Source organism: Streptomyces luteosporeus (genome assembly GCF_039532865.1).
Lineage (GTDB): Bacteria > Actinomycetota > Actinomycetes > Streptomycetales > Streptomycetaceae > Streptomyces > Streptomyces luteosporeus.
The window spans coordinates 1-45,974 of record NZ_BAAASL010000032.1; the positions used below are offsets into that span (position 1 = coordinate 1).

Annotated in this window: 37 protein-coding genes and 1 pseudogene; 24 read left to right on the forward strand and 14 right to left on the reverse strand. The window is 71.4% G+C overall.

The window, feature by feature from the left end; all coding sequences use genetic code 11:
- Nucleotides 1-980: pseudogene (locus tag ABD361_RS29010) on the reverse strand (hypothetical protein); the annotation flags it as partial.
- Between ABD361_RS29010 and ABD361_RS29015 the strand changes: the two are divergent.
- Both ABD361_RS29015 and ABD361_RS29020 read left to right on the forward strand, forming a co-directional pair.
- Entirely contained in the window at nucleotides 939-2,444 is a 1,506-nt protein-coding gene (locus ABD361_RS29015) for a hypothetical protein (RefSeq protein ID WP_344439741.1), read from the forward strand. The pseudogene ABD361_RS29010 and the gene ABD361_RS29015 overlap by 42 nt on opposite strands.
- A 52-nt stretch (nucleotides 2,445-2,496) precedes the next feature.
- The gene (locus tag ABD361_RS29020) at nucleotides 2,497-3,462 is read left to right on the forward strand and encodes a bifunctional riboflavin kinase/FAD synthetase (protein WP_344439743.1); all 966 of its coding nucleotides are present in this window, start codon (nucleotides 2,497-2,499) and stop codon (nucleotides 3,460-3,462) included.
- A 62-nt stretch (nucleotides 3,463-3,524) separates the two neighbouring features.
- On the opposite strand, the gene ABD361_RS29025 is transcribed toward ABD361_RS29020, so the two are convergent.
- The 3 genes from ABD361_RS29025 to eccE form a co-directional block, all read right to left on the reverse strand.
- Nucleotides 3,525-6,251, reverse strand: coding sequence for an SCO5717 family growth-regulating ATPase (locus ABD361_RS29025; RefSeq protein WP_344439745.1), 2,727 nt, complete (start codon nucleotides 6,249-6,251; stop codon nucleotides 3,525-3,527).
- Nucleotides 6,252-6,557: 306 nt separating this feature from the next.
- Nucleotides 6,558-7,340, reverse strand: a complete 783-nt coding sequence (locus ABD361_RS29030) for a hypothetical protein (RefSeq protein WP_344439747.1) — start codon at nucleotides 7,338-7,340, stop codon at nucleotides 6,558-6,560.
- A complete protein-coding gene (gene eccE / locus ABD361_RS29035) occupies nucleotides 7,340-8,662 on the reverse strand; it encodes a type VII secretion protein EccE (protein ID WP_344439749.1) in 1,323 nt (440 codons plus the stop codon). Before eccE ends, ABD361_RS29030 begins: the two co-directional genes overlap by 1 nt.
- A 328-nt stretch (nucleotides 8,663-8,990) precedes the next feature.
- On the opposite strand from eccE, the gene eccB reads away from it, so the two are divergent.
- From eccB to ABD361_RS29055, 4 genes are read left to right on the forward strand one after another with little or no spacing between them, the layout of a single operon-like run.
- A complete protein-coding gene (gene eccB, locus ABD361_RS29040) occupies nucleotides 8,991-10,556 on the forward strand; it encodes a type VII secretion protein EccB (RefSeq protein WP_344439750.1) in 1,566 nt (521 codons plus the stop codon).
- 9 nt (nucleotides 10,557-10,565) lie between these two features.
- Nucleotides 10,566-11,819: a type VII secretion-associated serine protease mycosin gene (gene mycP, locus ABD361_RS29045; RefSeq protein ID WP_344439752.1), complete on the forward strand. Its 1,254-nt coding sequence runs from the start codon at nucleotides 10,566-10,568 to the stop codon at nucleotides 11,817-11,819.
- 16 nt (nucleotides 11,820-11,835) lie between these two features.
- Complete coding sequence (locus tag ABD361_RS29050) at nucleotides 11,836-13,428, forward strand: outer membrane protein assembly factor BamB family protein (protein WP_344439754.1); 1,593 nt, start codon at nucleotides 11,836-11,838, stop codon at nucleotides 13,426-13,428.
- A gap of 58 nt (nucleotides 13,429-13,486) precedes the next feature.
- Nucleotides 13,487-14,905, forward strand: coding sequence for an outer membrane protein assembly factor BamB family protein (locus tag ABD361_RS29055; RefSeq protein ID WP_344439756.1), 1,419 nt, complete (start codon nucleotides 13,487-13,489; stop codon nucleotides 14,903-14,905).
- A gap of 16 nt (nucleotides 14,906-14,921) precedes the next feature.
- On the opposite strand, the gene ABD361_RS29060 is transcribed toward ABD361_RS29055, so the two are convergent.
- Entirely contained in the window at nucleotides 14,922-15,155 is a 234-nt protein-coding gene (locus ABD361_RS29060) for a DUF397 domain-containing protein (protein WP_344439758.1), read from the reverse strand.
- Between the two features lie 231 nt (nucleotides 15,156-15,386).
- On the opposite strand from ABD361_RS29060, the gene ABD361_RS29065 reads away from it, so the two are divergent.
- The 6 genes from ABD361_RS29065 to ABD361_RS29090 all read left to right on the forward strand — a co-directional run bounded on the left by ABD361_RS29065 (nucleotide 15,387) and on the right by ABD361_RS29090 (nucleotide 22,110).
- Complete coding sequence (locus ABD361_RS29065) at nucleotides 15,387-16,697, forward strand: outer membrane protein assembly factor BamB family protein (protein ID WP_344439759.1); 1,311 nt, start codon at nucleotides 15,387-15,389, stop codon at nucleotides 16,695-16,697.
- A gap of 35 nt (nucleotides 16,698-16,732) precedes the next feature.
- A complete protein-coding gene (locus ABD361_RS29070) occupies nucleotides 16,733-18,046 on the forward strand; it encodes an outer membrane protein assembly factor BamB family protein (RefSeq protein ID WP_344439761.1) in 1,314 nt (437 codons plus the stop codon).
- Between the two features lie 89 nt (nucleotides 18,047-18,135).
- The gene (locus tag ABD361_RS29075) at nucleotides 18,136-18,600 is read left to right on the forward strand and encodes a hypothetical protein (protein WP_344439763.1); all 465 of its coding nucleotides are present in this window, start codon (nucleotides 18,136-18,138) and stop codon (nucleotides 18,598-18,600) included.
- A 1,464-nt stretch (nucleotides 18,601-20,064) separates the two neighbouring features.
- Nucleotides 20,065-21,297, forward strand: coding sequence for a S8 family serine peptidase (locus tag ABD361_RS29080; protein ID WP_344439765.1), 1,233 nt, complete (start codon nucleotides 20,065-20,067; stop codon nucleotides 21,295-21,297).
- A 61-nt stretch (nucleotides 21,298-21,358) separates the two neighbouring features.
- Entirely contained in the window at nucleotides 21,359-21,751 is a 393-nt protein-coding gene (locus ABD361_RS29085; RefSeq protein ID WP_344439767.1) for a WXG100 family type VII secretion target, read from the forward strand.
- A gap of 56 nt (nucleotides 21,752-21,807) precedes the next feature.
- Nucleotides 21,808-22,110, forward strand: coding sequence for a WXG100 family type VII secretion target (locus tag ABD361_RS29090; RefSeq protein WP_344439769.1), 303 nt, complete (start codon nucleotides 21,808-21,810; stop codon nucleotides 22,108-22,110).
- 63 nt (nucleotides 22,111-22,173) lie between these two features.
- Here the strand turns inward: ABD361_RS29090 and ABD361_RS29095 are convergent, their stop codons facing one another.
- Together ABD361_RS29095 and ABD361_RS29100 are read right to left on the reverse strand one after the other, a co-directional pair.
- On the reverse strand, nucleotides 22,174-22,356 hold the full coding sequence (locus ABD361_RS29095) for a hypothetical protein (protein WP_344439771.1): 183 nt from the start codon (nucleotides 22,354-22,356) through the stop codon (nucleotides 22,174-22,176).
- On the reverse strand, nucleotides 22,343-22,831 hold the full coding sequence (locus ABD361_RS29100) for an ATP-binding protein (protein ID WP_344439773.1): 489 nt from the start codon (nucleotides 22,829-22,831) through the stop codon (nucleotides 22,343-22,345). The genes ABD361_RS29095 and ABD361_RS29100 overlap by 14 nt, the downstream gene beginning before the upstream one ends.
- A gap of 274 nt (nucleotides 22,832-23,105) precedes the next feature.
- Here ABD361_RS29100 and ABD361_RS29105 point away from each other — a divergent pair, with 274 nt between their 5' ends.
- The 3 genes from ABD361_RS29105 to ABD361_RS29115 all read left to right on the forward strand — a co-directional run bounded on the left by ABD361_RS29105 (nucleotide 23,106) and on the right by ABD361_RS29115 (nucleotide 25,007).
- The gene (locus ABD361_RS29105; protein WP_344439775.1) at nucleotides 23,106-23,957 is read left to right on the forward strand and encodes a helix-turn-helix domain-containing protein; all 852 of its coding nucleotides are present in this window, start codon (nucleotides 23,106-23,108) and stop codon (nucleotides 23,955-23,957) included.
- 10 nt (nucleotides 23,958-23,967) lie between these two features.
- A complete protein-coding gene (locus ABD361_RS29110; RefSeq protein ID WP_344439777.1) occupies nucleotides 23,968-24,162 on the forward strand; it encodes a DUF397 domain-containing protein in 195 nt (64 codons plus the stop codon).
- A 125-nt stretch (nucleotides 24,163-24,287) separates the two neighbouring features.
- Nucleotides 24,288-25,007 (forward strand): hypothetical protein, encoded by a 720-nt coding sequence (locus ABD361_RS29115; protein ID WP_344439779.1) that lies wholly within the window; start codon nucleotides 24,288-24,290, stop codon nucleotides 25,005-25,007.
- 12 nt (nucleotides 25,008-25,019) lie between these two features.
- Here ABD361_RS29115 and ABD361_RS29120 read toward each other — a convergent pair whose 3' ends face one another.
- The 5 genes from ABD361_RS29120 to eccCa form a co-directional block, all read right to left on the reverse strand.
- A complete protein-coding gene (locus ABD361_RS29120; RefSeq protein WP_344439781.1) occupies nucleotides 25,020-26,024 on the reverse strand; it encodes a hypothetical protein in 1,005 nt (334 codons plus the stop codon).
- 52 nt (nucleotides 26,025-26,076) lie between these two features.
- Nucleotides 26,077-28,263: a DUF6571 family protein gene (locus ABD361_RS29125; protein ID WP_344439783.1), complete on the reverse strand. Its 2,187-nt coding sequence runs from the start codon at nucleotides 28,261-28,263 to the stop codon at nucleotides 26,077-26,079.
- 17 nt (nucleotides 28,264-28,280) lie between these two features.
- A complete protein-coding gene (locus ABD361_RS29130) occupies nucleotides 28,281-28,700 on the reverse strand; it encodes a hypothetical protein (RefSeq protein WP_344439785.1) in 420 nt (139 codons plus the stop codon).
- Between the two features lie 120 nt (nucleotides 28,701-28,820).
- On the reverse strand, nucleotides 28,821-29,255 hold the full coding sequence (locus ABD361_RS29135; protein WP_344439787.1) for an ester cyclase: 435 nt from the start codon (nucleotides 29,253-29,255) through the stop codon (nucleotides 28,821-28,823).
- A gap of 80 nt (nucleotides 29,256-29,335) precedes the next feature.
- Nucleotides 29,336-33,298 (reverse strand): type VII secretion protein EccCa, encoded by a 3,963-nt coding sequence (gene eccCa, locus ABD361_RS29140; RefSeq protein WP_344439789.1) that lies wholly within the window; start codon nucleotides 33,296-33,298, stop codon nucleotides 29,336-29,338.
- A 195-nt stretch (nucleotides 33,299-33,493) separates the two neighbouring features.
- Here eccCa and eccD point away from each other — a divergent pair, with 195 nt between their 5' ends.
- The 6 genes from eccD to ABD361_RS29170 all read left to right on the forward strand — a co-directional run bounded on the left by eccD (nucleotide 33,494) and on the right by ABD361_RS29170 (nucleotide 40,588).
- Nucleotides 33,494-34,927, forward strand: a complete 1,434-nt coding sequence (gene eccD, locus ABD361_RS29145; RefSeq protein ID WP_344439790.1) for a type VII secretion integral membrane protein EccD — start codon at nucleotides 33,494-33,496, stop codon at nucleotides 34,925-34,927.
- 193 nt (nucleotides 34,928-35,120) lie between these two features.
- Nucleotides 35,121-35,408 carry a 30S ribosomal protein S15 gene (gene rpsO, locus ABD361_RS29150; RefSeq protein ID WP_344439792.1) on the forward strand — a complete coding sequence of 96 codons (288 nt, stop codon included), beginning with the start codon at nucleotides 35,121-35,123 and terminating at the stop codon, nucleotides 35,406-35,408.
- Between the two features lie 348 nt (nucleotides 35,409-35,756).
- A complete protein-coding gene (locus tag ABD361_RS29155; RefSeq protein ID WP_344439794.1) occupies nucleotides 35,757-37,973 on the forward strand; it encodes a polyribonucleotide nucleotidyltransferase in 2,217 nt (738 codons plus the stop codon).
- Entirely contained in the window at nucleotides 37,970-39,349 is a 1,380-nt protein-coding gene (locus ABD361_RS29160) for a M16 family metallopeptidase (protein WP_344439796.1), read from the forward strand. The genes ABD361_RS29155 and ABD361_RS29160 overlap by 4 nt, the downstream gene beginning before the upstream one ends.
- A gap of 28 nt (nucleotides 39,350-39,377) precedes the next feature.
- Complete coding sequence (dapB, locus tag ABD361_RS29165) at nucleotides 39,378-40,130, forward strand: 4-hydroxy-tetrahydrodipicolinate reductase (protein ID WP_344439797.1); 753 nt, start codon at nucleotides 39,378-39,380, stop codon at nucleotides 40,128-40,130.
- Nucleotides 40,131-40,135: 5 nt separating this feature from the next.
- Nucleotides 40,136-40,588, forward strand: coding sequence for a tetratricopeptide repeat protein (locus ABD361_RS29170; RefSeq protein WP_344439799.1), 453 nt, complete (start codon nucleotides 40,136-40,138; stop codon nucleotides 40,586-40,588).
- 156 nt (nucleotides 40,589-40,744) lie between these two features.
- Here ABD361_RS29170 and ABD361_RS29175 read toward each other — a convergent pair whose 3' ends face one another.
- Together ABD361_RS29175 and ABD361_RS29180 are read right to left on the reverse strand one after the other, a co-directional pair.
- Nucleotides 40,745-41,434 (reverse strand): hypothetical protein, encoded by a 690-nt coding sequence (locus tag ABD361_RS29175; RefSeq protein ID WP_344439800.1) that lies wholly within the window; start codon nucleotides 41,432-41,434, stop codon nucleotides 40,745-40,747.
- Nucleotides 41,435-41,509: 75 nt separating this feature from the next.
- A complete protein-coding gene (locus ABD361_RS29180; RefSeq protein ID WP_344439802.1) occupies nucleotides 41,510-41,752 on the reverse strand; it encodes a hypothetical protein in 243 nt (80 codons plus the stop codon).
- A 217-nt stretch (nucleotides 41,753-41,969) separates the two neighbouring features.
- Between ABD361_RS29180 and thyX the strand changes: the two genes are divergently transcribed.
- The 3 genes from thyX (at nucleotide 41,970) to ABD361_RS29195 (ending at nucleotide 45,633) form a co-directional block, all read left to right on the forward strand.
- Nucleotides 41,970-42,716: an FAD-dependent thymidylate synthase gene (gene thyX / locus ABD361_RS29185; RefSeq protein WP_344439804.1), complete on the forward strand. Its 747-nt coding sequence runs from the start codon at nucleotides 41,970-41,972 to the stop codon at nucleotides 42,714-42,716.
- A gap of 207 nt (nucleotides 42,717-42,923) precedes the next feature.
- Nucleotides 42,924-43,823 carry a 4-hydroxy-tetrahydrodipicolinate synthase gene (gene dapA, locus ABD361_RS29190; RefSeq protein WP_344439805.1) on the forward strand — a complete coding sequence of 300 codons (900 nt, stop codon included), beginning with the start codon at nucleotides 42,924-42,926 and terminating at the stop codon, nucleotides 43,821-43,823.
- 124 nt (nucleotides 43,824-43,947) lie between these two features.
- Nucleotides 43,948-45,633: a ribonuclease J gene (locus tag ABD361_RS29195; protein ID WP_344439807.1), complete on the forward strand. Its 1,686-nt coding sequence runs from the start codon at nucleotides 43,948-43,950 to the stop codon at nucleotides 45,631-45,633.
- Nucleotides 45,634-45,974 lie beyond the last annotated feature (341 nt).

Consider the following 45,974-nt stretch of genomic DNA (forward strand, 5'->3'; position numbering starts at 1 on the left):
GCCGCGCGGCACGCGGCCCCGGCGTGCCGGGCCAGCGCAGCAGCACGGAGGGGGCCCGCCCCGCCTCGGGCGGCGGCGCGGCGCCGGAGGCGCGCGGCGGCGCGGAGGCCGAAGTCGGCGAACCGTGGACCCGAAGCCCCGAGGGCGGGCCCGGGGCGCCCGGTGGGCGGGGCGGCCGGGCTCAGGGCGCCACTGGCGCCTCCGCTGGCCGGGAGGCCGACGTCCCGGACAGGCCCGGGGCGCCCGGTGCCGATCTCGGGTGGTTCGGCAGGCGGGACGGCCGGGCCGAGGGCGACGCCGGAGCGGCCGGGGGCCGGGCTCAGGGCGCCACTGGCGCCCCCGGTGGGCGGGATGCGGAGGTCCAGGGCGAGCCTGGCGCACCCGATGGGGCGGGTGCCGGTACCGAGAGTGACCTCGGGTGGTCCGGCGGCCGGGACGGCCGGGCCGAGGGGGGCCGCCGGGCTCAGGGCGCCGATGCCCAGGGCGGGCCCGGGGCGCCCGGTGGGCGGGGCGTCGGTGCCGAGGGTGACCTCGGGTGGTTCGGTGGCCGGGACGGTCGGGGTGAGGGCGGTCCCGGAGCGGCCGGTGGCCGGGACGATCGGGCTGAGGGTGGCCTCGGAGCGGCCGGTGGCCGGGGCAGCCGGGCTCAGGGCGAGCCTGGCGCCCCCGCTGGGCCGGATGCGGAGGTCCAGGAGGGGCCCAGAGCGCCCGCTGGGTCGGGTGCCGGTGCCGAGGGCGACCTCGGCTGGTTCGGCCGCCGGGACAGCCGGGCCGAGGGCGCCCCGGGGGCGGCTGGCCGCCAGTGCGGCCCGGCTGAGGACGCCCCTCGAGTGGCCGGCGGTCCGGGCGGCAATGGCGCGCCCGGTCGGCAGGATGCCGACGGCGCCGGAGGGGCGCGGCGGCGGAGGCCGCCCGTCGTGGGACGCCGGGGGCCGGCGGTGTCGTACAGTTCGGCCCGGCCCGAGGGCTACGAGCCGCACGCGCCCAGCGATCCGCACGGCTTCGCCGGGCCCGACGAGGACGAGTTGCCGCCCGGGCCGCAGGAGCACGACGAGCCCGACGCCGGGGCCGACGGCGCCGCCGCCGTCCATGCGGCCGACCGCTTCCTGACCGCCGTGGCCGCTCTGCTGATCGACGATCCGTACGGTGCGCAGCCACTGCTGTGCCGCTGGTTCGGGGACAACCGCTTCCTGCAGGTGCCGCCGGACGGCGACGGGATGCGCCCGACGGTCGCCACCGCCGCGCAGGCCCTGCTGCACACCCATCGCCGGCGGGCCATCGACGACCTCGCCGAGGCGCTCGTGGACGCCGGGCACCCGCGCGCCGACGAGCTGCTGGCCGCCCTCGCCGAGGACGAGCCGTCCGCGCTGTGCCGGGCCGTCGACCGCTGGGCCCACGACGACCGTGTGGAGCGCCACGTGGCGGCAGCCGCCTACGCGCTGAAGACGGCTCCCCATGTGGCCACGGCCGCCGACCGCGAGCTGCTGCGCTTCTCCGCGCTGGCCCTGCTCGCGCGCCCGGCCGAGGGCGCCCTGCACGGCACGGCGCTGGCCCTGCTCGTACGGGATCCGGAGACGCGCGGCAAGTATCTTCCGCAGGCTCTCGCCCGCTTCTCGCAGGGCGACCCGCACCTGCCGCCGGCCGTGCTGGCCCCTGCCCTGGCCAGTCACGCGGATTCTGTGCTCGACGCCTTCCGGGCCCGGCTGCACGAGCCGGGGGAGGGGCCGGGCGAGGTGCTGCGCACCCTCGCCGAGGTGCGGGAGCCGGTGCTCGCCCGCCGGGTCGCGGCCCTCGTGCGCGAGCACGTCGAGCACCGTCCGGAGGGCGCCGAGAACGCCGCGGCGTTCGTGGACCGGCGCCTGGAGCACGGGCCCGGGGCCCGCGCCGTCCTCTTCCCGCTGGTTGTGGCCCTGCTGCGGTCGGGCACCGCACCGGTGCGCCGGGCGCTGGCGCCCGTCCTGGCCGATCCCGGCACCCCCGTCTCCCGGCCGCTGCGCCAGGAGCTGCTGGAGGTGCTGATGGAGCGCGAGGAGTACGGCCCGTACGGCCCGTACGAGCGGGAGGTCACCGTCCTGGACGCGCTGCTGCGCGCCGTGGCGGCGGGCGCCGCCGAGCGCACCGAGGCGCGTACCCGTGATCTCGTCCACCGCACCGGCCTGCTGATGGCCCGCACTCCGGAGGGTGCCGCGTTCTTCGACCGGCGGCTGACGCAGCTGGCCCGTGAGATCCCCGTTTTCGGCGACCAGGTCCGCGGTTGGCTGAAGTCCGCCCCGGCCCAGTGGGCGGTGGTCGTCGGCCCGAGCGCCCGCATCCGGTTGACGGCCGGCCGTGAGAAGGGGGGCGACGGGGGCTCGGGGGACGCGCGGGACGGCGCGGACCCGGCGCACGCAAAGGCCGGTGCCCCGGCCGATGCGGGAGGCCGCGAACCGGCATGGCACTCTTAGACCTGCGTCATCAGACAGACAAAGGTTCGGGTTCGGGCGAGGAGCGGGCACAGTGCAGCGCTGGCGTGGCTTGGAGGACATCCCCCAGGACTGGGGGCGCAGCGTCGTCACCATCGGCTCGTACGACGGCGTGCACCGGGGGCATCAGCTGATCATCGGCCGGGCCGTGGAGCGGGCCCGGGAGCTGGGCGTCCCCTCGGTCGTGGTCACCTTCGACCCGCACCCCAGCGAGGTGGTGCGCCCCGGCAGCCACCCGCCGCTGCTGGCGCCGCACCCCCGGCGCGCGGAGCTGATGGCCGAGCTGGGCGTGGACGCGGTGCTGGTGCTGCCGTTCACCACCGGCTTCTCCCAGCTCTCGCCGGCCGACTTCGTGGTGAAGGTGCTCGTCGACAAGCTGCACGCGAAGCACGTCGTGGAGGGCCCCAACTTCCGCTTCGGCCACCGCGCCGCCGGTGACGTCGCCTTCCTGCGCGAGCTGGGCGCCACGTACGACTTCGGTGTCGAGGTCGTCGACCTGTTCGTCTCGGGCGAGGCGGGCGGCGGGCTGCCGTTCTCCTCGACGCTGGTGCGGCGTCTGGTCGCCGACGGCGACGTGACCGGAGCCATGGAGATCCTCGGCCGCCCGCACCGCGTGGAGGGCGTCGTCGTGCGCGGCGCGCAGCGCGGCCGCGAGCTCGGCTTCCCGACGGCCAACGTCGAGACGCTGCCGCACACCGCGATCCCGGCGGACGGGGTGTACGCGGGCTGGCTGACCGTCGGGGGCGAGGCCATGCCGGCGGCGATCTCCGTCGGTACGAACGTGCAGTTCGACGCCACGGAGCGCACGGTCGAGGCGTACGCCATCGACCGCGTCGGCCTGGAGCTGTACGGGCTGCACGCCGCCGTGGACTTCCTCGCCTACCTGCGGGGGATGCAGAAGTTCGAGTCCATCGATGCGCTGCTGGCCTGCATGGCCGACGACGTGAAGCGGGCGCGCGACCTCGTCGCGGCCCACGAGGCGGCGGCCGTCACCGGCTGAACCGCCCCCCGATCCACGGGGAAGGCCCCGGGCGCCTGCGGGCGCCCGGGGCCTTCTGCGTGTCACTGCTGCGGCGGGATGCTCCAGCCGCCGTCCTGCGGCGCCGGCGGGTACGGGCCGGGCTGCGGCTGGGGCTGCGGCTGGCCGTACGGGTTGTACGGGCCCGGCGCGGCCGGCGCACCCGGGTACCCGGGGACGGCGCCCGGCACCGGCTGGCCCGCCTCGGGCCCGTACGCACCCGGCACCGGCGGCGCATGGTGGTGCGGCGCGGCGTACAGGCCCTGTTGCTGCTGGGCGCGCACGAAGTCCTCGGCGACCATAGCGGAGAGGTTGAAGTACGCCTCGCGCGTCTTGGGGCGCATCATCTCCAGGTCGACCTCGGCGCCCGCGGCCAGGTGCTCGTCGAAGGGCACCACGACGACGCCGCGGCAGCGGGTCTCGAAGTGCGACACGATGTCCTCGACCTTGATCATCTTTCCGGTCTCGCGGACACCGGAGATGACGGTGATGCTGCGCGAGACGAGGTCGCCGTAGCCGTGCGCGCCGAGCCAGTCCAGCGTGGTGCTGGCGCTGCTCGCACCGTCGACGGACGGCGTCGAGATGATGATCAGCTGGTCCGCGAGGTCGAGGACCCCGCGCATCGCGCTGTAGAGCAGGCCGGTGCCCGAGTCGGTGAGGATGATCGGGTACTGCTTGCCCAGCACGTCTATGGCGCGCCGGTAGTCCTCGTCGTTGAAGGTCGTGGAGACCGCCGGGTCCACGTCGTTGGCGATGATCTCCAGTCCGGAGGGCGCCTGCGAGGTGTAACGGCGGATGTCCATGTAGCTGTTGAGGTGCGGGATGGCCTGCACGAGGTCACGGATCGTCGCCCCCGTCTCCCGGCGCACCCGGCGGCCGAGCGTACCGGCGTCCGGGTTGGCGTCGATCGCGAGGATCTTGTCCTGGCGCTCGGTCGCGAGCGTCGCCCCCAGGGCCGTGGTCGTCGTCGTCTTGCCGACGCCGCCCTTGAGGCTGATGACCGCGATGCGGTAGCAGGACAGGACCGGCGTGCGGATCAGCTCCAGCTTCCGCTGCCGCTCCGCCTCCTCCTTCTTGCCGCCGAACTTGAACCGGGCCGCCGGGTTCTGCTTCTTCGGCTTCGGCTTGCTCTTCAGCAGCCGCTCCGAGGACAGCTCCACGGCCGCGGTGAACCCGAGCGGGGCCCCGTGCACGGACCGCTGCCGCTGCTCCGGCGTCACGGTCGGCCACCCTCCGCCGGCCCGCGGATCGGCCGGCGCCTCGGCCTGCGGCTGCGGCTGCGGTTGCCCGTCGGCGGTGGGCGGCACGGGCTGCTGGCCCGGGTACGGGCCCGGCTGGCCGGGGACGTTGGGGTACCCGTAGCCGCCGGGCGCCTGCGGATAGCCGTAGCCGCCGGGGGTGGGGGCGGGGGCGGGGGCCGGCGCCCCGTAACCGGCGTACGGCGCGGGGGCGCCGGGCACGCCCGGCGCACCGGGGCCCGGGTAGCCGTAACCACCCTGCGGGGCGGGAGGAGCCTCGGGCACCGCCGGAGCGGCGGGCGGGGCAGCCGGGGCCGCGGCGGCCAGATGCCAGTCACCACCGGCGCCGGGGGCGCCGGGCGCCGGGGCGGCGGCGCCCGGGGTGCCGGTGTTCGCGCTGGGCGCGCCGGCCGCCGGCGTACCGCCGAAGTGAGGGGCGCTCGGGTCGGCATCGGGCGCGCCGCCGAACTGGGGGTTGCCGGGGGCGGCGTTGCTCGGGGCGGGAGCGGCCGGGGCGGCGGCGCCCGGGGCGCCGGTGTTCGCGCTGGGCGCGTCCGCCGCCGGGATACCGCCGAACTGGGGGTTGCCAGGAGTGGCGTTGCTCGGGGCAGGAGCAGCCGGGGCGCTGCCGAAGGGCGAGCTGCTCGGAGGGGCTTCGCCCGCCGTGCCGGCGTTCGCGTCCGCCGCCGCGCCGGTCGGGGCGGCGGGGGCCCCGGCGCTTGCGTCCGGCGCGCCGGCCACCGGCGTACCGCCGAACTCAGGGGCGGCCGTCCCGGCCTCGCTCGTGGTGGCACCGGTGGCGCCCGGGGCGTCCGCCGTCGGCGTGCCGCCGAACTGGCCGTCCGTCGTACCCGCACCCGCCGCAGGAGTCGCGTCTGCCGGGGCACCGGTGGGCGTGCCGCCCTGCGACCCTGCCGCACCGGCGTCGGCCGCCGGCGTGCCGCCGAACTGGCCGTCCGGCGCAGCGGAACCCGCCGCAGCCGCTTCGCTCGGTGCGTCGGCCACCGGCGTACCGCCGGCCTGAGGGGCACCCTGAGCGGCCTCGCCCGGGGCGCCGGCGTCCGGCGTACCGCCGAACTGGGGGCTGCCAGGAGCGGCTTCGCTCGGAGCCGGAGCCGGAGCCGGAGCCGGAGCCGGGGCCGGGGTGGGGGCCGGGGCCGGAACAGCGGCCGCCGGCGCACCGCCGAACGGCGCAGCGCCCTCCGGGCTCGCCGGCGGCGGCCAGGCGGCCGCCGGGGCGGGGGCGGGCGGGAAGTTCGGGGGGAGGGGCGGCAGCGACGCCTGCGGCGCCGGGGGCGCCGTCCAGCCGTCGGACGCCGGAGCGGGCTCGGCCGGTACCGGCGCGGGCGCGGGCGCCGGGGCGTCAACGCCCGCAGGGGCGCTCGCGGTCGGCGGCGTGCTCTGCGTGTACCACGCGGGCGGCGTGTAGTCGATGGTGAACTCGCCCGTGTGTTCGGGTTCGTGTTCGGCGTCGGGCCGGTCCTCGCCGGCTGTCCTTCCGGCCGCGCGGATCTCGTCCCGATCGCTGCTCACAATGCCTCCTGCTGGTGTGGTCCGGCGCCCGTGGGTGTGGAGTCGTCTGGCGGGCCGACCGTTACTGCCGACCTCGAACGCCCGGATGTTCCCCGTCTGTCGCATGACAGGACCGGCGTCGGGTCCTCCAGTGCGTGCGTACGGTCATACAGACTAATCGTCATCCGCATCGGTGCGGCAGGCCCGCCCCCGCCTCCCCGTCCGCCCCTGCCGGGGCGTCCTCACGGGACGCCCCGGCAGGGCAAGGCTTCCCCGGGAGGCTCGCCGGACACCTGGGTCTCCGGCCGAGCCCTGTCGCCCGTACCGTCAGTCCATGCGCCGGGCGGCGCCCAGCAGCCCCGTTTCCGGTTCGGTCGGCTGCATCGTGACGTACGTGCGTGACGTGCGCGTGCACCAGAGCGTGACGCCGTCGGGGAGCGTGGAGAGCGTGTCGACGTCGTGGGGCGGCAGGTTCATGGCCCGGCCCAGTTGCCGGGCCTCGTCGGGGGAGACGCGCTGGATGCCGACGACGTCGGCCCGGGCGGTGAGCCGGGGCGTGGTGGGGCCGGGGTAGGGCAGGAGCGTGAGGACGGACTGCCATGGTGCCGGGCCCGTACGGCCGCGCGGCGGGCGCACTCCGCAGTCGCGCACGACGAGGACGGGGCTGTGCACGGCCGGGCCCTGCGGGGGCACGCGGCCGACGTCGTGGAGGGTGATGGCTTGTTGTCCGGTGTTGGCCGCCTGGGCCAGGGCCGTCCACATCTGCCGGCGCCCGGTCTCGACCGCGACGCGCGCGCCCGTGCCGACCGCGCGCAGCGCGAGGACCTGTGCCGTCCAGACGCCGCCGACGAGGACGATGTCGAAGGGGACGGGGCGGCCGGTGCCGAGCACGGCGGGGGCGCCGTGCTCGTCGGTGCCGATGACGACTCCGTCGTCCGCGACGGGCAGGGCGAGGGCGTCGAACTCCGCGGCCGACAGCTCGTGCCGGCCGCGCCGGGGCCCGAGCAGCCCGAAGCCGGTGCGTGCCCGGCGGCCGGGGGCCGCGGGTGCCGGGGCCGTACCGGCCGCCGGTCCGGCGACGGGGGTGCCGGTGTACGTCGTCGTGGCCATCAGCGGGTACCTCCCAGCGGCAGTGTGGCGAGGACGCCCGGCACCTGCTCGTGGTCCAGTCGCACCAGGCCGACCTTCACCGCGCGGGCGGCCCGCTCCAACTCGCGCCGGACCGCGGCCAACTCGTCCGCACTGCGCCCGCATATCCGGACATGCCCCGTCATGGTGGGTGTGTGCCGTCCCTCCAGCATGCGCCCGCGGCCGAGCGTCAGGCTGAGCGTCGTCGACAGGGCGGGCAGCGACATCAGCAGCGCCGCCAACTGCGGCAGGCTCGCACCACCCGCCCCGCCCGCACCACTCGCACCGCCCAGCCGGGGCCAGCGGCCCAGCCAGTACGTCGTGTGCCAGCGGTCGTCGCAGCGCCAGGCGCGTGCGCTCTCCACCGTCCGCCGCGCGGGCGTGCCCGTACGGCCCGCCTGGGCCGTGGCGGCGGGGTTGATGTCGGCGGCCGTCGCGAGGGCGGCCGTCAGTGCGTCCTCGGACAGCAGGGTGGCCCGGAACCCGGCTCCCGCCAGCCGGCTCGCCAGCTGGTCGGCCGCGCGCAGCACGCAGCGGCGCGCCCCGGTCGTACCGCCCCCGCGCGCCTCGACCGCCTCCCGGCACAGCTCCGGGTCGAGCTTGAGCGCCACCCACGTCTGGCGCACCGCGGGTGCGCCCGTCAGCTGTTGCAGCGGCGCGTAGTTGCGCGCGGCGAGGGAGTCGGAGGGCAGGTGCGGGGCCGGTGCCGGCAGGGTGCTCTGCACCACCTGCACGGACTCCAGCGCGATGCCGTCGACGTCCATCGCGTCCCGCAACAGCGCGAGCGGCAGCGCCTTGCGCGTGCGATCGGCCCGCAGCGGCCGGTCGACGCCGTCGACGCGCAGCACCGCCGTCAGGAACGTGCCGTCGCCGACCAGGCCGACCTCCCGCTCCGTCCGGTCGGTGAAGGAGGACGTGCGCAGGGCCGGTTCGCACTCGACCAGGGGGGCCAGCCGGGGATCCGTGCCGGGGAGCACCGGCTGCGCCGCCGCCCGGCGTGCCCGCCGGCGCAGCGCGACCACGGAGGCCAGCCACTCGACGACGGGCCGCCGCCCGCGGCGCAGGACGGCCGGCAGGAGCAGCAGCACGGCCAGGACCACCGCCGGCGCCAGCAGCAGCCGGCCGCCGAGCCAGCCCAGCAGCACCACGGCCGCCGCCAGCTCCACCAGCACCAGCTGCTGCAGCCGTACCGGCCCCAGCGCACCACGCCCCGGGGCCGGCCGGGGCTGCACGGCGCCGGCCGCGGGCGCGCCCGCACCGGGCCCCGGGCCGCCCTCCGGCCGTACGCGCGTCGCGGCTGCCATGACCCGTCAAGCCCCCTCGAAATCCGCCGAATACAGCTCCACGCACACCGGTCGGACACACCGGCGGAAAACCGGTCGCCGCCCTTTCCGGGACCGTCCCCCGGCGACACGTGGCGATCACCTACGGGCATAGTAGAGGCTCGGTCCGACACCGGCCCCGCCCGGGCGACGGCGCTCGGCCGGTGCCCGTCCACCGCGGAACAACCCCGCGAAAGCGGCGGATTCGCAACGACGGGACAGCAACGAACACAACGACGGCAAGACGACTGCAAGACGACGGCAAGACGACGGAAACGGCATCGGAAAACCGGGGGAGAAGCAGCTCCACATGGCATCACGGCGGGACGAACTCAACGCCTACACCTTCGCGAGGAAACGGACGGTCGCCGCTTTCCTGCAGCCCTCCCTCACCGGCTCGGAGGAAGGCGCCCCCCGGCCGCTGCGCACGATCCTGCCCGGCATCGTCGTCGGCGCCCTGCTCGTCGCGGGCTTCGGAGCCTGGGGCGTCTTCAAGCCCGTCGCGCCCAAGGGCTGGGACGACGTCGCCGCGCACGTCATCGTCGGCAGCGACTCCACCACCCGCTACGTCGTCCTGACCACCGACGGCAAGAAGCAGCTCCACCCCGTCCTCAACCTCGCCTCCGCCCGGCTGCTGCTCGACCCCGGCAAGGGCGGAGTGATCAAGGTCCGGGAGTCCGAGCTCGACGACGGCCACATCCCGCGCGGCCCCACCCTCGGCATCCCGTACGCGCCCGACCGCATGCCCACCGCCGCACAGGCCGGCAAGCCCAAGCAGTGGGCCGTCTGCCAGCAGCCCGGCGGAGGCGGCAGGACCACCCAGAAGGCGGTCTTCCTCTTCGCCGCCGGCGACCCCAAGGCCAAGCAGCTCACCGGCCCCCGGCGGCTGCGCGGCGCCCAGGCGCTGTACGTCCAGGGCCCCGACGAGGCCCGCTACCTCGTCGACCCCAAGGGCACCCGCTACCTCATCGGCGGCCCCGACTGGCAGAACCAGGACCCCGCCGACCGCAACCTGCTGCTGCGCGCCCTCTTCAACGACGGCGCCCAGCCCCAGCGCGTCACCAAGGAGTGGCTCGGCACCCTGCGCGAAGGCACGCCCATCACCTTCCCCGCCCTCCACGGCAGCGTCGGCGACCCCGCCGGCGTCCCCACGCTCAAGGGCCGCACCGGCCGCGTCGGCATGATCCTCCAGGCGCCCACCGGCACCACCACCCAGCACTACGTCGTGCTCCCCGGCAAGGTCGCCCGCGTCTCGGAGTTCACCGCCAAGCTGCTGCTCAGCAGCCGCGCCCTCGCCCCCCTCGGCCAGGCCGGCACCCCCGAGCGCGTCAGCGCCGCCGACTTCACGCCCGACGCCGAGGAGTTCTACGGCGGCATGCACTGGCCCGCCCAGGTGCCCCGCCCCGCCAACTCCGCCGACCCCGTGGCCGGCGGCGACGGCAACGACACCGTCTGCAGCCTCTTCGGCGGCCTCGACTCCGGCGGCAACCCCGACCTCGGCGTCTGGGCCGGCAAGGACTACCCCGCCACCATCCCCGACGGCGCCACCAGCGCCTACGTCACCCCCGGCTCCGGCCTGCTCTACCGCCAGGTCACCGGCCGCCAGACCGACAGCGGCCCGGTCTTCCTCGTCACCGACACCGGGCTGCGCTACGCCGTCCAGTCCAACGGCGACAGCGCCACCGACCGCTCCCGCATCGGCGACGCGCCCTCCCCGGACCCCGCGCGGCCCGGGGCCGCCGACGCCGACCAGGCCCGCACCCGCCTCGGCTACAAGGACGTCGCCCCTGTGCCCGTACCGGCCAACTGGTCGCAGTTCCTGCCGACCGGCCCCCGGTTGGACACCAACAGCGCCAAACAGCCGCAGGGTTCGTAGGAGGCCGCCATGCGAACCCCGGCCCTGCTCACCGCCGCACTGCTGGCGTCCCTGACCACCGCCGCCCCGGCCGTCCCCGCAGCCGCCACCGTGCTCGACGGCAGCGGCGAGTGCACCTACCCCGCCAAGCCCATCAAGGGCACGCCCTGGGCCCTGCAGCGCATCCTGCTCGACCAGCTCTGGCAGGACACCCGGGGCCGCGACCCCCAGGGACACCCCGTGCGCGTCGCCGTCATCGACACCGGCATCGACGTCACCAACCCCCAGCTCAAGGACGCCGTCGACGCCAAGAGCGGCATCGACCTGCTCTCCGGCACGAACGACGCCGGCAAGGGCCCCACCGTCGACCCCGTCGGCCACGGCACCAAGGTCGCCGGCATCATCGCCGCCCGGCCCTCGCCCGCCGGCGGATTCGTCGGCATCGCACCCGAGTCCGTCGTCATCCCCATCCGGCAGAACGACGAACGCGGCAGCGGCACCTCCCGCACCCTGGCCGAAGGCATCAAAGCGGCCGTCGCCGCCGGCGCCCGCGTCATCAACATCTCCCAGGACACCGCCGTCCCGCTGCGCCCCGACTCCGACCTGGAGCGCGCCGTCGCCGACGCCCTCGCCCACGACGTCGTCGTGGTCGCCTCGGCCGGCAACGACGGCGCCGACGGCCGCTCCAAGCCCACGTACCCGGCCGCCTACCCCGGCGTCCTCGCCGTCGGCGCCTCCGACCGCAACAACGAACGCGCCCCCTTCTCCCAGTCCGGCGACTTCATCGGCGTCGCCGCGCCCGGCGTCGACATGGTCTCCACCGTCCCCGGCGGCGGCCACTGCGTCGACCACGGCACCAGCTTCTCCGCGCCGTACGTCACCGGGGTCGCCGCCCTCATCCGCGCCAAGCACCCCGACTGGAAGCAGAACCAGGTCGTCGCCCAGATCGAGCAGACCGCCGAACGCGTCTCCGCCACCCGCGACCGCTACGTCGGCTGGGGCGTCGTCGACCCCGTCCGCGCCCTCACCGAGGACGACCGCCCGCTCGACCGGGTCACCGTCCCCGAAGGACCGGCCCACCGCGTGGCCGCCCCGCAGCCCGCGCCGCTCGCCCTCGGCGAGACGCCGCAGGAGCGCCAGGTGCGCCTGGCCACGTACGCCCTGGGGGGCACCGCCCTGCTCGTCGCCATGATCGCGGGCTCGGCCGTCGTCGTACGCGACCACCGGGGCCACCGGGACCCCCACCGCCGCAACCGGCCCTCCGGCGCCGGCGGAACCGCATGAAGGCATGAAGGAACCCATGAACCAGCCACACCGCGCACAGGACGGCGGCCACCCGGGCCCCGGCTTCGGCACCGCACCGCAACCCTTCGTGCCGCTCCCGCAGCCGGGAGCCGTCCCGCAGACGCCGCAGGCCCCCCAAGCCCCCCCGACCCCGCAGGCCCCCTCGGGCCCGCCGCCGGTGCCGCCGCCCGGGCCGGTGCCGCCGCCCGGGCAGGCCCCGCAGTCGCCCGGCCGGGCGCCCGTTTCGCCCACCGCGCCGACCGAGCCGGCGGCGCCGGTCGCCGTGGCTCCGGCGCAAGCGGGCGGGGGAGTCCCGCGCAAGGCCCTCGCGATCGGTCTCGGCCTGCTGCTCGTCGCGGGCCTGGGCACGGGCGGCTGGTTCCTCTGGGGCCGCGGCGGAAACGATCCTGCTCGTACCTCCAAGGCCCCGGCCAAGGCCATCGACGCCAAGCTGGACTGGATGGCGCCCGTGCCCGACACGGACAAGGACAGCGCCGATCACATGGCGGAGCCGTGGTTCACGGACAAGAACGTGATCATGCGCAGCAGCAAAGCCGTCACCGCGTACAGCATCGCGACGGGCAAGCCCGGCTGGACCGTGCCCGTACCCGGCTTCGCCTGCACCAGCTCCCCGCAGCAGGAGAACGGCATCGCCGCCGTCGTCTACGGCAAGGAGGAGTTCGCCTGCGACCTGGTCATGGCCGTCGACCTGGAGCACGGCCGGATGCTGTGGACGAAGGAACTGACCGACTCCAAGGGCCGCAAGGACAGCCACCGCACCGCCAACATCTCCCTCGTCCAGGGCACCCTCACCCTCGCGGACGGCGTCGAGCCCCGCGTGTTCAACGCGCGCACCGGCGAGCGCCTGACGCCCCACGACTACGGCTGCCGCGCGGCCGGTTCGGTCGCCGGCCGCTCCGGTGCGCAGCAGCTCACGGTCGCCGAGTGCGGCCTGTCCGGCCGCAGCTTCGTGATGTCGGTCGACCCGAGGACCGGGCAGGAGAAGTGGACCTGGAAGCTCCTCGACGGCCTCGAAGCGCACAACGTCCTCTCCGTCGATCCGCCCGTCGTCACCGTGGCGCGCAAGGACGACACCGACCCGACGGACGTCGTCGTCCTCGATGACAACGGCCGCCTGAAGAGCCTGATCTCCGCCTCCGCCGGGCCGTACGAATTCGGCGACTGCACCCGGCTCCTCGACTCCTGCCGCAGCACCGTCACCGACGGCGGCACGCTCTACCTCGCCACCATCAACGGCAAGAAGGAGATCGACGGCGTCTACGCCAACGCCATCGCCGCCGTCGACCTCGCCACCGGCAAACCCCGCTGGACCACCGAGCTGGCCGGCAACCGCCGCTACCGGCCCGTCGCCATGCACGACGGACGGCTGCTGGTCTACCAGGAGGCCTCCAAGGACGAGGCGGGCAAGCTGCTCTCCCTCGACCCGGCCAACGGCAGCTCCGCCGTCTTCATGAACCTGCCGCAGGAATCGGCGGACGAGGAGTACAAGATCGGGCGGCTCGGCACCGTGTACTTCCGCAACGACCACTTCTACGTCGTCTCGCAGATCGGCATGACCGACAGGACGATGATGATGTCCTTCCACTGACACCCGACCGCCGCCCGACCCCTAGAACAACGAAACCAGGAGCAGGAGCAGGAGCCCGGTGCACACACCCCAGTACGGGCAGACGCCACCCAGGCTGTCCCAGTTCACCGCCAGCGCCACCGGTGGTGCGGGCACCCCCGGGCGCCGCCGCACATGGCTGAAGCCGGCGCTCGCCGGCCTCGCCCTCGCCGTCGTCCTCGCGGCGGGCGGCTGGGCGGTGTGGTCCTTCACCGGCAGCGGACCCGCGGGCGGCGGCTCCCAGGGCGGTGGCACGGGCAGGAACCCCACGGCCGGCTCCGTCGTCTGGACCGCCGAATCCCGCACCAGGCCGGACGAGAAGAGCATGCACGCGGCCCTCGGCACCTGGTTCACCGACTCGCTCGTGGTCAAGGCCGAACCGGACATGGTCACCGCGTACGACATCCGCACCGGCGAGAAGAAGTGGTCGTTCCTGCTCGCCGGCTCCCTGTGCGCCGCATCGCGCGAGTCCGACGGCGGCGTCGCCGTCGTCTCCGTCGAGTACGAGGGCATCTGCACCCGCCTGGTGGCCTTCGACCTGCGCGACGGCAAGCGCAAGTGGGAGGAGCTCCTCGTCGACGACAAGGACGAGGCGGAGGCCCTCAAGCCCGGCAAGTGGCTCAAGGCCGCCCTCGAACTCGCCGTCCACGACGGCCACCTCTACGCCACCTGGGGCGCCGGCGAGCAGACCCGCCGCCTCTCCGACGGCAAGCGCGTCGGATCCCTCAAGCGCAAGGCCTGCGAGATGGTCGACAGCGCCGGCGGCGCCCGCCTGATCGCCATCACCTACTGCGACTTCAAGTCCGACGGCGAGATCACGATCCGCTCCCTGGACCCGAAGAACCTCGACAAGCCCAAGTGGACGACCAAGCTCCCGCGCCGCGACGGCTTCCTGTCCATCATCTCCACGAACCCGCTCGTCCTCGCCCAGGCACCGGGCAAGGCCGGCCCCGACGCCAAGTACGACTTCGTCGTCCTGGACCCCGACAGCGGCAAGGAGAAGACGCGCGTCCCGTACAACAGCTTCTGGCAGCTGGGCACCTGTTTCCTCGCCGACTCCGGCTGCACGGGCGCGCTGACCGACAAGGACTCCCTCTACATCTCCGGCAAGGGCGTCACCATGGCCTACGACCTGGCCACCGGCAAGGAACGCTGGACCTACAAGGCCGACCCCAACCGCTACACCACCCCGGTGGCGGTGCACGGCGGCCGCGTGGCCGCCTACACCGTCGCCACCCCCGAACGCCGCGGCCGCATCGCCTACCTGGACACGGCCACCGGCAAGGCCGTCCGCACGGTCGAGCACTCCGACACGGACAAGGACCGCAAGAACGAGGCCATGATGAGCCGCATCGACGGCTTCCCCCGCCTCGTCGACGACCGCCTGCTCCTCGTCAACGACGGACAGTTCGCCGACGAAAAGGCAGGCATGATCCTCGCGATCAGCGCCCCCTGGTGAGCCGCCGGCGGGACCGTCACACCTCGATGTCGAACTCCCCGTCCCGGACCCCGAGCACGAACGCCTCCCACTCGCTGGCGGTGTACCGCAGCACGGTGTCCGGATCGGCCGACGACCGCATCCCCACCGCACCACCCTCGAGGTACGCGATCTCCACCCGCTCCTCCGAGGTGTCCCCGGGCGCACTGATCCACTCCGCGCCCGAGATGTCCATGGCGTACAGCGCTTCCTTCTCTTCTTCAGTGGCCACTGCGCAGAGCTCCTCTTCGGTTCGTCCGACAGTACGGACCCGGACACTGCCGCCGACGCTAGCAACCCCGGACCACCGGGGTCGGGAGTTCGGCCACGCTCCCTCTCCACACCCCAACATCCCCGGACGAAAAGGCGTCCCCTTATGACTCAGCCACCACCGCCCTCCCAACCCCCGATACCCTCCCCGGGCTTCGGCCCGCCGCCTCCGGCCTTCGGCCCGGCTGCACCGATGTCTCCGCCCCCCGCTCCGGGCGGCCGCCGCAAGGCCCTGCTCATCACCCTCGCCCTGACCCTCCTCCTCACCGGCCTCGGCGGAGGCGGCTGGTGGCTGTGGGGTCGCGGCGACGACGGTGGGGGTGGCGGCAAGCCGCAGGCCAAGCCGCCGGCGACGGGTCGACTGGACTCCCAGCTGGACTGGCTGGTCACCAACCCGGACAAGGACGATCAAAACGTCTCCAAGGGCAAGGGATGGACGACCTGGTTCGCGAACGGCAACATCATCCGCACCCGGACCGGCAACATCACCGCATACGACACCGCTCACGGCAAGCAGCAGTGGAACGTACGCATCCCGGGACCTCTCTGTGCGACCTCCCGCCGGGCCGAGAAGGGCGTCGGCGTCGTCGCCTATGCGAAAGACGGTTACAGCTGCTCGGATCTGATGGCCGTGGACCTCAGGAGCGGCCGCGCCAAGTGGGACAAGAAGATGCCCACCAGGTACAGCAGTGGATACACCGACATGCAGATCGTGCTCCTCAACGACACCGTCAAGATCTTGTCGGCAGATGAATCCGCAACGTTCGCAGTCGACGACGGAAGGGTCCTTGCGCAGCCGGATAAGAATATGCTCCTCAACTGCGTGGAGTACCGCAATTCGACCGATGGGACGACTCTCCTCGCTGTGATCAAGTGTCCCCACGACCGCATGTTCGTCCAGCGCATCGACCCGTCCACCGGCAAGGACATGTGGACGTGGAAGGTGCCGGACGGACTCAAGATGATGGGAATTCCTTCAGTCGATCCCGTCGTGGTGGCCGTTGCAAAAGTTGACGAACGTGACAACTCGACCGACCTGATCACCATCACCCCGGAGGGTCGGACCCGAAACCGGATCTCGCTCACCGGTAACGGCAACGCAGCGAATGCCGTCTTCAGTAAGGACACCGTCTACCTTTCCACGGAAGGTACGGGGAGCGGTTCGGCCGGAGAGAGCACAAACAAGATCATCGCCATCGATCTGGCCACCGGCCAGAAGCGTTGGGCAAGCGACGCAGGAGGGAAGCGGGTTGGCGTTCCGCTCAAGTTCCTGGGTGACAAGCCCCTGATTTATCAGTACGCGCAGGGTGACGAAGGTGGCCGGCTCGTGACTCTCGAACCACGGGATGGAACTCCCACAGTGGTCAAGCGGCTGCCGGCGGAGAGCGCTCGAGAGGAAAGGGAAGCCGCGCTTTTCGGTGAGGTGTACTTCGAGGACGGCAGGGTCTTCATGGCTTCCGGCTTCGTAGGTTCCCCCTCTCACCTTTTGCTGTCGTTCAACTGACCGCCCTCCATAGTCCTGCTCGAACGGAGACATTGTTGTCACGCCAACTGTCACGACGCACATGGGGCATCCTGCTCGCCGTCGTTCTCGTGCTCATATGCGGTGCCGGCTATTGGGCCTGGTCTCGTCCCGAGGCCGGCACGAAATCTGCCGCTTCGCAGGACGGCTCATCCCTGAAAGCCGGTACGCAGGCATGGAAGAAGACAGCCCGAACGGCACCGTCCAAAAACGCACAATGGGCGCCGGGAACCTGGTTCACACCGACTTCGGTCGTCAAGGCCGAACCCGACATGCTGACGGCGTACGACCTCAAGTCCGGGGAGAGGCAGTGGTCCATGGTGCTGGACGGGACACTGTGCTCCGCATCGCGGGACAGCGACGACGGGCGTGTCTTCCTGGCGCTCGACTTCGGTGGTACGTGTGGCGTGGTGACCGCCATTGACATCCGCCGTGGCGTACAGCTGTGGGTGGGCGAGGTCGCACTCTTCACTCAGGACGACCCCGAAATGGACAACTTCCGACGGGACAAATGGAAGGTGGCGCCGACCGTATCGGTGAGCGGCGGCAGGGGGCTGATCACATGGGCCACAGGCACCAAGGTCTTCGAGCTGTCCGACGGGAAACTGCTGGCCGAAGCGCTCCGTGAGCCGTCGTGCGAGGACGTCGCCACGGCGGGCGGCGCCCAGTTCGTGACCCAGCGCTATTGCGCCGACCGGCGTGCCACCGTCAGCGCATACGACCCCAAAACCCTCGATCACCCCCGCTGGAAGTGGCAAGGGAAGGAAGGGGAGATGGTCTACGGCATCCTCTCCACCCGGCCGGTCGTCCTGCTCGTCGGCAACGGCATCGGCGTGCGCACCGACGTGGTGACCCTGGACGACAAGGACGGCAAGGAACGCTCCCGCATCGCCCTCCGCCGCGACCACGACAGCCACTCCTGCTCATCCTCCATGAGCAAGTGCCCGGAGTTCCTGGTCGACGGGGACACCGTCTACATCGCGGGCAAGGGAGCGACCAGGGCGTTCGATCTCACGACCGGGCACGAGCGCTGGACGTACAAGGCCGACGCCAATCGGACCGCGCTGCCCGTAGCGGTCCAGGACGGCAAGCTGACCGTCTACGTCGCCGCCACACCCGAGCGGGTGGGCGAGCTCGCCACCGTCGCCACCACGAACGGAAAGGCCACACACACGACCCACCTGTCCGGCGACCTGCGCACGACGGAATCCCGCCTCGCCCACGGCAGGAGCATGACCGCACACCTGCGAGGAGGGCGGCTGCTGCTGGTGAACGAAGGTTCACTGGAGTCCCAGGACACCGATGTTGTGGTTGCCGTCATGGCAGGTTGACGCTATCTCGATGGGGTCGAGCAACACGAGTGACTAGAGTGCTGTAAGCGCCGCACGGCAGTAAGTGGCGTCAGATGGGGGAGGATCCAGTGGACACGCGTGACTCGGCCGGCCAGCCTGCGTCGCCTTCGGGCGGCGGCCACCTGGCCAAGGAAGCCGAAACGCTGACGACGTTCAAGAACCGCATCGACGAGGTGCTCGCCAAGCTGGAGAAGTCGTCCGCCTCGCCGAAGACGATCGGCGACCAGAAGGTCCCGGCGGACACGTTCGGCCGGAACTTCGGCTCGGCACAGCAGCTGGCAGCGCTCTACGACAAGGTGCACGCGCGGCTGGAACTGCTCTCCAAGCAGTTCGGCGACCAGGTCGAGGCCATGGGCATCGCCGCCGTCGTCGCCGAACGCGGCTACGACGGCGTCGACGCGGACGAGGCCGCGCGCATGCGGGCGATCCAGAAGCGGGCAGGGGAGTACGAGCGTCAACTGACGGGCAAGAGCGGCGGCACCGCCGCCACGCCGCCGCCGGCCGAAGGCGGCACCGCCGGAGCGGGCCTGTAAGGGGGGTTGGAGAGGAATGTCGGAGAGCGAGTTCCAGGGCAAGAGCCACGAAGAGCTGTACGCGATGGTGGCCAACGGCAAGCCGGAGCGCTTGACGGAGGTCGGCAAGACTCTGAAGGACGCCTTCAATGATCTCGACGCCATCAGCAAGGACCTCAAGGACCACGTGGCCCGCGTAAAACTGGAGGGCGAGGGCGGCGACGCGTTCCGCAAGTGGGGCGAGCAGATGGTCATGCAGACCACGAAGCTGGCCCACTACACGTCGTCCGCCGGCGCGGTGATGACGAAGGCGGCGGAGGGCCTCGCCAAGGCCCAGTCCCACATGCCCAAGCCGAGCGCTTCTCCGTGCCTCGTCGATGCGGAGAAGGAGAAGGCGCGCGTGGCCGCCGCGGAGAAGGACCGCCAGGCGGCGGTGGACGCGATGCGGCTGGTGGACTCCTACTACAAGACCGCGGGTGCGGACCTGGGGATGTTGGAGGAGCCGCGGTTCGCGTTGCCCGGATTCACCGACGGCATCAACACCTGGGAGCGACCGTACGAGTCGGGCGCACCCGCCGCGGCGGTGGGAGCGCCGAGCGTTGCCGGGACGCAGGGACCAACCAGCGGGACGGGGACAGCGGCACACACTCCATCGGTGAGCCACCTGTCGCCCCAGGGCGGCGACGGATCGCGCGTGGTTGGACACGCAAGCATCGGTGGCGCGCCGGTAGGCGGGTCGATTTCCGGCACGACAATTGACTCCACCGGCGTCGTCTCGCCCACTGAATCCGCGACCACTACGGGAAGCCCTTCCCCTGCAGGCGATACTTCGCGAGGACGGCAGGCAGACGTGTACTTGCCCCTCGGGCCGGTCGGAGCCGGACGCAGTGTCCCAGGTCGCCCTCTCGCCGCTGGCGGCGACCCTGGAGCTGTCCGAGGAGCAACGGGCACAAGGGGGCCGCAGTACGGCCTCTCTGTACCACGCGGAGAGGGGTTCCAGCGGCCCGGTACGAGTGATGGAATCGTGGGTGGTCTGCCCAACCGGCCAGGTCCCGCGGCAGGCGTGCCACGGTTGCCGCGGGGAACGGTGGTCGGGGAGGAGGGCGGCCTGGTGGGACGTGGCCCAGTTGGGACGGGGAGTGTTCCGGGGGCTGCCGCGAGCGGTGTCGTAGGTGGGTACAACGGTTCCGCGCAGCGCAGGCTTTTGGCGCCGGGTGGACCGGTTGGAGCTGCTCCCTCGGCCCAGCCAGCAGGGCGCTCGGCTTTCACCCCAGGAGGGTCAGGGCTTGTGCGCGACCACCAGAGCTCAGGCATGGTCCCTCACGCGGGGGCTGCGCCGGCTAGTGGCGCAAGACGGCAGCAGACGTCGCGCCCGGCCTACCTGACGGAGGACGAGAAGACCTGGACCCGTGGAAGGCGGGATACCGTCCCGCCTGTCATCGACTGATGCATTTGCCGCCTGCACCCTGAGGAGACGCTTCACGCATGCCCCACGTCCTTGGCAGGATGCGGCGAGGTTCAGCACAGACCATTTCGGTTCTCGCAGCCGGTGTGACCTGCTTTGCCCTCGCCGCACCCAGTGCAGCCGCCGACGGAGTCCGGTCCCGGCAGTGGTACCTCGATGCCATGCAGGCGGAAGACATGTGGAAGGTGAGCCGCGGTGACGGATTGACCGTCGCTGTCGTCGACTCTGGTGTCGACACGTCCGTGGAGGAGCTTCGGGGCCAGGTACTGCAGGGAGCGGACATGTCCGATGCGCAGAACCCAGCCGGTGCCGTCTCCGACCGTGATGGCCATGGAACCCAGATGGCTTCCCTCATCGCCGGTACCGGAGCGGGCGGAGGAGTTCAGGGGCTCGCGCCCGGTGCGCGAATCCTTCCCGTCAAGGTTCCTGGCGGCTTGGCGGACGTCACTGACCCGCTCATGGCCAACGGCATCCGCTATGCGGCCGACCATGGTGCACGAATCATCAACATCTCCATGGCCGGACCGGCGTCGAAAGGCCACTCTCAGATCGAGGCGGCTGTCAGCTACGCCTTGGGAAAGGGCAGCCTCGTCTTTGCTGGTTCGGGCAACGATGGCGATGGGGTAAACGTTCCGAACTATCCGGCGGCGGCGCCAGGGGCGGTCTCCGTGGGAGCCATTGACAGTACGAGCACTGTCACCAAGTGGTCCAACAGCGCCAGTCACGTATCTCTCGCTGCCCCCGGGCAGGAAATTCCTGGGCGTTGCAGAGAAAGCGCCGGCTTCTGCGCTACAGGAGGGACCAGCTCTGCCACCGCCCTCGCCTCCGCCTCCGCCGCCCTCATCTGGGCCAAGCACCCGGACTGGACCAACAACCAAGTGCTGCGCGTCATGCTGGACACCGCAGGCAAACCGACAACCGGCAAGATCCCGAGCCCTTACATCGGCTACGGTATTGTCCGCCCGCGCAAGGTCATCCTGGACGGGGAGGGGGACCCCGGCCCGGCCGACGTCAACCCGCTGCTGGCCAACGCCGCGCCGACGCCGTCGAGTGAACCCAAGTTGTCGGCCCAGGGCACACCGCGCCCCACGGCGCAGAGCAGCAGTGACAAGGGCGATGTCAGCACCCTCTGGTTGAGTATCGGTGCTGGCGCAGCGGTCGTCGTGGCCGCCGCCGTCACCGCGATCGTGCTGGTGCGACGCCGCAACAGAACCACTCCGCATTGGTCAGCCGGCAGCGGGCCGGTCGGCTAGATTGCGGAGCGCGAAGTCAGGGCGATTCAGTTCGCCGACAACTCATGGGGGATGGTGAAACATGTCCTCGGACATCCAGAAGATTGATGATGCGGCCTTCGTCGCGTTCGAGAACAGCCTCAAAGAGGCCAGCGCTGCAATGTCGGCGAACCTGAAGAGCCTGGTCAACGCAGTTGAGCAGGTGAAGCCCGCCTGGGAGGGTCGGGCTGCCCAGGCGTTCACCACTGCGCAGATGCAGCTGAACGACGACCACGATGCACTCCGCCGGCTCCTCGACGGCATTCACGACGCCGTGGCCCTCACGCGCAAGTCGAGCCACGCCAACGAAGAAGCTGTTGTGTCGAGCTTCAAGAGCATCGACGTGAACGGTGGAGCCGCGGGCGGCCATCTCGACGCGAAGAGCACGCAGACTGGTCTCAGCGCCGGCCTCGACAGCAAGATTCACGAGTACTGAGCCACTGGTTCCGAGTGGAACCCAATCACTGAAGATCTGAGACGAGTGGGGGACGGATGTCCAACGACGGAATCCTGAAGGTTCAGTACAGCGGGCTGAGCCACACCGCGGCCGAGATCAGGGCGGCATCCAGCCTGCTGGACAGTCAGCTCCAGGCCATCTGGGCCTCGGTCGAGAAGGTCACGCATGGCTGGCAGGGCGAGGCCCAGCAGATGATGCACGCGGCCAGCAAGCAGTGGCACGCTCGGGCAGAGCACATCCACGCTGTTCTCAAGGATGTCGCCGAGAAGATCGAGCACGGTAGCACCCAGTACCAGGCCACGGACCGCAAGGCGGCCGGGTACTTCCACGGCGGCTGATACTGCTCGCGGTGGTCGTGCCGTGGGGTGGGCAACCGATAGGTGCCCACCCCACGTGCATGCTCAGCCGGTGCGAGCTTCCCGCAGTGCCTCCACCAGCCGCTGCACGACATCCGGCCGGGCTCGGCCGAGCTGGATCAGTTCGGCGCCCGTGACGGCTCGCTCCACGCCGAGCGACGGCAGCGCGATGCCGCGGCGCTCCAGCTCCTCGCGCAGTGAGCGCAGGACGTCTTCAGAGCCCGGCATACAGCTCACCGGCCTCCCGCGGCAGCACCACCCACACCTTGCTCCCGTAGAGCGGCGGCCCCAGCTCCGCCAGCCCGCAGATGCCGCCGCAGGCGGCGACGACCGTGTCGAGCACGGACAGTGCCTCCCGCCGGCGTTCCCGGCAGAGCGGTTCCGATGGTGCCGGGTGCGTGGGGTGGTCGTCGAACACGATCAGTCTCAGGACACCGAAGCGCCACCGCATCAGGAGCTGGGTCTCGCCGCTCGGTGTGAAGGCGCAGGCGTGCGCCAGCAGTTCGGAGACGGCGAAGGTGCCGATTTCGGCGAGGTCGGCCAGGCCGTGGTCCCGCAGTACCTGCCGCACGAGGATGCGGGCGGGTCTGACGCAGTAGGCGCCGCTGGGCAGGCCGACGGAGTACTTGAAGTTGGCCGGCGACGGCCGGGTGACTGACGCCGACCCCGGCGGGTCGGGTAGGCAGACCGCGGTGGTGCTCATGCGCGTTCACTCCAAGGTGGGGGAAGTGGTGTACGCACGCAGACCCGTGGCGGTGGCTCGCCTCCCTGAGCGCAGACATACGCCACCCAGGGAAGGTGGGCATGCCGCACGGTGCACTTCCGGCCACTGTCTGTGAGCGAAGTCCGTCGAAAGTAGCGCACCCCGGAAGCCCTGTGCTACCGCCTTGGCGGAATCCCTGTGCTACCTGAGTCGATCGCTGGATCTGACCGTTCGAGGAGCGGCAGACTGGGCGTTGGTTCGAGAGAGGGGTCGCATGCCGCCGCGAAGCAATCCGACCATCCGTCAACGACGCCTGGGCGCCGCCCTGCGCCAGATGCGTGAGCAAGCAGGCATGTCGGCATCCGACGCTGCTGCCCTGCTCGGTGTGGACCGCACCCGAATCTCCAACACGGAAGCGGGTCGCTTCGGCATCAGCGCGGCCCGCGTGCGCACTTTGGCGTGCAACTACCGCTGCCCCGACGCTCGGTTGATCGATGCGCTGGCCGACATGGCTCAGGACCACACCAAGGGGTGGTGGGAGGAGTACCGCGGAACGCTCCCCGCCTTCTTCCTCGACATCGCCGAGCTGGAATGGCATTCGACCAGGCTCCGAAACGCTCTGACCTCTCACGTCCCCGGCCTCCTTCAGACGGAAGCACACGCGCGGGCGATCTTCGAGATGGTGATTCCCGAGCTCCCCGACGACGAGGTCGAACTGCGCGTGGCCCAGCGCTTGCGGCGGCGCGAGGTACTGGAGCGTGACAATCCGCCGCTTTACGAAGCGGTCGTCCACGAGAGCGCGCTTCGCATGCAGTTCGGCGGGCGCGGTGTCGCCCGTGCCCAGCTCGAATACCTCTTGGAGGTCAGTGGGCACGACCGGATCAGCCTCCGGGTGATCCCCTTCACGGCAGGCGGCTTTCCCGGTGCTGGTCAGACCATCCTCTACGCGTGCGGGGCAGTGCCTCAACTAGACACGGTGCAGCTCGACACGTCGTACGGCTCGGTCTTCGTCGACTCCGAAATGCAGCTGGCCAACTACCGCCGCCTCTTCGAGAAGGCGGAAGCCTGTGCCCTCGACGAGGCGGCATCCCGTGCGTTCATCAACGGAATCGTCAAGGAACTCTGAGGAGACCCTCATGCCCGAGATCCGCTGGCAGGAACCGATCTGCGGTGGCGGCGGCAACGCCTGCATCCAGATAGGACACACCGCCGACGGCACCCCCGTGCTCAGAGAAAGCGCTCGCCCCGGGGAGCTGGTTGTCACCACCCGCGAGGGGCTGCGCAACTTCGTGGAAGCCGCCAAGCGCGGCGATCTCGACGAATTCCTGTAAGGCCGGTCGCGCAGCGGCCAAAAGAGGGGGCTCGCTGGCCGTTGGAGCCCCGGTCTCCGGTTCGGGGCCGGGGCGGTGCCACGATGTCGCCGTTCTGACGGCTCGGCGGAATCGGGAAACGTGCCATGGGCGGCGAGGAGAGGCCCTCCACCTCAGTGGATTCCCCCGCCTCGGCTCTTGGCGAGATCCAGGCGGCGCTGGGAAAACGGCTGGACGACGTGGCCAAGATCCTGGCCGGGGCACTGGTGGCAGTGGCCGGGATCATGACGACGTTGGGGCTCAACAGCAAGTTCGTCTTCGTCGCCCTCAACAACAGGTCATGGCCGATCTACGTGGCCTCGCTGTGCGCCATCATTGCGATCGTCTGCAGCATCTCGGCCCTGCTCATCCGTCCCACGGGCCGGGGTGTCCTGTGGGAGACCGGTGTGCTCGTGCTCGGCGTGGTCTTCTACATGGCATCCCTCAGCATCGCCGTTGTCGGAGCCGCCCAGGCCGCCGGCGGGAGTGGCCGGGCGTCCATCACGGATGTCAGTCTCGCGGGCCCGCGCTCCGGTATGAGGCTGCACTTCGTGGTGCACGCGGACGGCGTTCAGAAGTGGTCGCACATCGAAGTGAGCGTCAGCCCCGAGAACGTTCCTCCTGGGAAATCGGGTGACCTCTACTGGAGCATCCTGAGGCCGGACGACCAGGGCGTGATCAGGCAGCAGATCGATATTCCGCTCTCGCTGCCGTCAGGAACATCCGTGGTGTCGATCTCCGCCGTCAATCCTGCGGAGTCCGAAGCGGGGGCCTGCGAGAGCAAGCAGCAGCACGGGCCGGCGTGCACGGAACTCCACATCGGCTGATCAGGTTCTTTCTCACGGGAGTTTCAGATCACCGCACCCGTGGTTCCGGGCGGATTCTTCGGCGAAGGACTTGAGCGCGGCGTGCGCGAACTCGGGGTCGGGGGTGCGGTTCGTCCACATGGGGGCGGAGATCACGTAGAGGGATCGCTCTTTGTCCCGGGGGCATGCAGCCGTGGCGTAGCCGTAGCGGGCTCCGTCCCCGAATCCGGAATCTCCGGCAAGATCGGGTGAGCTGCCGTGTCGTGGGCCGTTGGCGAAGTTTCCGTACAGGGCCGTAAGGCGGTAGATCTCTTTGCCCTCGGAGTTGCGCAGGTAGCAGTCCTCCGCCGGGGTGTCCGGGTCGGTGGGTGCTTCCTGTACCGAGGCCGCGCCGGCCTTCCTCGCGCCCTCCGCATCGCGTACGACGACCGCGCACGTCCCCTTCGCCCGGGCGAGCGGAACCGGGTTCCGGACCGGATCGGGCGAGATCCGTTCCACAGGTTTTCCCGGCTGAGCCACGCAGTCGTAGTGCTGTGCTGCCGAGCGTGCGGCGCTGGTTGCCAGTCGGGCGACGTTCCGTCGCTGATCGGGGTCCTTCGCTTTCACGGGGGTGTGCAGGTTGACGATGAGGCTCTCGTCGCGTTTGTTGCTGCAAGCGAGTTCCACGGCCCCGAAGAGCTCTCCGCCGTCCGAGACCACAGCGCCGCGCCAGCCGTTGCCGACGGGAACTGCTGCGATCACCGGGTCCGTGACGAACCGGTGCCGGAGCGCGGCAGCGGCGGCGCCGGCCGTTTCGGAGCCCCAGTGCACTTCCACCGAGACGGTACGGTCGTTCGACCGGTCCTTCACCCGGCAGGCCGTCACGGCTCCGATGTCCCGTCTCGTCGCGGCACTCGCCCGGACGCTGTCGCTGTCCAATGCCGTACGCATCTGGTCGGCCCTCAGAGCTCCGTCGCACGCGTCCGCGAAGGACCTGTCGTCGCGCCAGTGGTCGTAGCCGCCGGAGAGGTAGAAGACGCCTCCGGCGATGAGGATCACCGCGCAGAGCAGGGCTGCCGATGCGCTGACCGCGCTTCGTCGAGTCATGGAATTACTTGTCCCGGTCCAAGGAGATGAAGGCTTCGTCCCGAGCGCTGTTGTGCCGCTCCTGGCCGGATCCCACCAGGTGGCGTATGACCCCTTCGTTGGGATCGTGGCCGTTCACTCTTCCCCATTCGACGACAAGGCTGTCGACCTGGCGCTGGCCGTGGTTGAACTTGGCGCGGTTCTCCGCGCCGGCCGCGGCACTCGCCTCACTGATCTGTTCCTTCGTCCACTCGTACATGGTGAAGTCGGTGATCCGGTTGAGCGCGTCGGCTCCCACCTTCACGCCCTTGGGCATGGGTACGCCCTCGGCGACGTCCGCCGGGATGAAGTTCAGCAGAGCACCCGAGGTACCCGTCACGGCGTGGCTCACGTCCCGCGCCCATTGGATTGCCTTGTCCCGTTTGTCGAAGACGACGTCGGAGCTGATCCCGTCGTAGAAGCCGTAAGCGGACGAGGCCGCTTCGATGACAGCGGCACGGGTGTCGGGATCGCCGTTGAAGGGGACGTGCGACAAGGTGTCCGCAGCGTATTGCCGTTCGGCGTTGTACATCCGGGCGAATGCGGCAGGGTCGTCCGCCACGCCGCGCATGACCCGTACGAGGTCGTCCTTGCCCACGGCCATGTGGACGACGCCGCCGTCCTCCCAGACCTTGCCCTCCGTGCCGGAGACCTTGTAGTCCTCGCGGGTGCGGGAAAGGATCTGGTGGGTGTCACCGGTGTAGTCGGCGAGCATGTTGCCGAGCGGGCTGCGCAGGTTCGCCGGCAGTTTGTCGCCGTGGCCGTCCGAATTGAGCACCCTGATCGTGTCGTGCATGACACGGGCCTGGGCCTCGGTGTGACCGCCGAGCGTGTGCTTGGTGCCCGGTTCATGGCCCGTGCTCGCCGCCTCCAGCGCCGCACCCAGGCCCGCCTTGCTCGTCGGGTCGTCCATGAACGTGAGCAGCCCGGGGCCGTTGAGGGCGATCCTCGGCCAGTCCCGATCCTTCAGCAAGTACTTGAGGTGCCCGTTCTTCCCGTCCGATCCCGGGTCGAGGAAGGACGTGGCGGCGTCCGGGGTTCTGCTCATCACGCCGAGCAGGTGGTCGAGGGGATCGCTGGCGATGCCGGCACGGGGGCCCGTCCACTGCGTCCAGATTCCCTCGTGCTTCTTCTCTGCAGCGATGATGTCGTCGCCCAGGTCGTTGAGGAACGTTCCGCCGTAGCGGCCCTTCCCCTGCTCCATCAGGCCCACGAACGTCTGGTAGCCGTACAGGGGGTCCGTTTTCTTGCCGAAGTTCTTCTCGCCTGCGCTGCGCAGGCCCTCGCGCCATTTGCCGTAGAACGACGAGTGCGGGTCCGCGGTGGCGGTGGCCACCGTACCCGCCAAGCCTGACTCGATGCCCAAGTAGTTGCGCTGGTGGCCCTTGTCCCCGTCGTAGGCCAGGCCGTTGAGTTTGTTGGCCAGCTCGATCGTGCCGTCCGGGCCGATGTTGTTCAGGAACATCCGGCTGGCCTGCTCGTCGTGGCCCACGTCCCGCAGGAGCCACTGCATCTCGTTGATTTCCCGCTCGCTCAGGCGGTCGCCCGACCTGAGTTTGTTCGCCAGGGAGGTGGCTTCACGGACCTCGGCCTTTTCGATGTCGCCGTCGGCCTTCCCGTTGAAATCGTTCAGGCCGTCCAGAGGGTCGGAGTCCTGTACAGCCGCCGAAAGGGCCAGCTTCACACCCTGGTCGGTGTCGTCGAAGGCCTGGACAAGCTCGGCTATGTGGCGGGTCCAGGACACCTCCGCCTCGGCGATCTTCGCGCTCTGGTTCTTGAAGTCCGGGTCGTGGGTGGCCGCCGGATCGTTGCGGACGGTGGCCGTGGCGCGCCCCTGATCGTCGATCTTGATGCCGGCCTTCTCGGCGTCCGCCACCGCCGACTTCAGCTTGCCCCGCAGTTCCGTGAACTGCGTGTGCGCGTCCCGCAGCAGCGAGGCGATCGCTTGGGCCTCCGTCGCCGCCGAGGTGAACTCAGTGGAGGTCCGCTGCATGTTCGGCTGGGCGATGAGATAGGCCTGGCCGCTCCAGGAGCCGTCGGTCGTGATGCTCTTGACCTGGCCGTCATACGTTTTCTGGACGGTCTCGAACTTCTTCGCCGCCGCGTCCCACTGCTCCGCAGCGGTCGTCAGCAGGCCGAGGTCGGCCGTCAGGACCTGGTGGTACGTGAGCATGCTCGCTGGTCGTCCCCTCAGTGCTCGGTGCTCTGCGGCGACACAGGCAGCGGCTTCAGCAGCGAGAACTGGCCGCCCAGCTGCAGATCCGCCCCCGTCAGCAGGTGGTGCGTCTGGCTCAGCGCCGTCTTCTCCGCGGCGAGGCGCGACTGCAGGGACTTCACCGACGCGCGCCAACCCTTCAGGGCCTCGGTGATGCCGGCACCGGTCGCCCAGCCGTTAAAGCCCTTGGCCGCCGCCTCCGACGTCTCGTCCATCAGCTTCCCGGCCGCCTGCGTGTCCGGCTCCACGTGCTGCTCCAGCGCGGAGACCGCCGCCTTCTTCTTCGCGGCCGACGACTTCAGGTCAGGAGCCCCGACCGGTCCCGGCGCACCGTTCAGTCGCATCCGCGACTGCGCTTCCGCGCGCAAACCGGCCCACTCTTCCTCGAACGTCACGATGTCCAACCCCCGTGTACGACAACAAACATTCGCGCGTTCGAACCTAACAAGGGTGGTGCCCGTGGGGCACCACCCTTGTCGATCTGTTGGCTGAATCCTTATTCCACCTGCAGTCCCTCAGCTGCCCGGCAGCGGCGGAATCACCCCGAGCTGCTGCAGAAACGACAGCATGTCCTTGTCCGACCTCTCCACCAGCCTGCCGCCCTCGATCCGGTGGATCACCGTCGCCGTCATCGTCAGGGCGTTGCCTGTCGCCGGAATGTCCGGCAGGTCGCCCTCGTGGGTGCCGCGGCACAGCAGGCGGGTGACGACCTTGTCGCCCTCGGCCACCTGGTCCTGGATCTCGTGCGTGCCCGGCGTCGCCTCCCGGAACAGGCGGAAGGCCCGTTTCAGGCCCGCACGTCCCGGGCCGAGGCCCGGGAGGGGTGGGGGAGAGTGGTCGACGTACTCCTCCGCGACCAGCTCGTCCAGGGCGTTGATGTTGCCCCGGTCGATCTCCTCGTAGAAGCGCCGGACCAGTCTCTTGTTGTCCTCGGGCGACGTACCGTGCACACGCGCAGTATCGGCTTCCGGCGCACCGCGCTCAGGAGACGCGCCCGCAGCCGGCCGCCGCCGTCACTCGTTCTCCCCCGTCACCCGTCTTCCCCCGTCACCTCCGGCACCCACCCCACCTGCACCAGCGGCGTCCCCCGCTTCCGCGAGACGAAGACGCCGCGCCCCGGCGGCATCGGGCGGGGGCGGACGCCGCCGAGGAGGTCGCCCTCGGCGGGGTCGCCGGACAGGACGAGGCCCTGGGCGCCGAGTTCCTTCACCCGCTGCATGAAGGATTCGAACATCGAGCGCGAGGCGCCCGCCGAGTTGCGGGTGATGATGAACCGTACGCCGATGTCCCGTGCGAAGGGCAGGTTCTCCGTCAGGACGGACAGCGGGTTGCCGCTGCCGGCCGCCACGAGCTCGTAGTCGTCGACGAAGAGGAAGAACCGCGGGCCCGACCACCAGCTGCGCTCGCGCAGCTGCTGCGGGGTGACGTCGGGCTTGGGAGCGCGGCGTTCCATCAGGCCGTTGAGGGCGTTCGCGTGGACGGTCAGGGCCGAGGCGAGGGGCGCGTACTCCAGCAGGTGGGTGTCGGGGACGACGCCCAGCAGCGAGCGCCGGTAGTCGCCGACGACGATCTTCGCCTCGTCCGGTCCGTACCGTTCGGTGATCTGCTTGGCCAGCAGGCGCAGCACGGCCGTCTTGCCGGACTCGCTCTCGCCGAAGACGAGGAAGAAGGGGTCGGTCTCGAAGTCGACGAAGACCGGCTCCAGCGCGGTCTCGTCGATGCCGATGGCCACGCCCCGCTCCGGGAACTCGAAGCCCTTGGGCAGCTCGTCGGCGCGCAGCGTGCGCGGCAGGAGGCGTACGCGCGGCGCGTGCGGGCCGGTCCAGGCGGCGTCGACGGCCGAGACCAGGGCGGCGGTGGCGTCCGTCATGGTGGCGGGGTCGTCGCCGCCGTCGATGCGCGGCTGGCCGGCCATGAAGTGCAGCTTCTCCGGCAGCTGGCCGCGGCCGGGGACGCCGGCGGGCACGTTCGCGGCGACCTTGCGGTCGAACTCGGAGTCCATGGTGTCGCCCAGGCGCAGTTCGAGGCGGCCCAGCAGCTGGTCCTTCAGGGCGGGGCGGACCTCCATGTTGCGGGAGGCGGTCACCACGACGTGGATGCCGTAGCCCAGGCCCCGGGAGGCGATGTCGGCGACGACGCCCTCGAAGAGCTCGTACTCCTGCTTGAAGGCGGCCCAGCCGTCGATGAGCAGGAAGACGTCGCCCCAGCCCTGGTCGGCGAAGTCGCCGGCCGCGCGGCGGCGCCGGTAGGTGGCGACGGAGTCGATGCCGTGCGCCCGGAAGTGCTCCTCGCGGCGGGCGAGGATGCCCGCCACCTCGGCGACGGTACGGCGGACGCGCTCCGGGTCGAGGCGGGAGGCGACGCCGCCGACGTGGGGGAGCCCGGCGACGGCGCTCAGGCCGCCGCCACCGAAGTCCAGGCCGTAGAACTGCACCTCGGCGGGCGTGTGCGTGAGCGCGAAGGAGGTGACCAGCGTGCGCAGCAGCGTGGACTTGCCCGAGCGCGGGCCGCCGACGACCAGCATGTGGCCGGCCGCGCCGGAGAAGTCGCGGTAGAGCACGTCGCGCCGCTGCTCGAAGGGCTTGTCGACCACGCCGAGCGGCACCACGAGCCGGCCCCGGCCCGGGTACTCCGGCGCGGTCAGGCCGCGGCCGGGGGTCTCGGCGAGGGCGGGCAGCAGCTGGTCGAGGGAGGGCGCCTTGTCCAGTGGCGGCAGCCACACCTGGTGGGCGGGCGGGCCCTGGCCCTCCAGCCGGCGCACGATGACGTCGAGGACGGTGTCGGGGATCGAGTCGGAGGAGCCCTCGTCCGTCCGGGCCGGCTCGGCCGGCGGCGCGGCGTACGTCACGGGCACGGGCGCCGCGGTGAACAGCACCGGCCGCCGCTCGACGGGCAGTGCCCCGCCCTCGGCCGCGCCGGAGGCGGCGGTCCGGTACGGGCCGGAGACGTAGGCGGCCTTGAACCGCGTCATCTCGTCCGTGCCGAACTTCAGGTAGCCCGAGCCGGGCACGGTCGGCAGGTGGTACGCGTCCGGCACGCCCAGCGCCGTACGGGATTCGGCGGCGGAGAAGGTGCGCAGGCCGATGCGGTACGACAGGTACGTCTCCAGGCCGCGCAGCCGGCCCTCCTCCAGGCGCTGGGAGGCCAGCAGCAGGTGCACGCCCAGGGACCGGCCGATGCGGCCGATCTGGATGAACATGTCGATGAAGTCGGGCTTGGCCGTCAGCAGCTCGCTGAACTCGTCGATCACCAGGACGAGCGAGGCCAGCGGCTCCAGGGGGGCGCCCGCGGCCCGGGCCTTCTCGTAGTCGTGCATGTTGGCGTAGTTGCCGGCGGACTTCAGCAGCTCCTGGCGGCGCTGCAGCTCGCCGGTGATGGAGTCGCGCATGCGGTCGACGAGGGTGAGGTCGTCCGCGAGGTTGGTGATGACGGCCGCGACGTGCGGCAGGCCGGACATGCCGGCGAAGGTCGCGCCGCCCTTGAAGTCGGCGAGGACGAAGTTCAGCGACTCCGAGGAGTGGGTGACCGCGAGCCCCAGCACCAGCGTGCGCAGCAGCTCGGACTTGCCGGAACCGGTCGCTCCGACGCACAGGCCGTGCGGGCCCATGCCGTCCTGCGCGGCTTCCTTCAGGTCGAGCATGACCGGCGAGCCGTCCTCGCCGACCCCGATCGGCACCCGCAGCCGCTCGGCCGGGGTGCGCGGGCGCCAGGTGCGCGCGACCTCCACCGAACCGGCGTCGCCCAGGGCGAGCAGGTCGGTGAAGTCGCAGTTGGCCAGCAGCGGCTCGTCCTCGTCGCCGCCGCCCGGGCGCAGCGGCGCCAGCTGCCGGGCCAGGGCCTCGGCGACCTCGGGCGCGAGCTGGTCGGGCACCCCCTCGTACACCGCGACCTGCGAGTGCAGCCGCAGCGCACCGGGGCGTACGGTCACGGCCAGCCCGCCGCGCAGCTCGTCCAGCTCGCCGGTGACGACCTCGATGACGGTGACGCCCTGCAGGCCCTCGGGCGCGGCCAGGACCGAGCCGGCCGGCACCGCGACGCCCTCCAGCACCACCACCACGTGCGGCTGCTCCAGCAGCGGGCGGCCCTCCCGGCTGAAGCGGGGGCGGCCCTCCAGGCGCGGGGCCAGCAGCTCCTCCAGCTCCACGAGGTCATCGCCGAGCAGCCGCCGGGTGCCGGCGCCGTCGAAGGTGCCCGGCAGCTGGACGTGGGGCAGCCACTTCGCCCAGTCCCAGTGGTCCGCGCCGCGGCGGGCGGCGATCGCGATCACCAGATCCTCCGGGGAGTGCAGGGCGGCCAGCTGGGCCACGAGCGCCCGCGCGGTGCCGTGCACCGTCTCCGGCTCTCCCGAGAGGGTGACGTGGTAGAAGGCGCGCAGCGACACCGCCATCGGCAGCCCGTCGAGGGAGCCGTGTATGGCCAGGAAGCGCTGCATCGCGCCGGCCGTGAGCGGCTCCAGTTCGTCTATGGGCGCCGTCTCGGGGGCGATCAGCGGGGTGGCCAGCTGCTGCGGGCCCAGGCCGACGCGCACCTGCGCGAAGTCGTCGTCGCCGGGGCGGCGCTCCCACACCCGGCTGCCCTCGGCGACCACGGACCACAACTGGTCGGGCGCGGGGTGCAGATACAGCTGCGCGTCGCGCTGCGCGCGCGCCGTGCGCTGCACCGCGCGCCGGGTCTGTGCGAGGTAGCGCAGGTAGTCGCGGCGCGCGTCGGCGAGCTGGCCCTGCGAGCCCTGGCGGTGCCGCACGATCATCGCGACCGTCATGCCGAGCGTCGAGCACATCATCAGGACGCCCATGATCTTCATCATGGGGTGGGCGCCGGGCATGAAGAAGTAGACCATCGACGAAGCCATGCCCAAGGTGGGCAGCAGCTGCATCAGGATGCCTTCCTGACGGCCGCGCGGCAGCTCGGGCGGCGTCTCCAGCCGCACTTCGGCGCTCGGCGGCTCCGGCGGCAGCGCCCGCGGCGGGCGTTTGACGACGACCTGGCTCACGAAGCGGCTCAACCCCTTAGGCCCGAGAGGCCGGTTGCACTCCCGGCACCCCTGTGGAGCCGGTCCTCCCCTCGCGCGACCGGAAGATCCTATCGGCGTACGCACCCGGCGACGCACGGACGTTCGCCCCCGGTAGGGTGACCAGCCCCGAGACGAAGCGTCCGCACCGCCAGACAGATCAGGGGGCACCACAGGGTGAGCACGCCCGCCACGACCGGCTTCTGCAGGGTCACCGTCGTCGCACCGGACAGCCGCATCGACGTCGCACTGCCCGAGGACCTCCCCGTCGCCGACGTCCACCCGGAGATCCTGCGGCTCACCGGCCAGACACAGCCTCCCGGCACCCCCACCGGCTACCACCTCGTACGCCGCGACGGCACCGTGCTGGACAGCGCGCGCACGCTGGCCGAGCAGCGCGTGGTGGACGGCGAGATCCTCGCCCTGCGGCCGTTCGCCGAGTCGCTGCCGCCGGCCGTCCACGACGACGTCTGCGACGCCGTCGCCGCGGCCGTCACCCGCGACCGCGCCCTGTGGGACACCCGGCTGCTGCGCGGCGCCGGGCTCCTGGCCGGGGCGCTGCTGCTGGTGCTCACCGGCTTCGCGCTGTGGTGCGCCGACCCCGTCCGCCACGACATGCACGGCCTGCCGGGCATCGTCGCCGCCGCCGTCGCCCTGACCCTCGTCGCCCTCGCGGGCGTACGGGCCCGGGTCTACCGCGACGGGGGCTCGGCCGTCGCGCTGGGCCTGGCCGCCGTGCCCCACCTGCTGATCGCCGGCTCCGGCATCCTCGGCCCCGCCGCGGGCGAGGGCACCGGCCGCCTGCAGTTCCTGCTGGGCTGCGCCACCGTGCTGGTCGCCTCCGTCGTCCTGACCGCCCTGACCCCCTCGGGCGACGCCCCCTTCGTCGCCACCGTCGTGGCCTCCGCCACCGGCGTCCTGGCCACCTTCGGGGCGATCCTCACCGGCGCCGCGCCCGCCGGCGTCGCCGCCGTGTGCGCCGTGACGGCGATCGGCGCCCTCGCCTTCCTGCCCGCCCTGTCCGCCCGCGTCGCCCGGCTGCCCATCGGCTACGCCGCCCCGCGCGCCGCGGCCGCCGACGACCTGGACGCCCCCAGCGGCGGCGCCGGCAGCGAACCGGTGGACGCCGAGCGCATCGCGGCGCAGGCCCGCCGGGGCCACGAGCTGCTGCTGGGCCTGGTCGGCGGCTGCGCGGCCGTGGTGACCGGAGCCGGCGCGGTGCTGGCCTTCTCCTCGGGCCCCTGGGCCCGGGCCCTGGCCCTGGCCGCGGGGCTCGCCATGCTGCTGCGGGCCCGCCTCTTCCGCTACACCGCGCAGGTCGCCGCCGTCCTCGGCGCCGGCCTGGCCGTGCTGGCCCTGCTCGTCCTGGGCCTGGCCCTGAACCCGCCCGCGGGTTCCTCCGACGTCCGGACGATCTGGCTGACGGCCGCCGTCGCCGCCGTCGCGGCCCTGCTCACCGGCGTCGGGCTGATCGTCCCCCGCAAGGGTCTGTCACCCTTTTGGGGGAGGGTCTCGGACGTGGCCGAGAGCGTCTTCCTGCTCTCCCTCGTCCCGCTGTGCCTGGCGGTGCTGGACGTCTACGCCACCGCGCGCGGCCTGACCGGCGGCTGAGCCGCCCCGGGGCCTGGGGCGGCCGGCGGGCTGGTAGTGTGTCCGGTGGCCGTTTGTGTACGCGCCTCCGGATCGCCCGCTGGGCCCTGGGGGCAGCGCCCAGCGGACCCCGCCTCCCGAGTAACGGAAGCTCCCCTGAGATTGAGACCAGGGGCACTCGGTGGCCGAAAACAGACTCGAGAAGGAGTACCGCGTGTCGCTCGACGCCGCTACGAAGAAGCAGATCATGGCCGAGTTCGCCACCAAGGAGGGCGACACCGGTTCCCCCGAGGTCCAGGTCGCGCTGCTCACCCGCCGCATCACCGACCTGACCGAGCACCTCAAGAAGCACAAGCACGACCACCACTCCCGTCGTGGTCTGCTGATCCTGGTCGGCCAGCGTCGCCGCCTGCTGCAGTACCTGGCCAAGAAGGACATCCAGCGCTTCCGCGCCCTGGTCGACCGCCTCGGCATCCGCCGTGGCGCCGCCGGCGCCAAGTAAGACGCCATGAAGGGAGCGGTTCCCATCCGCTGGGGGCCGCTCCCTTCGCGTATGCCGGACCCGTGCGCGTACACCGGCCGCGCCCCTCGGGCGCACGCCGGAAGGAACGCACTCGGCGCTGTGAGGAGCAGCGCGGGGCCGAACCTTTGTAGTCTGGTCCCACAACGGCATACCGAACGACACACCTGACGAGGAGGGTCGCCGGCTCTCCGCCGGTCCTCGGTAGTGGCCCCCGGAACAGGGAATTCCGGGTGCTTCGATCGAAGACCGGCCCCCGCAAGAGCACGCGGCACCCTCCGCCACCGTCCCCGCCACACGGGCAGGGACGCGACTGAGGAGACACCCCTGGTGGAGAACGAGACCCACTACGCCGAGGCCGTCATCGACAACGGCGCCTTCGGCACCCGCACGATCCGCTTCGAGACGGGCCGCCTGGCCCGTCAGGCCGCCGGCTCCGCCGTGGCCTACCTGGACGACGACACCATGGTGCTGTCGGCCACCACCGCTTCCAAGAAGCCCAAGGACCAGCTCGACTTCTTCCCCCTGACGGTGGACGTCGAGGAGCGGATGTACGCAGCCGGCAAGATCCCCGGCTCCTTCTTCCGCCGTGAGGGCCGCCCGTCCGAGGACGCGATCCTCACCTGCCGCCTGATCGACCGCCCGCTGCGCCCGTCCTTCAAGAAGGGCCTGCGCAACGAGATCCAGGTCGTCGCGACGATCATGGCGCTCAACCCCGACCACCTGTACGACGTGGTCGCCATCAACGCCGCCTCCGCCTCCACCCAGCTCGCGGGCCTGCCCTTCTCCGGCCCCATCGGCGGCGTCCGCGTGGCCCTGATCAAGGGCCAGTGGGTCGCCTTCCCGACCCACACCGAGCTCGAGGACGCCGTCTTCGACATGGTCGTCGCCGGTCGCGTCCTGGAGGACGGCGACGTCGCGATCATGATGGTCGAGGCCGAGGCCACCGAGAAGACCGTCAAGATGGTCGAGGACGGTGCCGAGGCGCCGACCGAGGAGGTCGTCGCCGCCGGTCTGGAGGCCGCCAAGCCCTTCATCAAGGTGCTGTGCAAGGCCCAGGCCGACCTCGCCGCCAAGGCCGCCAAGCCGGTCGGCGAGTTCCCGATCTTCCTGGACTACCAGGACGACGTCCTCGCCGCCCTCACCGAGGCCGTGCGCGGGGAGCTCGCCCAGGCGCTGACCATCGCGGGCAAGCAGGAGCGCGAGGCCGAGCTCGACCGCGTCAAGGAGCTCGCCGCCGAGAAGCTGCTGCCGCAGTTCGAGGGCCGCGAGAAGGAGATCTCCGCCGCTTACCGCTCCCTGACCAAGACCCTGGTCCGCGAGCGCGTGATCAAGGAGAAGAAGCGCATCGACGGCCGCGGTGTCACCGACATCCGCACCCTGGCCGCCGAGGTCGAGGCCATCCCGCGCGTGCACGGCTCGGCGCTGTTCGAGCGCGGCGAGACCCAGATCCTGGGCGTCACCACGCTGAACATGCTCCGCATGGAGCAGCAGCTCGACACCCTCTCGCCGGTGACGCGCAAGCGCTACATGCACAACTACAACTTCCCGCCGTACTCCACCGGTGAGACCGGCCGCGTCGGCTCCCCCAAGCGCCGCGAGATCGGCCACGGCGCCCTCGCCGAGCGCGCCCTGATCCCCGTGCTGCCCACGCGCGAGGAGTTCCCCTACGCCATCCGCCAGGTCTCCGAGGCGCTCGGCTCCAACGGCTCGACCTCCATGGGCTCGGTCTGCGCCTCCACCATGTCGCTGCTGAACGCCGGTGTGCCCCTGAAGGCCCCGGTCGCCGGCATCGCCATGGGCCTGATCTCCCAGGAGATCGAGGGCGAGACCCACTACGTCACCCTCACCGACATCCTCGGTGCGGAGGACGCCTTCGGCGACATGGACTTCAAGGTCGCCGGTACGAAGGACTTCGTCACCGCCCTGCAGCTCGACACCAAGCTGGACGGCATCCCGGCCTCCGTGCTCGCCGCGGCCCTCAAGCAGGCCCGTGACGCGCGCCTGCACATCCTCGACGTGATGATGGAGGCCATCGACCGTCCGGACGAGATGTCCCCGCACGCCCCGCGGATCATCACCGTCAAGATCCCGGTGGACAAGATCGGTGAGGTCATCGGCCCCAAGGGCAAGATGATCAACCAGATCCAGGAGGACACCGGCGCCGAGATCACGATCGAGGACGACGGCACCATCTACATCGGTGCCGCCGACGGCCCCTCCGCCGAGGCCGCCCGCGCCACGATCAACGGCATCGCCAACCCGACCATGCCCGAGGTCGGCGAGCGCTACCTGGGTACGGTCGTCAAGACCACCACCTTCGGTGCCTTCGTCTCCCTGCTCCCGGGCAAGGACGGCCTGCTGCACATCTCGCAGATCCGCAAGCTCGCCGGCGGCAAGCGCGTGGAGAACGTCGAGGACGTGCTCGGCGTGGGCAGCAAGGTCCAGGTCGAGATCGCCGAGATCGACCAGCGCGGCAAGCTCTCCCTCGTCCCCGTCATCGAGGACGAGAACACCGACGACGCCAAGGACGAGTCCGACAAGTGACGTCCCGCAGCACGCGGAAGACGGCCCGCCCCTCCTCGGAGGGGCGGGCCGTCGCCCGTACCCAAACACTCCTCAAGGGCATGAACGGCATCGGCACCGTGCGCCGCACCACCCTCCCGGGTGGCCTGCGCGTGGTCACCGAGACCCTGCCGTCCGTACGCTCGGCCACCTTCGGCATCTGGGCGGGCGTCGGCTCCCGCGACGAGACGCCGGTGCTCAACGGGGCCACGCACTACCTGGAGCACCTGCTCTTCAAGGGCACGGCCAAGCGCAGCGCGCTGGACATCTCCGCGGCCATCGACGCCGTCGGCGGCGAGATGAACGCCTTCACGGCCAAGGAGTACACCTGCTACTACGCGCGGGTGCTCGACACCGACCTGCCGCTGGCCATCGACGTGGTCTGCGACATGCTCACCGGCTCGCTGATCGACGCGGCCGACGTCGACGCCGAGCGCGGGGTGATCCTCGAAGAGATCGCCATGACCGAGGACGACCCCGGCGACTGCGTGCACGACCTGTTCGCGCACACCATGCTGGGCGACACCCCCCTCGGCCGACCGGTCCTCGGCACGGTCGACACGATCAACGCGCTCACCCGCGACCAGATCGCCCGCTTCTACAAGCGGCACTACGACCCCACCCACCTCGTCGTGGCCGCCGCCGGCAACGTCGACCACGCCAAGGTCGTCCGCCAGGTCCGCGCCGCCTTCGAGAAGGCCGGCGCCCTGACCCGTACGGACGCGGTGCCCACCGCGCCCCGCACCGGCAGCCGGGCCATCCGCACCGCCGGCCGCGTGGAGGTGCTCGGCCGCAGGACCGAGCAGGCGCACGTGGTCCTCGGCATGCCGGGCCTGGCACGCACCGACGAGCGCCGCTGGGCGCTCGGCGTGCTCAACACCGCCCTCGGCGGCGGCATGAGCTCGCGGCTGTTCCAGGAGGTGCGCGAGAAGCGCGGCCTGGCCTACTCCGTGTACTCCTACACCTCCGGCTTCGCCGACTGCGGCCTCTTCGGCGTCTACGCCGGCTGCCGCCCCGGCCAGGTCCACGACGTGCTGCGGATCTGCCGCGAGGAGCTGGACAAGGTCGCCGCCGACGGCCTGAGCGACGAGGAGATCTCCCGCGCCATCGGCCAGCTCTCCGGCTCCACCGTGCTCGGCCTGGAGGACACCGGCGCGCTGATGAACCGCATCGGCAAGAGCGAGCTGTGCTGGGGCGACCAGATGTCCGTCGACGACATGCTGGCCCGCATAGCCGCGGTCACCCCGGACGAGATCCGCCAGGTGGCACGCGATGTACTGGGGCAGCGTCCTTCGCTGTCGGTCATCGGCCCGCTGAAGGACAAGCAGGCCGCGCGCCTGCACGAAGCCGTTTCGTGATCTGGTCGATCCAGGGGAAGCAGGGACGATGAGCAAGCTGCGCGTCGCCGTCATCGGCGCGAAGGGCCGCATCGGCTCCGAGGCCGTACGGGCCGTGGAAGCCGCCGACGACATGGAGCTGGTGGCCGCGCTCGGGCGGGGCGACGACCTGGGGGCGCTCACCGAGGCCGGCGCCCAGGTCGCCGTCGAACTGACGCACCCGGACTCGGTGATGACCAACCTCGAGTTCTGCGTGCGCAACGGCATCCACGGCGTCGTCGGCACCACCGGCTGGACCGAGGACCGGCTCACGCAGCTGCGCTCGTGGCTGGCGGACTCGCCCGCCACCGGCGTGCTCATCGCCCCGAACTTCTCCATCGGTGCGGTGCTGACCATGGCCTTCGCCCAGCAGGCCGCCCGCTTCTTCGAGTCCGTCGAGGTCGTCGAGCTGCATCACCCGAACAAGGCCGACGCCCCCTCGGGCACGGCCACCCGCACCGCCCAGCTCATCGCCGCCGCCCGGCGCGAGGCGGGCTGCGCCCCGCAGCCGGACGCCACCACCACCGCCCTCGACGGCGCCCGAGGCGCGGACGTCGACGGGATCCCGGTGCACTCGGTGCGCCTGCGCGGGCTCCTGGCCCACCAGGAGGTGCTGCTCGGCGACACCGGGGAGACGCTCACCATCCGCCACGACTCCCTGCACCACAGCTGCTTCATGCCCGGCATCCTGCTCGGCGCGCGGCGCGTGGTGTCCACCCCCGGCCTGACCTTCGGGCTGGAACACTTCCTGGACCTGGGCTGAGCACCGTGCGCGCAAAGGTCGTCTACAGTGCCCTGGCCGCCGTCCTGGTGGTCTACCTCGTCCTGGTCGGCAGCCGGGGAGTGCTGCTGATCGAACAGGGCACGCCCGTCACCGTCACCTTCGGGCTGGCGGTGCTCGTGCTGCCGTTCATCGGCGCGTGGTTCCTCTACCGCACCACCAAGTTCGCCCGCGACGCGGGCCGGCTGGCCCGCGAGCTGGAGAGCGAGGGCGGTCTCCCGGTCGACGAGCTGGTGCGCACCCCCGGCGGCCGCATCGACCGGGACTCGGCCGACGAGGTCTTCGCCCGCCGCCGGGCCGAGACCGAGCAGGCCCCCGAGGACTGGCGCTCGTGGTTCCGCCTGGCGGTGGCCTACCACGACGCCCGGGACACTCCCCGCGCCCGCAAGGCCATGCAGCGCGCGATCGCCCTGCACGACGGCAGACCGGTGCGGGCGTAGGGCGCCCCGAAGGGGCGCGGGGAACTGCGCGATCAGCCACCGACGGCCTGCAGCCGAAGCACGGCATTTCGTCTGCGGGCGCGTCGTGGCTTGTCGCGCCCACGCGGCGGCAGCCGCAGATCGACACTGCCCCGCGCCCCTACGGGGCGCTGCGTGTCAGCCGCGGAGCTCCGCCGTCCAGGCCCGCGTCGCGGCGACGGCCGCCGCGAAGGCCTGCGGGCGGCCGAGGAAGTCGGCGCCCTGGTCGCTGACCAGGGCCGGCAGCGCCTCTCCCTGGGCGCGGTGGACGACCAGGGCCTGCCCCTCGACCGTACGGAGCACGCCCAGCCGCCGTACCGGCTGCGGGACGACGCGTATGTCGCCGACCTCGGCCCACGGCAGCGTGGTGGCCGACAGCAGTCGCTGCTGGCGCAGCCCCCCGGCGCCGACCGAGATGCCCGCCCGCACCAGCCGCACCGCCAGCGTGAGCAGCACGGCGGCGAGCACGAGGCACACGGCGGCGACGATCAGGGCGCCTGCGAGGGCGCTGATCAGGGTCGCGAGCATGAGCCCGGCGGCCGGCAGGAGCAGCAACGCCGCGCCACCGACCCGCAGGGGCCCCGGCTGGTACGGACGGCGCCAGCGCCGGCGGTCCTCGTAGAGGTCCTCGTACCGGTGTTCCGGGGCCCCGGCGGACGGCGACGCGGCGTCGGGTGCGGCACTGTTCGTCGCAGGGGCTGATGAATCGATTCTGTTGTCGGTCGTCGACTTATCGGTCGTCGACTTGTCGCTCGCCGGTCTGTCGGCGGCGGCCGGGCGCGCGAGGTCCTCGCCGTCGCGGTCGGCTGTCAGGAAGGGCAGGTGCACGACGGGTCCTCACTCGGATGCGCACAGTCGAACGTCTGTGCCGCGTGAGGTTACCCGCCGTCCTGCCGCGCCCGATCAGCGGCCCGCGTTGGCCTCGGACTTCTGCGAGTGGTGGGTGTTCTGCGGACCCGTCTCCAGTGACGGCATCCCGAACAGCAGCGCTCCGACCAGCCCCGCGGCCACCGTCAGCCCCACCAGCGTGCGGCCGGCTATCTCCACACGGCTGGCGCGATCTCGGGGCGGCGGCGTGACGTTGCTGCGGTAACGCTCGGCCTCGGCGACGAAGGCGAACGGCACGGGCTCTCGCCGGCGGAACATGTTGGGCTCTCCTAGGAACCTCGGTGTGGGCTGTCACAGGGATAGACGCGCGAAGAGCCGCACAGGTGCCCGTTTTCCGTAACTTCTGTGAAAAATATCAACTGGAATCCCGGCGCCCGCTGTGGCAAGGGGCCGGCGGGCCGGTGGCCACCGGCTGTCAGTGGCGGCCCGTAGTCTTGGCGGCGGTTCGAGAAACGCACATGGAAGGACCCCGCCGGTGACCGACACCCCCGACGTCGTCAAGGACGCCAAGCCGACGTTCCGCAGCGACGTGACCGTCGAGCTGGTCAAGCACAGCGCCGCCGACACGGACGTGCTGTGGGCGGCCCGTGTCTCCACCGCCGGCGAGCAGTCCCTGGAGGAGATCACCAAGGACCCCGAGCGTTCCAAGGGCCTGATCAACTACCTCATGCGCGACCGGCACGGCAGCCCGTTCGAGCACAACTCGATGACCTTCTTCATCAGCGCGCCGATCTTCGTCTTCCGCGAGTTCATGCGCCACCGCGTGGGCTGGTCCTACAACGAGGAGTCGGGCCGCTACCGGGAGCTGCAGCCGGTCTTCTACGTGCCGGGCGAGTCCCGCAAGCTGGTGCAGGAGGGCCGCCCGGGCAAGTACGTCTTCGTCCAGGGCACCGACGAGCAGCACGAGCTGACCGGCCGGGTCATGGAGGACAGCTACCGCCAGGCGTACGAGGCGTACCAGGAGATGCTCGACGCCGGCGTCGCCCGCGAGGTCGCCCGCGCGGTCCTGCCCGTCGGTCTGTACTCCTCGATGTACGCCACCTGCAACGCCCGCTCGCTGATGCACTTCCTCGGCCTGCGCACCCAGCACGAGCTGGCGAAGGTTCCCTCCTTCCCGCAGCGGGAGATCGAGATGGTGGGCGAGAAGATGGAGGCGGCGTGGGCGCAGCTCATGCCGCTCACCTACGAGGCCTTCAACAAGAACGGCCGCGTCGCCCCCTGAGGCACGCCCGGCGAGCCCGCCACGGACGGTGACATCCCGCTGCGTGGCCCAGCGAGCCAGGTGTCCGTATTGCGGCGTTTAACCACCTTCATCTAGGCTGAAAAAACGGACCCGGCACTGCTTGAACCCCCGAGCAGGCAGTGCCGGGATCCCTTAGGCGCTCCCCGAGGGGGCACCTCACGGTGAGCAACGAGTAGCGTGACCCCCATGGCTCCGACCTCCACACCGCAGACGCCCTTCGGGCGGGTCCTGACCGCCATGGTCACGCCCTTCACGGCCGAGGGCACCCTCGACCTCGACGGCGCCCAGCGCCTCGCCACCCACCTCGTCGACGCAGGCAACGACGGCCTGGTCGTCAACGGCACCACCGGTGAGTCCCCGACCACCAGCGATGCGGAGAAAGCACAGCTCGTCCGGGCCGTGGTCGAGGCGGTCGGCGACCGGGCCCACGTCGTTGCCGGAGCCGGCACCAACGACACCCGCCACAGCACTGAGCTCGCCCGCGCCGCCGAGCAGGCCGGCGCCCACGGCATCCTCGCCGTGACCCCGTACTACAACAAGCCGCCGCAGGAGGGGCTCGTCCGCCACTTCACGGCGATCGCGGACGCCACCGGGCTGCCCGTGATGCTCTACGACATCCCCGGCCGCTCGGGCGTGCCCCTCGAGACCGACACCATGGTCCGCCTGGCCGAGCACCCGCGCATCGTCGCCAACAAGGACGCCAAGGGCGACCTCGCCGGCGCGAGCTGGACGATGGCCCGCACGGACCTGGCCTGGTACTCCGGCGACGACATGCTGAACCTGCCGCTGCTGTCCATCGGCGCGGTCGGCTTCGTCTCCGTCGTCGGCCACCTCGTCGCTCCCGAGCTGCGCGCCCTGATGGAGGCCTACACCTCGGGCGACGTCGCCAAGGCGGCCGAAATCCACCGCAGGCTGCTGCCGGTCTACACCGGGATCTTCCGCACCCAGGGCGTCATCACCACCAAGGCCGCCCTCGCCCTGCAGGGCCTGCCCGCCGGCCCGCTGCGGCTGCCGCTGGTCGAGCTCACCGACGAGCAGACCCGCCGGCTGACGAGCGATCTCGCCGCAGGCGGGGTACAGCTCTAACACCAAGACTTCACAACTGAACATCGACGATCACTCATGATCGAAAACGACAACTGCAAGTGCACCAAGGTCACGCGCGCCATGTGTCCCATGGACATGTGGCGTGCGTGGTGAGGAGAGTCTTTTGAGCCACCCGCACCCTGAACTCGGCCCCCCGCCGAAGCTTCCCGAGGGCGGCCTGCGCGTCACCCCGCTCGGCGGCCTGGGAGAGATCGGCCGCAACATGACCGTCTTCGAGTACGGCGGTCGCCTGCTGATCGTCGACTGCGGAGTGCTTTTCCCCGAGGAGGAGCAGCCCGGAGTCGATCTGATCCTGCCGGACTTCTCGTCCATCCGGGACCGCCTCGACGACATCGACGGCATCGTGCTCACGCACGGTCACGAGGACCACATCGGTGGCGTCCCCTACCTGCTCCGCGAGAAGCCGGACATCCCGCTGATCGGCTCCAAGCTGACCCTCGCACTCATCGAGGCCAAGCTGCAGGAGCACCGCATCCGCCCCTACACCCTCGAGGTCGCCGAGGGCGACCGCGAGCGCCTGGGCCCCTTCGACTGCGAGTTCATCGCCGTCAACCACTCCATCCCCGACGCCCTGGCCGTCGCCATCCGCACCCCTGCGGGCATGGCGGTGCACACCGGCGACTTCAAGATGGACCAGCTCCCGCTGGACCGCCGGCTCACCGACCTGCCGACCTTCGCCCGGCTCGGCGAGGAGGGCATCGACCTGCTGCTCGTGGACTCCACGAACGCCGAGGTCCCCGGCTTCGTCCCGCCCGAGCGCGACATCTCCGGCGTCCTGCGCCAGGTGTTCGCGGGCGCCCAGAAGCGCATCATCGTGGCCAGCTTCGCCAGCCACGTCCACCGCATCCAGCAGATCCTGGACGCCGCGCACGAGTACGGCAGGCGGGTCGCCTTCGTCGGCCGCTCGATGGTCCGCAACATGGGCATCGCCCGCGACCTGGGCTACCTGCGGATCCCGGCGGGCCTCGTCGTCGACGTCAAGACGCTCGACGACCTGCCCGACGACGAGGTCGTGCTGGTCTGCACGGGCTCCCAGGGCGAGCCGATGGCCGCGCTGTCCCGCATGGCCAACCGCGACCACCAGATCCGCATCGTCCAGGGCGACACCGTGATCCTGGCGTCGTCCCTCATCCCCGGCAACGAGAACGCGGTCTACCGCGTGATCAACGGCCTCACCCGCTGGGGCGCCAACGTCGTGCACAAGGGCAACGCCCGCGTCCACGTCTCCGGGCACGCCTCGGCCGGCGAGCTGCTGTACTTCTACAACATCTGCAAGCCCAGGAACCTGATGCCGGTCCACGGCGAATGGCGCCACCTGCGGGCCAACGCGGAGCTCGGTGCCCTGACCGGCATCCCCAAGGACCACATCGTCATCGCCGAGGACGGCGTCGTCGTCGACCTCGTCGACGGCAAGGCGAAGATCGTCGGCAAGGTCCAGGCGGGCTACGTGTACGTGGACGGCCTCTCGGTCGGCGACGTCACCGAGGCCTCCCTCAAGGACCGCCGCATCCTCGGCGACGAGGGCATCATCTCCGTCTTCGTCGTGGTCGACAGCACCACCGGCAAGGTCGTCAGCGGCCCGCAGATCCAGGCCCGCGGCTCCGGCATCGACGACGCGGAATTCGCCGCGGTGATCCCGAAGATCGAGGAGGCCATCGCCAGGGCCGCCGCCGACGGCGTCGCCGAGCCCCACCAGCTGCAGCAGCTGGTGCGCCGCTCGGTCGGCAAGTGGGTCTCCGACAGCTACCGCCGTCGCCCGATGATCCTCCCCGTCGTCGTGGAGGTCTGACCCCTCGTCAGCGTACGGACGGCCGCCCCGGCCCCGATTTGCATCCGGGCGCGGCCGTCCAGTACGTTTACGACTCCGCCGCGACGGGAAGAGCGAGCGCCTCCGGGTGCCCGATCAACTCCCGGTCAGCGGAGGGAAAGTCCGATGATAAAGTCGGAACCCCGCTCCAACAGGGGGCCGGAAACGAATTCCGAACCGGAAACGGAACGGAAAACGGATCTGGTAAGGTTGGAAACACCGAAGGGAAGCGCCCGGAGGAAAGCCCCAGTAAATATCACTGCGGGTGAGTACGAAGGAAGCGTCCGTTCCTTGAGAACTCAACAGCGTGCCAAAAGTCAACG

Coding starts and splice junctions, on each gene's coding strand:
- eccE (WP_344439749.1), bottom strand. CDS start 8,662: ATGGCAGCCGCGACGCGCGTACGGCCGGAGGGCGGCCCGGGGCCCGGT.
- eccB (WP_344439750.1), top strand. CDS start 8,991: ATGGCATCACGGCGGGACGAACTCAACGCCTACACCTTCGCGAGGAAA.
- ABD361_RS29125 (WP_344439783.1), bottom strand. CDS start 28,263: ATGCTCACGTACCACCAGGTCCTGACGGCCGACCTCGGCCTGCTGACG.
- mycP (WP_344439752.1), top strand. CDS start 10,566: ATGCGAACCCCGGCCCTGCTCACCGCCGCACTGCTGGCGTCCCTGACC.
- ABD361_RS29030 (WP_344439747.1), bottom strand. CDS start 7,340: ATGGCCACGACGACGTACACCGGCACCCCCGTCGCCGGACCGGCGGCC.
- ABD361_RS29095 (WP_344439771.1), bottom strand. CDS start 22,356: ATGCCGGGCTCTGAAGACGTCCTGCGCTCACTGCGCGAGGAGCTGGAG.
- ABD361_RS29115 (WP_344439779.1), top strand. CDS start 24,288: ATGGGCGGCGAGGAGAGGCCCTCCACCTCAGTGGATTCCCCCGCCTCG.
- ABD361_RS29105 (WP_344439775.1), top strand. CDS start 23,106: ATGCCGCCGCGAAGCAATCCGACCATCCGTCAACGACGCCTGGGCGCC.
- ABD361_RS29085 (WP_344439767.1), top strand. CDS start 21,359: ATGTCCTCGGACATCCAGAAGATTGATGATGCGGCCTTCGTCGCGTTC.
- ABD361_RS29100 (WP_344439773.1), bottom strand. CDS start 22,831: ATGAGCACCACCGCGGTCTGCCTACCCGACCCGCCGGGGTCGGCGTCA.
- dapB (WP_344439797.1), top strand. CDS start 39,378: ATGAGCAAGCTGCGCGTCGCCGTCATCGGCGCGAAGGGCCGCATCGGC.
- dapA (WP_344439805.1), top strand. CDS start 42,924: ATGGCTCCGACCTCCACACCGCAGACGCCCTTCGGGCGGGTCCTGACC.
- ABD361_RS29050 (WP_344439754.1), top strand. CDS start 11,836: ATGAACCAGCCACACCGCGCACAGGACGGCGGCCACCCGGGCCCCGGC.
- ABD361_RS29110 (WP_344439777.1), top strand. CDS start 23,968: ATGCCCGAGATCCGCTGGCAGGAACCGATCTGCGGTGGCGGCGGCAAC.
- ABD361_RS29065 (WP_344439759.1), top strand. CDS start 15,387: ATGTCTCCGCCCCCCGCTCCGGGCGGCCGCCGCAAGGCCCTGCTCATC.
- ABD361_RS29090 (WP_344439769.1), top strand. CDS start 21,808: ATGTCCAACGACGGAATCCTGAAGGTTCAGTACAGCGGGCTGAGCCAC.
- ABD361_RS29080 (WP_344439765.1), top strand. CDS start 20,065: ATGCCCCACGTCCTTGGCAGGATGCGGCGAGGTTCAGCACAGACCATT.
- ABD361_RS29180 (WP_344439802.1), bottom strand. CDS start 41,752: ATGTTCCGCCGGCGAGAGCCCGTGCCGTTCGCCTTCGTCGCCGAGGCC.